Here is a 55808-nt window from a genome sequence, read left to right as displayed (position 1 = left end):
AGGTGGCCGCATATTCCAAGGCGCGGCACAGGGTACGGGTGCTGCGGAAACTCTCCAGGCCATTGCCGAAGGCCACGCAACCGGCGTCGCGCAGGGCGATCAGCTCGGCGAGTTGTTCGCCTTCCAGGCCTTTGCTCAGGGCACCGATGGGGAACACTTTGCAATTGCCGGCCTCACGGGCACGGTCGAGGATCAGTTCGGTCACCGCCGAAGTGTCGAGGATCGGCTTGGTGTGTGGCGGGCAGCACAGGCTGGTTACGCCACCGGCGGCGGCCGCGCGGGTTTCGCTGGCGATGGTGCCTTTGCGGCTGTAGCCCGGCTCGCGCAGGGCGACGTTCAGGTCCACCAGGCCAGGCGCGGCCACCAGGCCTTTGGCGTCGATGCTTTGCGCCGGGCTGAAACCACCCGGTGCGGCGCCGATGGCGATGATCTTGCCGGCTTCCAGATGCAGATCGGTAACTTGATCCAGGCCACTGGCCGGATCGATAACGCGAGCGCCAAGAATGCTGAGCTTCACTGGGCCTTCTCCTGCTCGAATTGACGTTGCGCGGTTTGCCCGCTCATGGCCATGGACATGACCGCCATGCGTACGGCGATGCCGTAGGTCACCTGGTTGAGGATCACCGACTGGTTGCCGTCGGCCACCGCCGACTCAATCTCCACCCCGCGGTTGATCGGGCCCGGGTGCATCACGATCGCATCCGGCTTGGCGCCGGCCAGGCGCGCGGTGGTCAGGCCGAACAAGCGGTAGAACTCACCCTCGCTCGGCAGCAGGCCACCGGCCATGCGCTCGCGTTGCAGGCGCAGCATGATCACCACGTCCACATCCTTGAGGCCTGCGGCCATGTCGGTGTAGACCTTTACGCCGTACTGCTCGATACCGATCGGCAGCAGGGTTTTCGGGGCGATCACGCGGATGTCCGGGCAACCCAGGGCTTTGAGGGCCAGCATGTTCGAGCGCGCCACCCGCGAGTGCAGGATGTCGCCGACGATGGCCACCGAGAGGTTTTCAAAACTGCCCTTGTGCCGACGAATGGTGAGCATGTCGAGCATGCCCTGGGTCGGGTGGGCGTGGCGGCCGTCGCCGCCGTTGATGATCGCCACCTGCGGGCACACGTGCTCGGCGATGAAATGCGCGGCGCCGGAGTCGCCGTGGCGTACCACGAACATGTCGGCGGCCATGGCTTCGAGGTTGCGCAGGGTGTCGAGCAGGGTTTCGCCCTTGCTCGCCGACGAGGTCGACACGTTCAGCGTGATCACGTCGGCCGACAGCCGCTGGGCCGCCAGTTCAAAGGTGGTGCGGGTGCGCGTGGAGTTCTCGAAGAACACGTTGCAGATGGTCTTGCCGCGCAGCAGCGGGACCTTTTTCACCGCCCGGCCACCGACTTCGAGGAACGAGTCGGCGGTGTCGAGGATTTCGGTGAGCAGTTCGCGGGGCAAACCGTCGAGGGACAAGAAGTGTTGCAGCTGGCCCTGAGCATTGAGCTGCAGCGGGCGCTTGGCATCTAGAGGCGTCATCGCGGGGACTCTTTACAAGGCGGTTTAAAGGGCAAGGTCTTGCAGTTCGAGCTCGAGCGGCGTGGGACCGGACAATTTTACCCGTTGCTGGGGTTGCAGCGACAGGGTGGCGCCCACCACATCCGGGCTGATCGGCAGCTCGCCGGCGTCCAGGTCCAGCAGGCAGACCAGCGTGATGCTGGCCGGGCGGCCGTAGTCGAACAGTTCATTCATGGCGGCGCGGATGGTGCGGCCGCTCATCAGCACGTCGTCGATCAGCACCAGGTGCTGGCCTTCGATCTCGAACGGCAGGGCCGATGGGCGTACTTGCGGGTGCAGGCCGTTCTGGCTGAAGTCATCGCGGTAGAAGGACACGTCCAGGGTGCCCAGGGGCGAATCGCTGCCCAGCGCTTCCAGCAGCGCCTGGGCCACCCACACACCGCCCGTGCGAATGCCAATGAAGCGCGGCTCGCTGATGGCACGGTGTTGCAGATGGGCCGTGAGGCTCGTCGCCATCTGGCTGATCAGTTCGGCGGGATTGGGCAGGCTCATGGTGGCTCCTTCAAGGCCTCGCGCAGGCAAGGTCCGGGCTCAAACGTAAGAAGACGCGGCAAGCCGCGTCAGTCAGGATTCAAATAAAGCGGTGTTTTCATCCAGCCAACCCTGCAACAGCAAGGCGGCGGCAATGGCGTCTACCGGGTTGTCGCGGTAGCTGCCTTTTTGCCCGCCACGATCGCGGCGCTCACCCTTGGCTTCAAAGGTGGTCAGGCGTTCGTCGTGGGTATAGAAGGGGATGTTGTAGCGGCCATTGAGGCGACGGGCGAATTTTTCGGCGCGCAGGCACATGTCGCTGGGGGTGCCGTCCATGTTCAGGGGCAGGCCGACGACCACGGCGTCGGGCTTCCACTCCTTGATCAGGGCTTCGACCTGGTTCCAGTCCGGTATGCCGTTCTGGGCCTTGAGGGTGCACAGCTCGCGGGCCTGGCCGGTGATGACCTGGCCGACCGCAACGCCGATCTGTTTGGTGCCGTAATCAAAGCCGAGGATCAGACGCAAGGCCATCAGGCGTGCCCCGCCTGGCTGGTCAGCAGGCTGAGGTTGACCCGCAGCTTGGCCGCCGCCGCTTCCAGGCGCAGCTCGCTGGGGGTGTTGAACAGGATGTCGGCGTCGAAGGGGCAGGTCAGCCAGGCATTGCTGGCCAGTTCGGCCTCAAGCTGGCCCGCGTCCCAACCGGCGTAGCCGAGGGTTATCACGCTGTGCTCGGGGCCCACGCCGTCGGCGATGGCGAACAACACGTCCTGGGAGGTGGACAGCGATACACCGTCCAGGTCCACCGTGGCCTGGAACTTCGGCCCGGTCGGATGCAGCACAAAACCGCGATCGGTCTGTACCGGGCCGCCAATGTAGATCGGTACGTGCTGGCAGCGGGCCGGCGGGTCGATCTCCGGGCGCAACTGCTCAAGAATGTCCGCCAGGTTCAGCTCCTGCGGGCGGTTCACTACCAACCCCATCGCACCATTGGCTGTGTGCTCGACGATGTAGGTCAAGGTCTGCGCAAAGTTCGGGTCGGCCATATGGGGCATGGCGATCAGGAATTGATGCTTGAGGTAGGTCGGGCTGACATTTTTCATGTCCGCTAGTGTGGCGTTGGAGGGGCGAACTGACAAGCTGGGAGTTGTTAGAGGGTGCGTTCTTCACATAACTGTATGTGGCAAGCGGACTGGGATTTGTGTGGCAAGTGACTAGGTTTGTGTGGCGAGCGGGCTTGCCCGCGTTGGGCTGCGTAGCGGCCCTAAACCCTGCCAACTGGGTGTGTCTGACAGGCTGTATGTGAGTTGCTGGGGCTGCTGCGCAGCCCAACGCGGGCAAGCCCGCTCGCCACATGAGCCCGCTTTTCACATGGGCCCGCTTTTTACACAGGGCGGTTATGGGGTTTCAGTTACTGGACAGTCGATCACCCTTGGCGAACTTCCAGGTGCGGATGATTTCCAGGCGGTCGACGTCGTTCAGGTCGCCGGTAAACGGTGCGAAAGGCGCAGCCAGGCGTACGATGCGTTGGGCGGCCTGGTCCAGTAGTGGCTGGCCGGACGACTCCAGCACCTGCACTTCATAGAGCGAACCATCACGGTTGATCGACACCAATAGACGCAAATTGCCGTAAATCTGCTGGCGTCGGGCTTCGTCCGGGTAGTTGAGGTTGCCGATGCGCTCGACCTTCTTGCGCCATTCGTCCTTATACCAGGCACCTTTGTCGCGCATGGTAGAGGCCGCGTTCAGTCGGTAGATGCGTGGGCGCTTGGCGTACAGCTGCTGTTCGTTGGCCAGTTCGGCTTCCAGGCTGGAAATTTCGTCGGACAGCGTTGAGCTGTCGAACGTCGGCGCTGGTTTGGCCGGTTCGGGCTGCGGCTCGGTCTTGGTCTTTTCGCGCTGGGTCGGGGCCTTTTGCGGCTTGGGCGCGACGGTGGCCACGGCGGCCTTGGGCACCGCCTGCTTGACCTCAGGCTTGGGCGCCGGCGGCGGGGTGACTTTATTGATCTTGTTGTCCTGGAACGGCGCCACTTCAGTGGTCTTGGGCACCGCTTTCTTGTCGAGGGTGCCGCTGCCCTGCTGGTTGTCCTGGGCGAGAAAGTCGGCCTTCTCGGGCGCTTTTTCGCTCTTGAACGTGGAGAGGGTGATTTCCAGGGTTTTGGTGATCTGCTTGGGTTCGACCATGGTGAAGCCCAGGCCGAGGATCAGCGCGAGGTGCACCAGTGCTGCCAGGAACAGGGTAAAACCGAGCCGATCAGCCGGGCGCACGCCGCTGTGGGAGAGTTCGGGGGGCAGATCTGACGGGAGTGTCATGACAAGAAAACCAACATCGCGCGTTTCACAGGTGGCGCATGATAACGCAATGTTGGTGTGTGTCCGGCTGTTCTATGTCACTTGGCTTGTAGCTTGCGCTCAATGGCCGCCATCAGCATTTCGCCGATGTTCGTGCCAAATGCGTTGTCGATCTCGCGGATGCACGTCGGGCTGGTCACGTTGATTTCCGTGAGATTCTCACCAATTACGTCAAGCCCTACAAACAGCAGGCCTTTTTCCCGCAGGGTTGGGCCAACTTGGGCTGCAATCCAGCGATCCTTGTCTGTCAGCGGGCGCGCTTCGCCGCGACCACCGGCGGCCAGGTTGCCACGCGTCTCGCCGGCTGCCGGGATGCGCGCCAGGCAGTAATCAACCGGCTCGCCGTCGATCATCAGGATGCGCTTGTCGCCGTCCTTGATTGCCGGAATGTAAGCCTGGCCCATGATCTGCTGGGTGCCCAGCGCGGTCAGGGTTTCGAGGATCACCGACAGGTTCGGGTCGCCGGCGCGATGACGGAAAATCGAAGTGCCACCCATGCCGTCCAGCGGCTTGAGGATCACATCGCCGTGCTTGGCGGCAAATTCACGCAACACGTCGGCGCGGCGGCTGACCACGGTCGGCGGGGTGCACTGCGGGAACAGCGTGGCGAACAGTTTTTCATTGCAGTCGCGCAGGCTCTGCGGCTTGTTGACGATCAACACGCCGGCGCGCTCGGCCTGCTCCAGCAGGTAGGTGGAGTAGACGAATTCCATGTCGAAGGGCGGGTCCTTGCGCATCAGGATCACGTCCAGGTCGCTCAAGGGGCTGTCGATCTCGTCTGCCAGCTCGAACCACTTCTCAGGGTTGGCAAACACCTGCAGCGGGCGCATGCGTGCGCGGGCCTCGCCGTCGCCCTGGTAAAGATCGCGCTGCTCCATATAGAACAACGTCCAGCCGCGGGCCTGGGCGGCCAGGAGCATGGCCAGCGAGCTGTCCTTTTTATAGGAAATGCTGGCGATAGGGTCCATGACAATGCCGACGCGAACGCTCATGGGGGATTTCCTCTAGCAAATTAGGGCGCATAAAAGTGGCGTCAGAGTGGCGCTGTGGCTGTTGTGGGTCAAGGAAAAACCACCTGGCGGGTGCCTCGATAGATTGCACCCCAAGACTGTGCTAAAAAGACTGCCACGGCGCAGCAGCCCTTGAATTCCAAGGCTTGCGGCGCTCATCCTGTGCAACATCAGGCAGTACACACCGAAAACCGATTCGCTGTGGCGATGGTAGAGCAGATATGGAACAGCATTCCAACGCCTTGAGAGTGATGGTGATCGACGATTCGAAGACGATCCGCCGCACCGCCGAGACGCTGTTGAAGAACGCGGGGTGCGATGTCATCACGGCCATCGACGGTTTCGATGCCCTGGCCCGGATTGTTGATCATCACCCGCACATTATCTTTGTCGACATCATGATGCCGCGCCTGGATGGCTATCAGACCTGCGCTCTGGTGAAGAACAACCCGGCGTTCAAGTCGATCCCGGTGATCATGCTGTCCTCCAAGGACGGCCTGTTCGACAAGGCCAAGGGGCGCATCGTTGGTGTCGATCAGTTTTTGACCAAGCCTTTCAGCAAGGAAGAACTGCTGGGTGCGATCAAGGCCTACGTGCCTGCCTTCGCCGCAGTAGAACAAGCACACTGACGCCGCCTCACAAGGGCCGGCGCCGACCAATGTAGTGGGGAAAACCATGGCACGCGTTCTGATCGTCGACGATTCGCCGACTGAAATGTACAAACTGACCGGCATGCTTGAAAAGCACGGCCACCAGGTCCTCAAGGCCGAAAACGGCGCGGACGGCGTGGCCCTGGCCCGCCAGGAAAAACCCGACGCCGTGCTGATGGACATCGTGATGCCCGGCCTCAATGGCTTCCAGGCCACGCGCCAGTTGTCCAAAGAGCCGGAAACCAACGGCATCCCGATCATTATCATCACCACCAAAGACCAGGAAACCGACAAAATCTGGGGCGCGCGTCAGGGCGCCAAGGATTACCTGACCAAGCCGGTGGACGAAGAAACCCTGATTGCCACCTTGAACAAGGTGCTGGCCGGCTGACGGCACGCGATCATGACCGAGTCGCAAACCGCCTTCGAGCTGTTGCTGGACATCGACCGCCGCTGCCGTCTGCTGGCCGCCGACCTGCCGTCCCAGGAAACCCGCCAGCAGCGCTGGAGCGGCATCGGGTTTCGCCTGGGGCAGCATTGGTACGTGGCGCCCATGGGCGAAGTCGCGGAGGTTTTGCATGAGCCGCGCTGCACCTTGATGCCCGGGGTCAAGCCGTGGGTCAAGGGCGTGGCCAACCTGCGCGGGCGCTTGCTGCCGGTGATGGACCTGGGCGGTTTCCTCGGCATGCCCTTGTCCAAGGCGCGTAAGCAACGGCGGGTGCTGGTGGTGGAATACAACGACCTGTTTGTCGGGCTGCTGGTGGACGAGGTGGTGGGAATGCAACATTTCGCACAAGACGCACTGCTGGCCAGCGCCCACCCCGGCGCACCGTTTATCCAGGGCCAGTTCGACGGCGACCCGCTGTGGCTGGTCTTCAGCCCCTTTGCCCTGGCCCAGGCCCCAGGCTTCATGGATGTTGCCGCATGACCACCGCCACCACGCCCAAGCCCCAGGCCGCGTCGCGCAGCCGCTCGCAGATCATCGTGCTGTTTATCGCGTTGATCGTGTTCATCATGTTGTTGTTTGCCAACTTCGCGTACCTCAACACCCAGTCCACCTATGACAAACAGTACATCGGCCACGCCGGTGAGCTGCGCGTGCTGTCCCAGCGCATCGCCAAGAATGCCACCGAAGCGGCCGCCGGCAAGGCTGCCGCGTTCAAGCTGTTGGGCGAGGCGCGCAACGACTTCGCCCAACGCTGGGGCTATCTGAAAAAAGGCGACCAGGAAACCGGCCTGCCCGCCGCGCCCAATGCGGTACGCGCCGAAATGCGCGCGGTGCAGACCGACTGGGAAGCGCTGCTGAAAAACACCGACGCTATCCTTGCCAGCGAGCAGACCGTGCTGTCCCTGCACCAGGTGGCCGCGACCCTGGCCGAAACCGTGCCGCAGTTGCAGATGGAGTCGGAAAAGGTCGTCGATATCCTGCTGCAGCGCGGCGCCCCGGCCAGCCAGGTGGCCTTGGCCCAGCGCCAGTCGTTGCTCGCCGAACGTATTTTGGGTGCGGTGAACACCGTGCTGGCCGGCGACGAAACCGCCGTGCAGGCCGCCGACGCCTTTGGCCGTGATGCTGCGCGTTTCGGCCAGGTGCTCAACGGCATGCTCAACGGCAACCCGGGCCTGCGCATCACCCAGGTCGAAGACCGTGACGCCCGCGCGCGGCTGGCGGAAATCGCCGAACTGTTCGAGTTTGTTTCCGGCTCTGTGGATGAAATCCTCGAAACCTCGCCGCAGTTGTTCCAGGTACGCGCCTCGGCGAGCAATATCTTCAACCTGTCGCAGACCTTGCTGGATGAAGCCTCGCACCTGGCCACCGGGTTTGAAAACCTGGCCAGCGGGCGCAGTTTCGACACCATTGGCGGCTATGTGCTGGGCCTGCTGGCGCTGGCGTCGATCATCCTGATCGGCCTGGTGATGGTGCGCGAAACCAACCGCCAGCTGCATGAAACCGCCGAGAAGAACGAGCGCAACCAGAACGCGATCATGCGCCTGCTGGATGAAATCGAAGACCTGGCCGATGGCGACCTCACCGTGACCGCCTCGGTCACCGAAGACTTCACCGGCACCATCGCCGACTCGATCAATTATTCCGTCGACCAACTGCGCGACCTGGTGGCGACCATCAACCTCACCGCCGGGCAAGTGGCCGGCGCGGTGCAGGACACCCAGGCCACCGCCATGCACCTGGCCCAGGCGTCGGAGCACCAGGCCCAGCAGATTGCCGAAGCCTCCACCGCGATCAACCAGATGGCCCAGTCCATCGACCAGGTATCGGCCAACGCGGCTGAATCCTCGGCTGTGGCGGAGCGCTCGGTAGAGATCGCCAACAAAGGCAACGAGGTGGTGCACAACACCATCCACGGCATGGACAACATCCGCGAGCAGATCCAGGACACCGCCAAGCGCATTAAGCGCCTGGGCGAGTCCTCCCAGGAAATTGGCGATATTGTCAGCCTGATCGACGATATTGCCGACCAGACCAACATCCTCGCCCTTAACGCCGCGATCCAGGCGAGCATGGCCGGGGACGCCGGGCGCGGCTTTGCCGTGGTGGCCGATGAAGTGCAACGGCTGGCCGAGCGTTCGTCGGCGGCCACGCGGCAGATCGAAACCCTGGTACGCGCGATCCAGGCCGACACCAACGAGGCGGTCATCTCCATGGAGCAGACCACCACCGAAGTGGTGCGCGGCGCGCGGCTGGCCCAGGACGCGGGGGTGGCGCTGGAAGAAATCGAAGGCGTATCGAAAACCCTCGCGGCGCTGATCCAGAGCATCTCCAACGCGGCGCAGCAACAGACGTCGTCGGCGGGGCAGATTTCCCTGACCATGAACGTGATCCAGCAGATCACCACGCAGACGTCGTCGGGGTCTACTGCCACGGCGGAGAGCATCGGCAATTTGGCGAAGATGGCCAGCCAGTTGCGGCGGTCGGTGTCGGGCTTCACCCTCCCGCCCCCGAAACAGGCAGATGACTGAAATGCATTCAAAATGTGGGAGGGGGCTTGCCCCCGATTGCAGTGGGTCAGCCGTAGATATATCAACTGACAGTCTGCTATCGGGGGCAAGCCCCCTCCCACATTGGATCTCCATCATTGTTGAGATTTGGGCAACACCAGCAACCCACGAATTCTAAGCGGAGCAGTTATGGTTGACCGGCACGACTACGTGGCCCTCGAATGGGTCAAGGGCGACATTGCCGAAACCTTGAAACAGGCCCGTTCGGCGCTGGACGCTTTTGTCGAAACCGCCGACAGCGATGCGCTCGACGAGTGCCTGGCCGGCATCCACCAGGTGCATGGCGCGCTGCAAATGGTCGAGTTCTACGGCGCCGCGCTGTTGGCCGAAGAGATCGAAGCACTGGCCTTGGCGCTGCAGGCCGGCCACGTCAGCCAGCGCGATGAAAGCATTCGCCTGCTGCAACAGGCCCTCGGCCAATTGCCGCTGTACCTGGACCGCATCCACAGCGCGCGCCGCGACCTGCCGTTGGTGGTGTTGCCGTTGCTCAATGACCTGCGCAGCGCCCGCGGCGAAAGCCTGCTGTCGGAAACCAGCCTGTTCAGCCCGCAATTGCTGTCGATTGCCCCACTGCCGGATGAAGCCCTGGCCCAGCGCGCGCCGCCGGACCTGCACGAACAATTGCTGCAATGGCACCAACTGCTGCAACAGGCCCTGGCCGGGCTGCTGCGCGAAGACCACGGCCCGAGCAACCTGGAAGACATGGCGCGGGTCTTCGCGCGCCTCGAAGCATTGTGCCAGGGCGCGCCGCTGTTGCCGCTGTGGCAAGTCACCTCGGCGCTGGTCGAGGGCATGCTCACCGGCGTGATCGCCAACAGCCCGGCGCTGCGCAGCCTGCTCAAGGCCAGCGACAAGCAACTCAAGCGCCTGCTGGCCCAGGGCATCGGCGGCATCAACCAACCGGCGCCGGATGAGCTGCTCAAGAGCCTGCTGTTCTACGTGGCCAAAGTCACCCGGCCGACGCCGCGCATGCAAAGCCTCAAGGAACGTTACGGCCTGGATGAGGCGTTGCCCGACAGCGCCGTGGTCGATGCCGAGCGCGCGCGCCTGGCCGGGCCGGACCGCAATGCCATGGGCTCGGTGCTCGGTGCGTTGTGTGAGGAACTGGTGCGGGTCAAGGAGCGCCTCGACCTGTTCGTGCGCAGCGACCGCCAACACACCAGCGACCTCGACGCCTTGCTCGCGCCGCTGCGGCAGATCGCCGATACCCTCGCCGTACTGGGTTTCGGCCAGCCGCGCAAAGTCATCATCGACCAGCTTGCCGTGGTGCTGAGCCTGGCCCAAGGCCAGCGCGAGCCAAATGACGCGGTGTTGATGGATGTCGCCGGCGCCTTGCTGTATGTCGAGGCAACTCTGGCCGGCATGGTCGGTACGGTCGAGCCGGAAAGCCGCGAAGAGAGCCGCTTGCCCACCACCGACCTGACCCAGATCCACCAGTTGGTAATCCGCGAATCCTGCCAGTGCCTGCGCCAGGCCAAGGAACTGGTGATCGACTGCCTCGAAGCCGACTGGGATCGCCAGCGCCTGGAATCCTTGCCGGAGCTGTTGAGCCAGGTGCGCGGCGCCCTGGCGATGATTCCACTGCCGAGGGCGGCGAGCCTGATGCGTGGCTGCACCGATTACGTTGACGAACAGCTGATGAGCCACGACAGCCCGCCCTCCGAAATGCAGCTGGCGCATTTCGCCGACGTGATCAGCAGCCTGGAGTACTACCTGGAACGCATGCTCCAGGACCCCGACGCCGCCGGCGAACGGGTGCTGGAGTTGGCCACCCAGGGCCTGGCTGCGCTCGGTTACCTGCCCGCCGAAAAACCCTGGCGCCAGGCCTTGGCGGCGCCGGACGGTGCGCTCTCCACCGATGAAGCGCCGAGCCAATCGCAATTCGACGCGTTGGCCAGCCCCACCTCGCGCCTCAACCCGCCTGCCTTGCAGCGCCCCGGTAGCCTGCTGCCGCCGCCGGCTGATGAAGAACCTATCGACGACGAACTGCGCGAAGTCTTCCTCGAAGAAACCGACGAAGTGCTTGAAGTGCTGCACCGCCACCTGCCCCACAGCGCCGATAAAACCGCCCAGGGCGAAATGCGCCGCGCGTTCCACACCCTCAAGGGCAGCGGCCGCATGGTGCGCGCGCTGGTGCTGGCCGAGCTGGCATGGGCCGTGGAGAACCTGCTCAACCGTGTGCTGGAGCGCAGCGTGGCTCTTGGCCCCGACGTGCAGCAGGTACTGGATGAAGCCGTCGCGCTGTTGCCGGAACTGATCGCTGACTTCGCCATTGACGACCAACGCCAACGCGATGAAGTCGACGCCCTGGCTGCCCGTGCCCACGCCCTGGCCAGCGGCACACCGGCCGCCGAACCCCATGACCCGATGCTGCTGGAGATCTTCCGTAACGAAGCCCAGAGCCATCTGGACAGCCTCAACCACTTCCTGCAACAGGCCGCCGAACACGTGCCGCTGCAAGTCAGCGATGAACTGCAGCGCGCCCTGCACACCCTCAAGGGCAGCGCCTATATGGCCGGCGTACTGCCGATCGCCGAACTGGCGCGCCCGCTCGATCACCTGACCCGCGAGTACAAGGCCCATCGCCTGCCGCTGGACCTGGATGAAGTGGAGTTGCTGCTGGAAGCCGAGGGCCTGTTCCAGCGTGGGCTGCGCCAGTTGGACAGCGACCCGCTGGTGCCGATCAAGGGTGCAACGGACCTGATCAACCGCACCCAAAGCCTGCTCGACCAGCAGCTTCAAGCCCTGCTCGACGCACCGAGCACCGGCCTGCGCATCAAGCGCGACCCGCAACTGATCGCCAACTTCCTGGCCCAGGGCATGGACATCCTGCTCGACGCCGAAAGCCTGCTGCGCCGCTGGCAACAACACCCCGGCGAGCGCCAGGAACTCACCGCGCTGCTGGACGAATTGACCACCCTGGGGGAGGGCGCGCACATCGCCGACCTGCACCCCATCGATGAACTCTGCGAGGCCTTGCTCGACCTGTATGGCGCCGTGGAAGAAAGCAGCCTGGCGGTGAGCGAGCGGTTTTTCCATGAGGCCGACCAGGCCCATGAAGCGCTGATCAGCATGCTTGACCAACTGGCGGCAGGGCAGGAAATCAGCCCGGCGCCGGCACGGGTCGAGGCGCTGCGCGAGCTGCTGGATGAAGCGCTCGACCCGTCCGCCACGGGCTTGATCAAAAGTGATGGCAGCCGTGCGCTGAGTATTTCGGAGCTGGGCGCCGCTACGGCGCAGCTGGATCATGACACGACGGTGGACGATGAGATCGTCGAGATCTTCCTCGAAGAGGCGGTGGATATCCTCGACAGCGCCGGGCAGTCCCTCAAGCGTTGGTTGCTGGAGCCCGAGAGCGCGGCGCCGTTGTCGTCATTACAGCGGGATTTGCACACCCTCAAGGGTGGCGCGCGCATGGCCGAGATCGGCCCGGTGGGTGACCTGGCCCATGAACTGGAAGGTCTTTACGAAGGCTTGGTGGACCGCCGCTACAGCTACTCCACCGAGTTGTCCCAGGTGCTGATGGCCAGCCACGAACGGCTGGCGCTGCAACTGGAAGAACTGCAGCACCACCAGCCCCTGAGCGACTGTGCGGAGCTGGTCGCCAAGGTGCGCGCGTTGCGCCAGAACAGTACGCCGACTGCGCCGGTTGCAGCGCCGCCAGCCTCGGGTGCTGACCCTGAGTTGCTGGAAATATTCCTCGAAGAAGCCGCCGATATTCTCGACAGTTCCGGTGCCGCATTGCTGCGCTGGCAGGCGGAGCCGAACAATCGCCAGGAAGTCGAAACCCTGCTGCGCGACCTGCACACCCTCAAGGGCGGCGCGCGCATGGTCGAGATCGGGCCGATTGGCGACCTGGCCCATGAGCTGGAATTTCTTTACGAAGGCTTGTCCGCCGGGTTGCTCGCGCCGTCCGCCGAGCTGTTCGCCCTGCTGCAAGGCTGCCATGACCGCCTGGCGCAGATGATCGACGCGGTGGCCGATGGCTTGCCGGTGGGTTCGGTGGACAAGCTGATCAAGCGCATCAAAAGCCTGGTGCACCCAAGCGTCGAACCGGTGGCGCCGGTGGCCCTGCCGGCGGGCAAGGCCGAAGCGGCGGTGGACCCTGCCGCCGACATGGTGAAAATTTCTGCCGAGTTGCTGGATGACCTGGTCAACCTGGCCGGCGAAACCTCGATCTTCCGTGGCCGTATCGAACAGCAGGTCAACGACGCACGCATCGCCCTCACCGAAGTGGAAACCACCATCGAGCGCATGCGCGACCAACTGCGCCGCCTCGACACCGAAACCCAGGGCCGCATCCTCAGCCGTCAGCAGGCCGAGGCCGAGCGCCTCGGCTATGAAGAATTCGACCCACTGGAAATGGACCGCCATTCGCAGTTGCAGCAACTGTCCCGCGCGCTGTCCGAATCGGTCTCCGACCTGCTCGACCTCAAGGACACCCTCGACCGCCGCAACGAGGATGCCCACGACCTGTTGCAGCAACAGGCGCGCATCAACACCGAGTTGCAGGAAGGCCTGATGCGCACGCGCATGGTGCCGTTTGAACGCATGTTGCCGCGCCTTAAACGCATCGTGCGCCAGGTGGCGCAGGAGCTGGGCAAGGATGTGGAATTCATCGTCGGCAATGCCGAGGGCGAAATGGACCGCAACGTGCTGGAACGCATGGCCGCGCCCTTGGAACATATGCTGCGCAACGCCGTCGACCATGGCCTGGAATCCCGCGAAGCGCGCCTGGCGGCCGGTAAACCGGAGAAAGGTCGGATTAGCCTGGACCTGACCCACGAAGGCGGCGATATCGTCTTCGACATGCGCGACGACGGCGCTGGCGTGCCCCTCGAGGCCGTGCGGCGCAAGGCGATCAAGCGCGGCCTGCTCGCGCCTGGGCAGGAGATCAGTGACCGCGACGTGTTGCAGTTCATCTTGCAGCCGGGCTTTTCCACCGCAGAAAAGATCACGCAGATTTCCGGGCGTGGCGTGGGCATGGACGTGGTGCATGAAGAAGTGCGCCAGCTCGGCGGCTCGATGTTCATTGAGTCGACGCCGGGCGCGGGCGTGCATTTTCGCATTCGCTTGCCGTTCACCGTGTCGGTTAACCGCGCGCTGATGGTGCAATGCGCGGACGACCAATACGCGATCCCGCTCAACACCATCGAAGGCCTGGTGCGCGTGCTGCCCCATGAGTTGGCCGGGCACTATCAGCAAGACCCGCCGCGTTATGAATATGCCGGCCAGCGCTACGAATTGTTCTACCTGGGCGACCTGCTGCACACCGTCGCTCGCCCCAAGCTGCTCGGCCAGTACCAGCCGGTGCCGGTGCTGCTGGTGCAATGCAACGAGCGGCGCGTGGCCATCCATGTGGATGCCATGGCCGGTACCCGGGAAATCGTGGTCAAGGGCCTGGGCCCGCAGTTTGCCGGGGTGCAGGGTTTGTCCGGGGCGACCATCCTCGGCGATGGCCGGGTGGTGTTGATCATCGACCTGCTCGCGCACATCCGCGCGCGGCAACCGGCCTTGCCGGCGCAGGCGGTGGATGCGCCGCTGATGCTCAATGACCCACTGAAAAAGCGCCCGCTGCTGGTGCTGGTGGTGGACGATTCGGTGACCGTGCGCAAAGTCACCAGCCGCCTGCTGGAGCGCAACGGCATGAACGTGCTGACCGCCAAGGACGGCATCGACGCCATCGCCGTGCTCGAAGAACACACGCCGGACCTGATGCTGCTCGACATCGAGATGCCGCGCATGGACGGCTTTGAAGTGGCCACCCAAGTGCGCAACGACCCCCGGCTGATGCGCCTGCCGATCATCATGATCACGTCCCGCACCGGCCAGAAACACCGCGACCGCGCCATGGCCATTGGCGTCAACGAGTACCTGGGCAAGCCGTATCAGGAGTCGGCTCTGCTGGACAGCATCGCCTATTGGAGCAAGTCCCATGCTTGACCACCGCACCAGCCAACTCACCGGCCTGCTGCTGCCCTTGGCTGACCGCCATCTGGTATTGCCCAACGTTGCCGTGGCCGAACTGATCGACTTCCAGCGCGGCGAACCGGCCAGCGATGCACCGCCGTGGTATTTGCGGCAAGTGACTTGGCGCGATTGGCAAATTCCGCTGATCAGCTTCGAAGCCGCCTGCGGCGAGGCCAGCGTAACGGCCGAGCGCTCACGGATCGTAGTGTTGAATGCCTTGGGCGGCCGGCCGACGCTGAAGTTTATTGCGCTGGTGATCCAGGGCATTCCCCGCTCGTACAAGCTCGACAGCGAATTGAGCTACGTGGACGTGCCGCTGTGCCCGCTGGAGCTGGCGGCGGTGCAGGTGGGCGAGCATGTGGCGAAGGTGCCTGACCTCATGGGGCTCGAAGCCCTGCTGGTAGAGTCCGGCCTGGCCTGAAAAATCTGTCGGAATATTCTCTACGGCGAGCGGGCTTGTTGTGGCGAGCGGGCTCGCCACAATTGGGACCGCTATCTAACAAACACCACTGAGCAAATGTGGGAGGGGGCTTGCCCCCGATGGAGTACTGCCAGTTGATACAGCTGTAGCTGACCCACCGCTCTCGGGGGCAAGCCCCCTCCCACAGTAAAGATCCCCACCCCACTGCCGATAGCGAGGGGAGTTTTTCGACAGAAGTATCGACGCAATGTGGCTTTTGGATGGGTTTGCCTGGCTGTACAACCTCAATAGTTTTACTGGCGTGCTGCTGATGTGGTTTGCGGTGCTGGTGCTCACGGCGGCAGTGACCATGAACGTGCAGTCCAGCCGCGGCAAGCTGTGGGGGTTCATGATTACGTCGGCAGGCGCGGTGTTTATTCTGCTGTATCTCGAAAGCCTCAGGCTGATCGGTGACGATAAGGCTATCAAAGGCGTTGTGAGCAATTTCGTGGTCATGACCCTGGGTGGGCTCGGCTCAGGCCTGCTGGCGGTGGCGATAACCGAGAAGCCGACCCCGGATGAAGAAACACAGGCCCGAAGGTTCATCCGTGATCGCCTGCTGGACGCCCTGGAATATGCCTTCGTATTTTTCGCGATTTGTTCGCTCACTCTGCTTGCGTTTGGCCTGCTGTTTAACTGGATGGGGTTTCCTCCCATCGATGAACATGACCTGCTAAGCCTGCTGATTGTGTGCCTCGGGGCACTGCTGGGCTACGCGATAGCCTCCCGTGTAAGCCGCTTGGAAAACTGGGAGCAACTCGGTGCCGGCGCGCTGGTTGCGCTGCTCTTACTGCTGTTGCCGGTTTATGCTCAAGCCCTGTCGGGCCTGTGGGATTGGAGCGCGCCGGCGGTGCTGGGGCTGCATGTGTTTGCGGCATTGGCGCTGCTTAGGACCATCTGGTTCCATCGCACCGAATGGCGCAACGCCTGAATGCGCGTATTCATTGGGTCATCGTTAACCTGGGCGTAACAGTCCAACGTCCAGCTTGATTGATGCCCCCCCGTTTCACTCCTAAGGTAAGCCCCACGACAGCCAACCCGTGGAGCGACCATGACAATAATAACCACCCCCGACTCGCGCTGGACGCGGCGGCGCGATGAGAAGCAGCGGCGCCTCGGGCTGGTCAAACACTACGCAGACGGGGCGGTGTTGCCCAGTGACAAGATCGTCGAAGCCCTGGAAGCGCTGATCCTGCCCGGCGACCGTGTCGTGCTGGAAGGAAACAACCAGAAACAAGCCGACTTCCTCTCGCGCTCCCTGGCCAAGGCCGACCCGGCCAAGCTCCACGATTTGCACATGATCATGCCCAGTGTCGGCCGTTCCGAGCACCTGGACCTGTTTGAAAAAGGCATCGCGCGCAAGCTGGATTTCTCCTTCGCCGGCACCCAATCCCTGCGCATCAGCCAGTTGCTGGAAGACGGCCTGCTGGAAGTCGGCGCGATCCACACCTACATCGAACTCTACGCGCGGCTGGTAGTGGACCTGATCCCCAACGTGGTGCTCTCCGCCGGGTTCATGGCTGACCGTGCTGGCAATATCTACACCGGCGCGAGCACCGAAGATACGCCGGCGCTGATCGAACCCGCGGCGTTCAGCGATGGCATCGTGATCGTGCAGGTCAACCAGTTGGTGGATGACGTCACCGATTTGCCCCGCGTCGACATCCCGGCGAGCTGGGTGGATTTTGTCGTGGTGGCCGACAAGCCGTTCTATATCGAACCGCTGTTCACCCGTGACCCACGCCATATCAAGCCCGTGCATGTGCTGATGGCGATGATGGCGATCCGTGGCATCTACGAAAAACACAACGTGCAGTCGCTCAACCACGGTATTGGTTTCAACACCGCCGCCATTGAATTGATCCTGCCCACCTACGGCGAATCCCTCGGCCTCAAGGGCAAGATCTGCCGCAACTGGACCCTCAACCCGCACCCCACGCTGATCCCTGCGATTGAAAGCGGCTGGGTTGAAAGCGTGCACTGCTTCGGCACCGAACTGGGCATGGAGAACTACATCGCCGCACGGCCGGATGTGTTCTTCACCGGCCGCGACGGCTCAATGCGCTCCAACCGCATGTTTTGCCAACTCGCCGGCCAATACGCGGTGGACCTGTTTATCGGCGCCACCCTGCAAGTGGATGGCGACGGGCATTCCAGTACCGTCACCCGTGGCCGCCTCGCCGGTTTTGGTGGGGCGCCGAACATGGGCCATGACCCACGCGGCCGTCGTCATGGCACCCCGGCGTGGCTGGACATGCGCCACGACGATGCGCCCGAAGCGCTGCTGGAGCGCGGCAAAAAGCTGGTGGTGCAAATGGTCGAGACCTTCCAGGAAGGCGGCAAGCCCACCTTTGTCGACACTCTCGACGCCGTGGAAGTGGCACGCAAAAGCGGCATGCCCCTGGCGCCGATCATGATCTACGGCGATGACGTGACCCACCTGCTCACCGAAGAGGGCATCGCCTACCTGTACAAGGCGCGCTCCCTGGAAGAACGCCAGGCGATGATCGCCGCCGTCGCCGGGGTGACCGCCATCGGTATGCGGCATAACCCCAAGGACACTGCGCGCATGCGCCGCGAAGGCTTGATCGCCCTGCCCGAAGACCTCGGCATCCGCCGCACCGACGCCACCCGCGAGCTGCTGGCCGCCAAGAGCGTGGCCGACCTGGTGGACTGGTCCGGTGGCCTGTACAACCCGCCCGCCAAATTCAGGAGCTGGTAAATGCGCGCCCTTAAACTGGATGAACTGAGCCTGGCCGACCGCCTGGCGGATATGGCCGTCGATGCGTTGATCGATGAGGCTGACCTGTCGCCCAAACCTGCATTGGTGGACCGGCGTGGCAATGGCGCCCACAGCGATTTGCACCTGGGCCTGATGCACGCCTCGGCGTTGTCGCTGTGGCCGATGTTCAAGGAGATGGCCGAAGCCGCGCTTGAGTTCGGTGAAGTCGGCTTGCCCCTGCGTGAAGCCCTCGGGCGCATCGGCCGTGAAGGCGAGCTCGCGATGCTCGCCACTACCAACGGCGTGAACACCCATCGCGGTGCCATCTGGGCGCTTGGTTTGCTCACCGCTGCGGCGGCGCTGGAACCCCGCGCCATCACGCTGACCGCCGCCAAGTTGGCGCTGCTCAACGACCGCTACGCCCCGCAACCCCTGAGCCATGGCGCCCAGGTGGCCCAGCGCTACGGCGCACGCGGTGCCCGTGAAGAAGCGCAGTTGGGCTTCCCTTCGGTCATGCAACGCGGTCTGCCGCAGTTGCACAAAAGCCGCCGGCAAAACGCCGGCGAACAGAACGCGCGCCTGGATGCCTTGCTCGCGATCATGACCGACCTGGCCGACACCTGCGTGCTCTACCGCGCCGGCTTGGAGGGCCAGCACGCCATGCAACGCGGTGCCCAGGCGGTGCTGGATGCCGGCGGCAGCGCGACCCTCGGCGGTCGCCGCCAGCTGCACGCGCTGGACCAGCAACTGCTGGCCCTGAATGCCTCCCCCGGCGGTGCCGCCGACCTGTTGGCTGCCTGCCTGTTTATCGACCGCCTCGACGGAGCGCTGTGATGGAAACCTTATCCTTTGAATTCCCCGCCGGGCAGCCAGCCAAGGGCCGTGCACTGGTGGGGTGTGTCGGTTCCGGCGACCTCGAAGTGCTGCTGGAACCGGGCACGCCCGGCACGCTGACCATCCAGGTGCAGACCTCGGTAAATGGCGCCGAGCAGCGCTGGCAGCATCTGTTCGAGCGGATCTTCCAGGAGCACACGCCACCGGCGTTGAACATCGATATCCACGATTTTGGCGCCACCCCCGGCGTGGTGCGTTTGCGCCTGGAGCAGGGTTTCGAGGAGATCGGCCATGACTGACTTCCTGAGCAAACACAGCTTTGTCGAACTCGGTGCACGCCAGCGTGCCAAGGCCCTGTTGGACGCCGGCACCTACCGCGAATTGATCGACCCGTTCCAGCGCGTGATGTCGCCATGGCTCAGCCGCCAGGGCGTGGTGCCGCAAGCCGATGACGGCGTGGTCATCGCCAAGGGCAGCGTTGCGGGGTTGCCGGTAGTGGTTGCCGCCATCGAAGGCAACTTCCAGGGCGGCAGCCTCGGTGAGGTCGGTGGTGCAAAAATCGCCGGTGCCCTGGAGCTGGCCGCGGAAGACAACCGCAAAGGCATCCCGACCCGCGCCGTATTGCTGCTGGAAACCGGTGGCGTGCGTCTGCAGGAAGCCAACCTGGGTCTGGCGGCGATTGCCGATATCCACGCGGCCATTGTCGACCTGCGCCAGTACCAGCCGGTGATCGGGGTAGTGGCGGGCAGCGTCGGTTGTTTTGGCGGTATGTCCATCGCCGCCGGGCTGTGCAGCTACCTTGTTGTCACCCGCGAAGCACGCTTGGGCCTCAATGGCCCGCAAGTGATCGAGCAGGAAGCTGGCCTGGAAGAATACGACTCCCGCGACCGCCCCTTCATCTGGAGCCTTACCGGCGGCGAGCAACGGTTCAACAGCGGCTTGGCCGACCGCTATGTGGCGGACGACGTGGCGCAGATCCAGCAAACCATCAGCGTTTTATTGCAGCAAGGCCTGCCTGCCCAGCAACGCAGCCAACAGGCCGATAACTACCTCGCGCGCTTGAACGAGTTGGATGCCACGCCGCAAATCGACCCGGCCACGGTTCGCGATCTGTATCAGGGAGAACGCTCATGAGAGGCTTGCAGTGGTTTAACGCATTGAGCGCCGGTGCCACGCCTGTGGAAGGGTTGCCGGCCTCGCTGAAAGTCGCCGACGCTGAGATGGGGCGCTTTATCGCCGTAGTCACCGACCCACAAAACCGCTTCCCGCGCGCGCGCAACGGCGAAGTCGGCTTGCTGGAAGGCTGGGGCCTGGCCAAGGCGGTCGATGAAGCCATCGCCCGTGGCGACAAGCGCCCGATCATCGCCATTGTCGATGTGCCGAGCCAAGCCTACGGCCGTCGTGAAGAAGCCCTCGGCATCCACCAGGCGCTGGCCGCCGCCGCCGACAGCTACGCCCGCGCGCGCCTGGCCGGGCACCCGGTGATTGCACTGCTGGTGGGCAAGGCCATGTCCGGCGCGTTCCTGGCCCACGGCTACCAGGCCAACCGCCTGATCGCCCTGCGCGACCCCGGTGTGATGGTACACGCCATGGGCAAGGCTTCGGCCGCGCGGGTGACCCTGCGCAGCGTCGAGGAGCTGGAAGCCCTGGCCGCCAGCGTGCCGCCCATGGCCTATGACATCGACAGCTATGCCAGCCTGGGGTTGCTGTGGGAAACCTTGTCGGTCAGCCAGATAGAACAGCCGACGCCGGAGGATGTGGCGCGGGTCAGCGATTGCCTGGCGAGTGCGATCAAGGACATCACCAGCACCGACTTGAGCGGGCGCCTCGGCGCTGCCAATCGCGCCGCGTCCAGCCATGTGCGCCAACTGCTGCGGGCGCAATGGTGAACGCCCACGATTTGCTCTGGGGCATGGCCCCGGCGCACTTGCCCGCCGACGCCCCGGCCTGGGCGGTGGACGCGCTCAGCGCCGGCCACCCGGTGGTGGTGCGCCGCGCGGTGGCTGACCCCGGCTATGTGGCGGTCGGCGTGCGCGGGCGCTTGCGTGAGCAGCGATTTGCGGCCGTGATGCCCCTTGCAGCCGTCCAGCGGCGCGTGGCACCGGAGGCGCTGAGCGAGGTGATCTCGCCCCGGGATTTACCGGCCTTGCAGGCGCTGGCGCAACTGCGCCTGGTGCTGGCGCAAGAGGCCTGGGGCGTCACCGGTAGCGCGGGTTTTGAGTTGGCCAGCGGCATTGAAGCGCTGCATGCTCAAAGCGATCTGGATTTGATTCTGCGCACGCCCGAGCCGATGACCCGCGCCGATGCCGAAGACCTTTTGGCGTTGCTTGATACGGCGGTGTGCGCCGTGGACCTGCAACTGCAAACGCCGTTCGGCGCCGTGGCCCTGCGCGAATGGGCGAGTGGTTCCCGTCGTGTGTTGCTGAAAACCACCCACGGTGCGCACCTGGTACTCGACCCGTGGCAGGCCGTGGCATGAGCAGCCTGCTGGTGTTTCCGGGGCAGGGCGCCCAGCGCACGGGCATGCTCCAGGCGCTGCCGGCGAGCATTCTGGAAGAGGCCAGCGATGTGTTGGGCGAAGATGTGCGTGCATTGGATACGGCGCAAGCGCTGACCAACACGCGGGCTGTTCAGCTCTGCCTTTTGATCACCGGTGTGGCCCATGCGCGCCTGTTGGAATGCATTCCGGATTATGTCGCGGGCCTGTCGATTGGCGCCTACCCGGCGGCAGTGATCGCGGGGGCGTTGGGCTTCAGCGAGGCGATCAAACTCGTCAGCCTGCGCGGCGAGCTGATGCAGAACGCTTATCCACACGGTTTTGGGATGACCGCGCTGATCGGCCCGGACTTATCCACAGTGGAAAAACTCCTGGCCGAAATCCACAGCCCCGAAACTCCGGTGTACCTGGCCAATATCAATGCGGATAACCAGACCGTGATCGCCGGCAGCGATGCGGCGATGCAGCGTGTCGCCGCACGCATCAAAGGCAACGGCAGCGCCAGGCGCCTGGCCGTGAGCGTGCCGTCCCACTGCGCGTTGCTGCAAGAACCTGCCCAGGCGTTGGCCGATGCGTTCGTTGCGCTCAAGGCGCCGCGCATCACCTACCTGAGCAGTACGCGCGCGCGGCCGATCCACAACCCCGAGCAACTGCGCGACGACCTGGCCTTTAACATGTGCCGCGTCGTCGACTGGCGCGGCACCGTGCAAAGTGCCTACGAGCGCGGTGTGCGCCTGCAAATCGAACTGCCCCCGGGCGCCGTGCTGACCGGGCTGTCGCGCCGGGTGTTTGAACAAGGCACGGTGATCGCCTGCGAAGGCGCGCGCCTGGACACCTTGCAGGCCTTGCTGCAAGAGGAGGGTCGCCGCCACCGATAAAGCACCACCCAAGGCTTTCGAAGCACAAAAACAACAATTTCGATCGAGCACTTTGAGGACAACAACAATGATTATTTACGGTGTGGCATTGCTGGCGATCTGCACGCTCGCGGGCGTGATCATGGGCGACATGCTCGGCGTGTTGCTGGGCGTCAAATCCAACGTGGGCGGGGTCGGCATCGCCATGATCCTGCTGATCTGCGCGCGTTTGTGGATGCAAAAACGCGGCGGCATGACCAAGGATTGCGAGATGGGCGTGGGCTTCTGGGGTGCCATGTACATCCCGGTGGTGGTCGCGATGGCGGCGCAACAAAACGTGGTCACCGCCCTGCACGGCGGCCCGGTCGCCGTACTCGCGGCCATCGGTTCGGTGCTGGTGTGTGGTTGCACCATCGCCCTGATCAGCCGTACCCATAAGGGCGAACCGTTGCCCGCCGAAGAGCCGCTGATTGTTCCAGTGGGAGGTCGCTGATATGTGGGACCTCATCGAAAAAGGTTTGGAACATAACGGCCTGATCACCGCCTTTGCCTTTGTGGGCGTGGTGATGTGGATTTCTGTGGTGCTGTCCAAGCGCCTCACGTTCGGGCGCATCCATGGTTCGGCGATTGCCATCGTGATCGGCCTGGTGCTGGCTTGGGTCGGCGGCACTATTACCGGCGGGCAAAAAGGCCTGGCGGACCTGGCGCTGTTCTCCGGCATCGGCCTGATGGGCGGCGCCATGTTGCGCGACTTCGCCATTGTCGCCACGGCATTTGAGGTGCAAGCCACCGAAGCGCGCAAAGCCGGGATGATCGGTGTGATCGCCTTGCTGCTGGGCACGATCCTGCCGTTTATCGTCGGCGCGAGCATGGCCTGGGCGTTTGGTTATCGCGATGCAATCAGCATGACCACCATCGGCGCAGGCGCGGTGACCTACATCGTCGGCCCGGTGACCGGCGCAGCGATTGGCGCGACCTCGGATGTGATGGCGCTGTCGATTGCCACCGGGTTGATCAAGGCGATCCTGGTCATGGTGGGCACCCCCGTGGCGGCCCGTTGGATGGGCCTGGATAACCCGCGTTCGGCGATGGTGTTTGGTGGGTTGGCCGGGACGGTGAGTGGGGTGACGGCGGGGCTGGCGGCGACGGACCGGCGGTTGGTGCCGTATGGGGCGTTGACGGCGACGTTCCACACCGGGCTGGGGTGTTTGCTTGGGCCTTCGTTGCTGTACTTCATTGTGCGGGGGATCGTTGGCTAGTATTGGGAGTTGTGTTGGCTGGTTGGGCCTCATCGGGGGCTTGCCCCCGATGGCGGTCTCAGACCTGCCGATTGGCATACATCCGACACTCCGCCAACAACGCGAGCAAATTCGGATCGCGCTCCTTGGCCTTCAAGAACACCACGCCAATATGCTGCTGCAACCGGTACCTGGGTTGCAGCGGTATCAGCTTCACGCGGTTCTCATACACCGCCGCAATCCGTCCCGGCAGCAACGCATAACCCACCCCCGAGCTGACCATGCTCAACAGCGTGAAAATGTCATTCACCTGCATCGCCACCTTGGGCTCGAACCCCGCCTGCTTGAACACCCGGTTGCCATCCTGGTGCGTGGCAAAGCCTTGGGTGAGGGTGATGAACGTGGCGTCACGCACATCCGCCAGGTCGATTTCCCGCTCGCGGTCGAAGGGCGAATCCGCCGGGGTGGCCAGGAAGATGTCGTCGGAGAACAACGCGATCTGCTCGCAGTCGGGGTCGTTGGCGTGTTCGTCCAGGGAGATCAGGATCGCGTCCACCTCCATGTTCTTGAGCTTGTAGAGCAGGTCGAAGTTGGAGCCCAGGATCAGGTCGATATTGAGTTCGCTGCGCCGGATTTTTAGGCCCATGATCAGTTGCGGCACGGTCTTCACGGTCAGCGAGTACAGCGAGCCCAATTTGAAGCGCTCGGCAGAAAAACCCGCGGCTTCGCGGGTGAGGCGCACGCTGTCGACCACATCGGCCACCAGTTTCTGTGCGCGTTCTTCCAGGACGTAAGCGCTTTCCAGCGGGGTGAGGTTGCGCCCCTCATGTTTGAACAGCGGGCAGCGCAGGGCGTTCTCCAGCGAGTGGATGGCGCGGTGCACGCTGACATTGCTGGTCTGCAGCTCGGCGGCGGCGCGGGCCAGGTTGCCGGTGCGCATGAATGCCAGGAAGATTTCCAGCTTCTTGAGGGTAAATTCTTCGTCGATCAGCATGGCCGTGACTCTTGTTCGAATGCCGTCGATTGTGCCCGCAAAACCGTTTGGCGTCCTCGGAACGTCATAAGCTGCTTGCACTCTTATGCGCAAGGTTGGACGCTTGCCAACCTGTACTTAACGGTTACGGGAGGTCAGTGACAGATGTACCACGGGGAACGATTCAACGCCTGGAGCCATTTGCTCGGTGCAGTCGCGGCGTGTATTGGCGCCGTGTGGATGTTGGTGGTCGCGAGCCTGGATGGCAGCCCCTGGAAGATCGTCAGCGTGGCGATTTATGGCTTTACGCTGATGGTGCTGTACAGCGCGTCCACGGTGTACCACAGCGTGCGCGGGCGGCGAAAAGAGATCATGCAGAAGGTCGATCACTTTTCGATCTACCTGCTGATCGCCGGCAGCTACACGCCGTTTTGCCTGGTGACGCTACGCGGGCCGTGGGGCTGGACGCTGTTCGGGATCGTGTGGGGGCTGGCGGTGATCGGCATCTTGCAGGAGATCAAGCCGCGTTCCGAGGCGCGCATCCTGTCGATCGTGATCTACGCGGTGATGGGCTGGATCGTGCTGGTGGCGGTCAAGCCGCTGCTCGCCGCGCTGGGCACGGCGGGGTTTACGTGGCTGGCGTCGGGCGGGGTGTTGTACACCGTCGGCATCATCTTTTTTGCCTTGGAGGACCGCCTGCGGCACTCCCATGGGATCTGGCACTTGTTTGTGATCGGCGGCAGCCTGCTGCATTTTGTGGCGATCATGCATTACGTGCTCTGACAGACGACGCAATTCAAAATGTGCGAGCGGGCTTGCTCGCGAAGGCGGTAGGTCAGTTTCAGATGTACTGGCTGACACACCGTCTTCGCGAGCAAGCCCGCTCCCACATTTGATCCTCGTAGTGTTGAAAGTCCGATTTTTACAGGCGTTCCAGCAGCTCCCGGGCCCGGAGGCCTAAGATCTCCAGCAAATTCGCCAGCATATGCGGCGGCGGCTCATCGGCGCGGGTCAGGGCATACAGGGTGATCGGCAGCGGCGGCGTGAGGGTGCGGATACAGGTGGTGGCCGTCGAGGCGCCGAGGGCGGTGAAGGGGTCTATCACCGTGAGGCCGGCGCCGGACTCCACCATCGCGCGGGCCAGGGAATAGGTTTGCACCGAGAGGGTCACCCTTGGTGGGGGATCGACGTTTTCTAGGTAGCTGTCGAGTTTTGCTGCCAGCGGGTCGGCGCTGGAAAGACCAATCAGCGGCGTGCCCGCCAGATCAGCCAAGGGCAGGGGGCTGCTCAGCTCGGCTTCAGACCAATAGCCTTTGGATGCCAACGCCACCAACACACCGTTGGCCAGCACCTGCGTGGTCAACCCCGGATGGCCGGAGAAGTTGAGCGTCAGCGCCAGGTCAATCTCACGCATCAGCAGCTTCTGCACCAGCTCGCGGCTGTGGTCGCTGGACAGCTCGCAGGCCATGTCCGGGTAGTCGCGCTTCCACTCCAGGATTGCCGGCGGCAGCAGCGAAAGCGCGAGTGCCGGGATCGCGCCGATGCGCACACTCTGGCCCGGTTCACGGCGCAGGCTCTTGGCCAGGCGCCTTACGCCTTGCAGGCTCGCGGTGACTTTCTCGACTTCGCTTTCCAGTGCCAGGGCCTCTGGCGTGGGCTGCAGCTTGCCGCGCACTCGTAGGAACAGGGGGAATCCCAGCTGCAACTCGGCGTGCTGCAACACCTTGGTTACCGCCGGTTGCGACACATGCAACAACTGCGCGGCGGCGCTGATGGAGCCGGTTTGGCGGATGGCCTGGAAGATCTCGATATGACGCAAGCGCATGGCAAGTCCATAACCTTTGTTTATAGGTGACCTATCTTTATTCATTGTCGCGGGCCTGTCACCTGCCCCTAGGCTTGAGGCCTCAGGATTCAGTGGCGGGTGAAAAAGGATGGTGCACATCATCGGCGGTGGGGTGATCGGCTTGGCCAGCGCATACGCGTTGGTGCGTGCAGGCCATGAGGTGACGGTGATCGAGGCACGCGACACCTTGGGCAGCGAAACCAGTTTCGCCAACGGCGGGCAATTGTCCTATCGCTACGTGGCGCCGCTGGCCGACGCCGGGGTGCCGCTGCAAGCCATTGGCTGGCTGCTGCGCGGTGACTCGCCGCTGAAGCTGCGCCCGCGCCTTGATCGCCAGCAATGGCGCTGGATGGCGGCCTTTCTCGGCGCCTGCCGTGGCTCGGTGAACCAGCGCAATGCCGCTCACCTGCTGCGCTTGGCCGCTCTGAGCCAGGCGACCTTGGCGCAATGGCGAACGTGCGATGGCCTGGAGGGCTTCGACTGGCGGCGCAACGGCAAGCTGGTGACGTTTCGCCATGCGGCCACCTTTGAGCGTGCGCGCCACAAGGTCACGGACAGGGTGTGCCAGCAGGTGCTGTCCGCCGCCGAGTGCACACACCTGGAACCGGCGCTGACCGGCGGGGGATTTGTCGGCGGCATCTACACCCCGACTGAAGAAGTGGCGGATTGTCATGCCTTCTGCCAGCGAATGGCGGCATGGCTGGAGGCCTCCGGGCGTTGCACGTTTTTGCTCGGGCGCAAGGTCACCGGCATTCGCCAGGCCGAGGGTGTCGTGCAGGCCGTCGTCTCGGGGGCTGAGGTGATGCCGGTCGAGCACCTGGTGCTGGCGGCCGGGTATCGCAGCGCCGAGCTGGGTGTGCGGTTGCCGCTGTATCCGCTCAAGGGCTACAGCCTCAGCGTGCCGATTGGCGCACAGCACCAGGCACCGAACGTGAGCATCACCGACTACGATCGCAAGATCGTCTATGCGCGCATCGGCGAGCAGCTGCGGGTGGCGGCCATGGTGGATATCGTCGGCTTCGACGCCAGCCTTGAACCCAAGCGCCTGGCTCTGATGAAACGCCAGGCGCTGGAGACGTTTCCTCTGGCGGGCGATTACGCCCAAGCGGTGGAGTGGGCGGGTATGCGCCCGGCCACCCCGACCGGCGTGCCGCTGATTGGTGCCAGTGTCTATCGCAACCTGTGGCTGAACCTGGGCCACGGCGCCCTCGGCTTCACCCTGGCCTGCGGCAGCGGCCAGTTGCTGGCCGAGTTGATCGGCCAACACGCGCCTTCCATTGATATGCAGGGCCTTACGCCCCGCGCCGCATGAGGATGTATTGATGACCATCACCCGAATCAGCAGCAATGAGCGCCTTTCGGGCGCAGTGACGTTCAAGGACCTGGTGTTCCTCTCCGGCCAGGTGCCCGGTGACGGCCAGGACGTGGCGACACAAACCCAGGAGGTGCTGACCAGGATCGATGCACTGCTGGCCCAGGCGGGCAGCGACAAGGATCATCTGCTCAACGCAACGATCTATTTGAAAGACATCGGGAGCGGTTTTGCACCCATGAACGAGGTGTGGTCGGCCTGGCTGTCACCGTGCATGGCGCCGACGCGCACGACCTTGCAAGCGGAACTGGCGCGGCCGAGTGTGCTGGTGGAAATCAGCGTGATTGCGGTACGCAAATAACCGAAATACCAACGGAGAATAACAATGAAAAAAATCCTGTTGACCGGCTGCACCCTGGGGCTTTTGCTGGGCGCTCAAGCCCATGCGAACCAAGCGCCGTTGGACGGCACGCTGGGCAAGATCGCCAACACCAAGTCCATCACCTTGGGCTACCGCGATGCGTCGGTACCGTTTTCCTATGTGGGGGATAACAGTGGCAAACCCATGGGCTATTCGGTGGAGCTGGCAGACAAGATCGTCGAGCGCATCCAACAGAAAACCGGGGTGGCCACGCTCAATGTGAAGTACAACCTGGTAACGTCCCAGACCCGTATTCCGCTGGTGCAGAACGGCACCGTCGACCTGGAATGCGGTTCCACCGGCGTGACTGCCGAGCGGCAGAAGCAGGTGGCGTTCTCCTACGGGTTTATCTACGTGAAGGGGCAATTGCTGACGGCTAAGGACAGTGGCATTCAAGGCTTTGCCGATCTTGCGGGCAAGAACGTGGTGACCACCGCCGGGACCACCAACGAGCGTTTCCTCAAGCGCTACAACGCCGAGCACAAGGCCAATATGTTCGTGATCAGCGCCAAGGACCATGGCGAGGCGTTCAAGATGCTCGAGACCGGCCGCGCGGCGGCGTTCTACATGGATGATGCGTTGCTCTACGGCGAGCGCGCCAAGGCCAGTGACCCGCATAACTGGGTAGTGGTGGGGGAGGAGCAGTCGCGGGAAATCTACAGCTGCATGGTGCGCAAGGACGACCCGCAGTTTCTCGCGGTGGTCAACGAGACGCTGAGCGACCTTTATCGCAGCGGGGAGATCAACGGGATTTACCAGCGCTGGTTTGAACAGCCGATCCCGCCGAAGGGCTTGAACCTTGAGTTCCCGATGACCAGTGAGTTGAAGGCGATTATTGCCAAGCCGGTGAGTGACCCGGTGGAGTAAGAAGTGGTGACCCGATCCAAATGTGGGAGCAAGCAAGCCAGCTCCCACATTCTTGATTGGGTTTGCAAAGAAAAGGGCTTAGAAATCCCCCCACAATTGTTGGGCCACACTCAGTGCCACTACCGGCGCCGTCTCTGTACGCAACACCCGCGGGCCGAGGCGGGCGGCGTAGTAGCCGGCGGCTTGGGCGGTTTCGACTTCCTGGTCGGTCAGCCCACCCTCAGGGCCGATCAGAAAAGCCAGGCTTGATGGCTTCGCATGGCTGACCATTGGCTCGGCCACTGGGTGCAGCACCAGCTTCAAATCCGCCTCGGCCTGTTGCAGCCAATCGGCCAGCAACAGCGGTGGGTGAATCACCGGCACCGTCGAACGCCCGCATTGCTCGCAGGCGCTGATCGCCACCTGGCGCCAGTGCAGCAGGCGTTTGTCGGCGCGCTCGTCTTTGAGGCGCACTTCGCAGCGGTCGCTGAAAATCGGCGTGATTTCATTCACGCCCAATTCGGTGGCTTTCTGGATCGCCCAGTCCATGCGCTCGCCCCGGGACAGGCCCTGGCCGAGGTGGATGTGCAGCGGCGATTGGGTTTGGCCCGGGAAGCTTTCGGTGAGTTGCACGCTGACGCGTTTTTTACCGACTTCCAGCAAGCTGCCAAGAAATTCCTGGCCGGAGCCGTCGAACAGTTGCACGGCGTCGCCTTCGCCCATGCGCAGCACACGGCTGATGTAGTGCGCCTGGGCTTCGGGCAATTCATGGTCGCCGATGCTCAGCGGGGTGTCGGTAAAAAAACGGGACAGTCTCATTTCTGTTCTCTGGAAAAAGTGTTGTGGCGAGCGGGCTTCTTGTGGCAAGCCCGCTTGGTGTGGCGAGCGGGCTTGCCCGCGTTGGGCTGCGAAGCAGCCCTAAAAAAACCAGACACCGCGCAATGCCTGACGAAACACATTGGCTTTATCGGGGGGGCTGCTGCGCAGCCCAACGCGGGCAAGCCCGCTCGCCACGACAGCCGTTCCCCGTTAGCCGGGGTCGCGAAAGCCTGGGTGGAAGTCCTTCGGCACTGCAACGCTCACGCTGCTGTTGGTGGCGATATCGATGCCTTCACTGGCCACTTCAGCCAGGAAGTCGATCTGCTCCGGGGTAATCACATACGGCGGCAGGAAATACACCACGCTGCCCAACGGCCGCAACAGCGCGCCACGTTCCAGGGCGTGTTCGAACACCTTGAGGCCACGGCGTTCCTGCCACGGGTAGGCGGTTTTGGTGGCTTTGTCCTGGACCATCTCGATGGCCAGCACCATGCCGGTCTGGCGCACCTCCGACACGTGCGGGTGGTCCACCAGGTGCGCGGTGGCGGTGGCCATGCGCTGGGCCAGGGCCTTGTTGTTTTCGATGACGTTGTCTTCTTCGAAAATATCCAGGGTCGCCAATGCCGCCGCACACGCCAGCGGGTTGCCGGTGTAGCTGTGGGAATGCAGGAAGGCGCGTAGGGTCGGGTAGTCGTCGTAGAAGGCGTCGTAGACATCATCGGTGGTGACCACCGCCGCCAGCGGCAGGTAGCCGCCGGTGAGCGCCTTGGACAGGCACAGGAAGTCCGGGCGGATGCCGGCCTGTTCGCAGGCGAACATGCTCCCGGTACGGCCGAAGCCCACGGCTATTTCGTCGTGGATAAGGTGCACGCCGTAGCGGTCGCAGGCTTCGCGCAGCAGCTTGAGGTACACCGGGTGGTACATGCGCATGCCACCGGCGCCCTGGATCAGCGGTTCGACGATCACGGCGGCGACGGTGGCGTGGTTTTCGGCCAGGGTCTGTTCCATGGCCAGGAACATGTTGCGTGAGTGTTCCTCCCAGCTCATGCCGTCAGGGCGCAGGTAGCAATCCGGGCTGGGCACTTTGATGGTGTCCAGCAGCAGCGCCTTGTAGGTTTCGGTAAACAGTGGCACGTCACCCACCGACATCGCGGCGATGGTTTCGCCGTGGTAGCTGTTGGTCAGCGTGACGAAGCGCTTTTTGTTCGGCAGGCCACGGTTGAGCCAATAGTGGAAGCTCATCTTCAGCGCGACTTCGATGCACGACGAGCCGTTGTCGGCGTAGAAGCAGCGGGTCAGGCCCTCAGGCGTCATCGCCACCAGGCGTTCGGACAGCTCGATCACCGGCTGGTGGCTGAAACCGGCGAGGATCACGTGTTCCAGCTGGTCGACCTGGTCCTTGATGCGCTGGTTGATGCGCGGGTTGGCATGGCCAAACACGTTGACCCACCAGGAGCTGACGGCGTCGAGGTAGCGCTTGCCTTCGAAGTCTTCCAGCCACACGCCTTCACCGCGCTTGATGGGGATCAGCGGCAGTTGCTGGTGGTCTTTCATCTGGGTACAGGGATGCCACAGCACCGCGAGGTCGCGTTGCATCCACTGGTTGTTCAAGCCCATCGGTTATCTCCTCGAAGCGGTCCTGCGAGCTGCGCAGGTAAAACAATCGCGCAAGCCTATGCAATGGGCGGCTGTGTCACAACCCATTACGGATGAATTGGCGGTAAACGCAGGACGGTCTGTCACGTTTCTTAGGAATAGTCCTTAATCCATCGTTAACGTACTGTGCATACTCTCAAGATCGTATTTCTCGATATTTCAAAGCGAAATTTTCGGCTTTAATTCGATAGGTAAATCGCTAGTCTTGGTCATAGTTCTTACAGGATTTTAGGAATGCAGCTACAGAACTCACCGACCCGCTATGGTTGGATCAGCGTTATTTTGCACTGGGGCGTGGCTTTGACGGTGTTTGGTCTGTTCGGCCTCGGCCTGTGGATGGTCGGCCTCGACTATTACGACGGCTGGCGCAAGCATGGGCCGGAATTGCACAAGAGCATTGGCATCACGCTCTTTGCCTTCATGCTGGTACGTATTGTCTGGCGTTTGATCAGCCCGCCGCCGCCACCGCTGGCCAGTTACAGCCGCATGACCCGTATTGGCGCCGCGTTTGGCCATGCGTTCCTTTATCTCGGGCTGTTTGCCGTGATGATCGCCGGTTACCTGATTTCCACCGCAGACGGTGTCGGTATCCCGGTGTTTGGCCTGTTTGAAATTCCTGCCGTGGTTTCCGGGCTACCGGACCAGGCAGACAACGCTGGCCTGGTGCACTTGTACCTCGCCTGGGTGTTGGTGGTCTTCGCCGGCTTGCACGGCGTGGCTGCACTGAAACACCACTTTATCGATCGTGATGCGACCCTCACGCGAATGCTGGGGCGCAAAGCCTGATGTTCAACCTCGACTCACAAGGAATAGAAAGCATGTTGAAAAAGACACTCGCTGCACTGGCTCTCGGTACTGCTCTGCTGTCTGCCGGTCAGGTGATGGCCGCTGACTACAAGATCGACAAGGAAGGCCAACACGCCTTCATTGACTGGAAAATCAGCCACCTGGGCTACAGCTTCATCCACGGTACCTTCAAGGACTGGGATGGTTCGTTCAGCTGGGATGCCGCCAAGCCTGAAGCCAGCAAAATTGCAGTCGACGTGAAAACCGCCAGCCTGTGGTCCAACCACGCTGAGCGCGACAAGCACATCGCCAGCAAAGACTTCCTGGACGTTGCCAAGTTTGCCGACGCCAAGTTCGTCTCCACCGCGGTTAAATCCACCGGCGAAAAAACCGCTGACGTGACCGGCGACCTGACGTTCCACGGCGTAACCAAGCCTGTGACCTTCAAGGCCACCTTTAACGGTGAAGGCAAGGATCCATGGGGCGGCGAACGTGCTGGCTTCAACGCTACCACCACCGTCAACCTGAATGACTTCGGCATCAAAGGCCCAGGCCCGTCCTCGCAGACTGTTGACCTGGACATCTCGCTGGAAGGTGTGAAAGCGAAGTAATTCTCGCTGGCTGGATAAAAAACCGGATCCCAGGATCCGGTTTTTTTTGGCCTGTGCAAACCCCTGTGGCGAGCGAGCGTGTTGTGGTGAGCGAGCTTGTTTGGGGTGAGGGGGCCTTTTGTGGCGAGCGAGCTTGCTCGCGTTGGGTCGCGAAGCGGCCCCATAACCTGCCAGCTCGGTATGCCTGAGAAAACGCGGTGGCGCTAAAGGGGGCTGCTGCGCAGCCCAACGCGAGCAAGCTCGCTCGCCACAGCAAGCTCGCTCCCCACGACAAGCTCGGTTGTCAAAACAAGCGCGTTTGCCACGACAAGCGCGTTTTTCATGGGCTGGGTCGTGCCTGGGAGGCCATACAAAAATGCCCCGTATCTTTCGATACGGGGCATTTTTTGTGGGCTTTGAAAACTCAGCGGTTGCGGGTCAGCAGCGCTGGTTTTTCACCACGAGGACGGCCTGGCAGTTGGTCCAACTGCTCGGGTGTCGGGAAGCGGTCAGCTTTCGACTCCTTGTGGATGATCTTCGGTGCCGGGCCGCCGCGTGGGTTCTGCACGGCTGGTTCGGACAAGCGCGGCTGGTCGTCACGGGCTGGGCGACGGTTGTTGCTGCGCGAGTCTTCACGACGCGCCTGGCCGTCACGCGGTGCACCATTGCGTGGGCCGCTGCGCTTGGCCGGTGGGGTACCGGTGGTACCGCCGCTGCTGTTGCGCGGACCGTTCTGACGACCGCCCTGTGGCTGGCCGCCACGTGGGGCGCCGCTGCCGGCGCCTGCGCCCTGGGCTGGAGCACCTGGACGGCGACCACGACCCTGGGCCGGTTTGGCCTGGGGCACGTAGTCGACGCGGTTGCCGAAGTTATCCACGTCGTCGTCCAGGAACTCGTCCGGGGCGCGGTCTGCAGCGGCGCGTGGCGGCTGGGTCGGCTGGCGCTGTTCGCGGGCCGGGGTGCCTTCACGGGGCTTCTGCTCGCGGGCCGGGCGTTCGCCACGGCCGTTGGTTGGGGCTTTTTCCTTGCCGCCCTTGTCCTTGCCCTTGTCGCGACGACCACCGCCACCACCGCCGCCGTTCGGGCCATCGCCCTTGGGACCGCGTGGGTTGCGTGGGTTACGCACGTCTGGACGCTCGCGCGCTTCAGGCTTTTCGGCCTCCACGGCGCTGGCATCGAAGCCCATCAGGTCGCCGTCGGCGATTTTCTGCTTGGTCATGCGCTCGATGCTTTTCAGCAGTTTTTCTTCGTCCGGTGCGACCAGGGAAATGGCCTCGCCCGAACGACCGGCACGGCCGGTACGGCCGATACGGTGCACATAGTCTTCGTCGACGTTTGGCAGCTCGAAGTTGACGACGTGTGGCAGTTGGTCGATATCCAGGCCGCGCGCGGCGATATCGGTGGCCACCAGGATGCGCACAGTGCCGGCCTTGAAGTCGGCCAGGGCTTTGGTGCGTGCGTTCTGGCTTTTGTTACCGTGGATGGCGACGGCGGTGAGGCCGTGTTTGTCCAGGTACTCGGCCAGGCGGTTGGCGCCGTGCTTGGTGCGGGTGAACACCAGCACCTGTTCCCAGGCACCGTGGGTGATCAGGTGCGCCAGCAGCGAGCGCTTGTGGCTGGCGGCCAGGCGGAATACGCGTTGCTCGATACGCTCGACCGTGGTGTTCGGCGGCGTGACTTCGATGCGTTCCGGGTTGTGCAGCAGCTTGCCGGCCAGGGCGGTGATGTCCTGGGAGAACGTTGCCGAGAACAGCAGGTTCTGACGTTTGGCCGGCAGGCGGGCGAGGACCTTTTTCACGTCATGGACAAAGCCCATGTCGAGCATGCGGTCGGCTTCGTCCAGCACGAGGATTTCCACGTGGGACAAGTCGACGCTGCCTTGGCCGCACAGGTCGAGCAAACGACCCGGGCACGCGACCAGCACGTCGACACCACGGGACATGGCCTGAACCTGTGGGTTCATGCCGACGCCGCCGAAGATGCAGGCGCTGACGAACTTCAAGTCGCGGGCATACAGCTTGAAGCTGTCGTGCACCTGGGCGGCGAGTTCGCGGGTTGGGGTCAGGACCAGTACGCGCGGTTGGCGCGGGCCGTGACGCTGGGATTTGTCCGGGTGACCGTTGGGGAACAACCGCTCCAGAATCGGGAGGGCGAAGCCGCCGGTTTTACCAGTACCTGTCTGCGCCGCGACCATCAGGTCGCGACCTTGCAACACGGCGGGAATGGCCCGCTGTTGCACCGGAGTAGGCTCGGTATAGCCCGCTGCCTCGATGGCGCGGACTAAAGCCTCGGAGAGACCGAGGGAAGCAAAGGACATGAGTAATCCTGTTTTAGTTAGGGCTTGGCCCAAAGGGATAATCTTGCCGGGCGCGAATGACGCTTAGGGGAGCGCAATCCCGTCCGGTCCTGCTGCGTCTGGCGGGCACTCCACCGGCTCGCGCGGGCTGAAAGCTGCGCTGTAGCGGGGTTGGGTGCCTTTTTCAAGACCTCAGCGGCCGGGCGTAAGCCTGGCGGAAAGGCCGGAGTATAACAGAGCAATCACTGCGCGCTGCTTTCCTGCTGCTCAACGGTGTCTTCTGTGGCCGTAATGGCTTGGATTCCAGCATATTTGGCGCTCAAGGCAGCGTAGGCCGGCTCCTGTTTGAAGCGTTTGAGTTCGGCGGCAAAGCGCTGCACCAGCAGGTCCATGCCGGCGCCACGGCGTACCGCCAGAAACTGCGGCTGGCGACTGACAACCATCTGCGCCTGGCTGACCTTGCCTTGCAGGCCCATCGCCTTGATCACATGCTGGCCTACGCGGCGGTCGGTGATCACCAGGTCAATGCGCCCGAGCATCAATTTGCCGAAGTTGGCTTCGTGGCTGGGTGCCGATTCGCGATTGAACAGGGTGGAGTCGCTGAAAGATTCGCCATACAGATAGCCCGGCGAGGTGCCCACGGTCAGGCCGCGCAGGTCGTCCAGGCTTTGGGCGGGATGCGCGCGCTCGTTGGCGTAGAACAGCGCGAACTCGACCTCCGACAAGGGCTCGCTGGGGTAGAGCAGCAACGCGTCGCGGTCGTGGCTGTGGAAAATATCCAGCGCGCCGTCGGCCTGGCCTTGCTCAAGCATGGCCAAGCAGCGCTTCCAGGGCAGGAACTGCCACTGCACCTCCACACCCAGGCGCTGGAACACGATCACCGTGGTTTCGTAGTCCAACCCCTGCATGGCGCCGCGCTCTTCATAGACGTAGGGCGCCCAGGGCTCGGTGACAATGCGCAGTTTTTCGCCATAAGCCGCCAGGCTCAGGCAAGTGAAGAGGGCAGCAGTCAACAGCTTCGCAATGACGGGCATGCCCTGAGATTACGACGCTCCTGCCCTAAAGAGAAGCTCTGGCACAGGTATCTTCGGGGGACGCTATCGGGTTTGCGAGGTCATCAGGTGTTCGTAGATGGCTGCGCGCCGCTCGCCGAGAATCAGGCGCACCATGGGGTTGGCGAACCAGTGCTCCAATTGGTGTGCGTCGACGGGACGCTTCTGGCGCTCCTCCTGGTTCTGCCGGGCCTTGTCCCACCAAACCGGGCCACACGCCTGGTCGAACTCGTTTTCGTGTTCGTAGCAGCCGTAGAGAATCTCGCGGATGAACTGCTGCTTGCGCTTGGGCAGGGCCAGGGTGATCAGCTTGTACATCATGCGCTGCAAGCGCGGCGGGCGCGGCAGGTGGGCCGAGACCTTGCGCGTATCGGCCAATGCGTGGGTGCACGTGGGGGCGGCGGCGTGCTTGGCCACCCAGGCTTTGACCTTGGCCCGAAACAGCTGCTTGCGGCTCCAGTAATGGTGGATCAGGTCGGGGCACTGGCGCACGTTGACCGTGCGGTACGCCGCAACCGACAGGCAGAACTCTTCCAGGGTGTAGGCGCCGTGGGCCATCGTGAACAGCTCGTCCATCAGTTCTATCGAGCGGTCGAGCAGATGCGCGTCTTGCCGAGACATGCCCATCACGCCAGAGTTGAGCAGCCACATATTGTCGTCGGCCAGGCCGCGCTCGGCCAGGTACGGGGCCAAGGCCTCATACAGCACGCTTTCACGGTTATCGCCGTACTTGGCGTGGAAGGCGTTGCACAGCAGCGTGCCGGGTGCGACGCGTTCGAACAGCGCCATGGGCGAGTCATGAAAAAACGTGTCGGTGTCGATCAGCAGTGCCCGTTCCGAAGTTTCGAGTACTTTGCGCAACAGCACGTGCTTGGTGCGGAAATGGTAGCCGTGGGGTTCGCTCCAGGCTTTGCGCGTGGCTTCGTCGAGGGTGTGGACTTGCACCGGCAGGTCGGCGTAGGGGGCCGGGTTGTCACTGAACACCTGGATATCCAGCGGCATATCCTGAGGGCCACCCAGGTGAGCCAGGGCACTGGCGATGCTGAATACCGCTTCCTGATGGTAAGTCTCGGCGCCGAATACCAGGTAAACCAGCTGCGGGCGGGGAGTCGGGGTCGCTGTATTCATCTACTGCTGGTTTCCATTCCGGAGGTGTGTGAACAAAAAAAGCCCCCGTATAAACGAGGGCCTGGGTGCAGCTTGAACAGGCCTCAGCGCGGCAGCTTGAGGTTGTTCCAGATGGCAAGGCTCGGTTCAGCCTGGTTCAGGGTATAGAAGTGCAAGCCTGGTGCGCCACCTTGCAACAAATCTTCACACATTTTGCTGATGACCTGTTCGCCGAACGCCTGGATGCTCTTGACGTCATCGCCATAGGCTTCCAGTTGTTTGCGCACCCAGCGTGGGATCTCAGCACCGCAAGCGTCGGAAAAGCGCGCCAGCTTGCTGTAGTTGGTGATCGGCATGATGCCCGGCACGATCGGGATGTTCACACCCATGGCCCGTACACGCTCGACGAAGTAGAAGTAGCTGTCGGCGTTGAAGAAGTACTGGGTGATCGCGCTGTCGGCGCCGGCGTTGGCCTTGCGCACGAAGTTCTGCAGGTCATCTTCGAAATTGCGCGCCTGGGGGTGCATTTCCGGGTAAGCCGCCACTTCGATATGGAAGTGATCGCCGCTCTCTTCACGGATGAAGCTCACCAGGTCATTGGCGTAGCGCAGCTCGCCGCTGGCCATGCCCATGCCGGACGGCAGGTCGCCACGCAGGGCGACGATGCGCTTGATGCCGGCTTGTTGGTATTGGGTCAGCAGGCCGCGCAGGTCGGCCTTGCTGTCGCCCACGCACGACAAGTGCGGAGCGGCGGGAACTTTGGCTTCACTTTCCAGCTGCAACACGGTGTTGATCGTGCGGTCACGGGTCGAGCCGCCGGCGCCGTAGGTGCAGGAGAAGAAGTCGGGGTTGTAGCTGGCCAACTGCTTGGCAGTCGCCATCAGTTTTTCATGCCCAGCATCGGTCTTGGTCGGGAAGAACTCGAAGCTGTAGCGACGGTCTTGGGACATGGTAATACCCTTTGAAACTCAGAATACCGAAGTGTGTACACCGTCAATGTGGGAGCGGGCTTGCTCGCGAAAGCGGTGGCTCAGTCAACATTTACGGTGACTGACACACCGCTTTCGCGAGCAAGCCCGCTCCCACACAGAAGCCCGCTCCACAATGAGAGCGGGCAACTGGCCGATCAGTAGCGGTAAGCGTGCGGCTTGAACGGACCTTCGACGGTCACGCCGATGTAGTCGGCCTGGGTCTTGGTCAGTTGAGTCACCACGCCGCCGAAGCCGCGGACCATTTCCAGGGCCACTTCTTCGTCGAGTTTCTTCGGCAGTACTTCCACGGTCAGGCGCTCGGCTTTCTGGGCAGGCGACAGGTCGGCGTATTTCTGGCCGAACAGGAAGATCTGGGCCAGTACCTGGTTGGCGAACGAGCCATCCATGATGCGGCTTGGGTGGCCAGTGGCGTTGCCCAGGTTAACCAGACGGCCTTCAGCCAACAGGATCAGGTAGTCGTCGTTCTGCGGGTCGAAATCGCCAGCGCCGGTACGGTGAACCTTGTGTACCTGCGGCTTCACTTCTTCCCATGCCCAGTTCTTGCGCATGAAAGCGGTGTCGATTTCGTTGTCGAAGTGGCCGATGTTGCAGACAACAGCGCGCTTCTTCAGGGCTTTGAGCATGTTTGCGTCGCAAACATTGACGTTACCGGTGGTGGTCACGATCAGGTCGATCTTGCCCAGCAGAGCCTTGTCGATGCTTGCTTCGGTGCCGTCGTTCTGGCCGTCGATGAACGGCGAAACCACTTCAAAGCCGTCCATGCAGGCTTGCATGGCGCAGATCGGGTCGACTTCGGAGACTTTAACGATCATGCCTTCCTGACGCAGGGACTGGGACGAACCCTTGCCCACGTCACCGTAGCCGATCACCAAGGCTTGCTTGCCCGACAGCAGGTGGTCGGTGCCGCGCTTGATGGCATCGTTCAGGCTGTGACGGCAGCCGTACTTGTTGTCGTTCTTGCTCTTGGTCACCGAGTCGTTGACGTTGATGGCCGGGATTTTCAGCTCGCCCTTGGCCAGCATGTCCAGCAGGCGGTGTACGCCGGTTGTGGTTTCTTCGGTCACGCCGTGGACGCGGTCGAGGATCTGCGGGTACTTCTTGTGCAGCAGCTCGGTCAGGTCGCCGCCGTCGTCGAGGATCATGTTGGCATCCCAAGGCGCGCCATCTTTAAGGATGGTTTGCTCCAGGCACCACTCGTACTCTTCTTCAGTCTCGCCTTTCCAGGCGAATACCGCGATACCGGCTGCGGCGATAGCAGCAGCGGCCTGGTCTTGAGTCGAGAAGATGTTGCAGGACGACCAACGCACTTCGGCACCCAGGGCAACCAGGGTTTCGATCAGCACGGCAGTCTGAATGGTCATGTGGATGCAGCCGAGAATCTTCGCGCCTTTGAGCGGCTGCTCAGCAGCGTACTTGCGGCGCAGACCCATCAGGGCAGGCATTTCGGATTCAGCGATAAAGGTCTCGCGACGGCCCCAGGCAGCCAGGGACATGTCGGCGACTTTGTAGTCGTTGAAATCTGCAGGCGTGTTTACAGCGCTCATGAAGAGCCTCCATTCGTAGTGTGCGAATGGGCGCCGTTGTGCGTTTAGTATCCAGCTGTGTAACCAGGCCGGACAACGCCCCATCCGAGCCTGACAGGTTGAACCTGCTGCAGCGCCCCTCGGACAGGTGGCGGGAGAACGGTATCAATTGAAGATGACCGTTTTGAAACGGGGGCGATTATAGCCGTGTGCGCCCGACTTCCCAAGCCTTTCTGTCGGTGAGATGAAGATCGCTCATCGGCTTGATAGGCAATGGCGCATAGAGCTTGGGCCCTCGCTCTGCCATGATGTCGCCCATCATTCGGCAAGACGCTTTGGAGTGACCATGAACTTCCACACCCGCAAATGGGTAAAACCCGAAGACCTCAACCCCAACGGCACCCTGTTCGGCGGCAGCCTGCTGCGCTGGATCGACGAAGAAGCGGCGATCTACGCGATTGTCCAACTGGGCAACCAGCGCGTGGTGACCAAATACATCTCCGAAATCAACTTCGTCAGCGCCTCGCGCCAGGGCGACATCATCGAGCTGGGCATCACCGCCACCGAGTTCGGCCGCACCTCCATCACCCTGACCTGTGAAGTGCGCAACAAGATCACGCGTAAAAGCATCCTCACCGTGGAAAAAATGGTCTTCGTCAACCTGGGCGAAGACGGTTTGCCGGCGCCCCACGGCCGCACCGAGATCAAATACGTGAAGGACCAGTTCCAGGAAGACGGCATTCAGGAGTAATCCTGCGTCGGACCAGTGAACGCTCTTGATTGGCCATAGGTCGTACCTGAACACCGCCCCCTCGTTCAGGTATCACCATGGCTACGCAAGCAGACGGCAAGACCCCCAACCTGTCCCAGGAAGAACAGCACGACGTCGACAAGAACCAGCCGCCCCGTGCGGCGGTGCTGCACGAAATCATCCGCACCCAGGGCGACCAGGAGCTGGAGCGCAATGTGGCGGCACTGTGGTGGTCGGCGCTGGCCGCCGGTCTCACCATGGGCCTGTCGCTGATGGGCATGGGGTTACTCAATTCACGCCTGCCGGACGGTGAAGGCTTCAAAGTCATCGCCAGCTTCGGCTATTGCGCAGGCTTTTTGGCGGTGATCCTGGCGCGCCAGCAACTGTTCACCGAAAACACCCTGACCGCCGTGCTGCCGGTGATGAGCAAGCCGACCCTGGGCAACGCCGGGCGGCTGCTAAGGCTGTGGAGCGTGGTGCTGGTGGGCAACCTGTGCGGCACTTTGCTGGTCGCCTACGTGATGCTGCACTTGCCGATTTTCGACACCAAGACCGACATGGCCTTTCTCGAAATCGGGCGCAAGGTCATGGAAAACGATCCAGGCCAGATGTTCGCCAAGGGCATTATTTCCGGCTGGATGATTGCCACCATGGTGTGGATGATCCCGTCCATGGAAAGCGCCAAGATGTTCATCATCATCCTGATCACTTACCTGATGGCGCTGGGGGACTTCACCCATATCGTCGTGGGTTCTGCGGAGGTCTCTTACCTGGTGTTTGCCGGCGAGCTGCCGTGGAAGGATTTCTGGCTGGTGTTCGCCGGACCGACCCTGGCGGGCAATATCATCGGCGGCAGTTTCATCTTTGCGCTGATCAGCCATGCGCAGATCCGCAGTGAAAGCAGCCTGCCGGGCAAGCAGGCTGCGGACCCACGGCATCCGCAGCAGATCAAAAAGGATCAGTGATGCTCAGGCGTGGCCTGGGGCTCGTCCCGGGTCACGCGTTTGACCAGCTTGCCGATGGTCAACCCCTGCAACAGGATCGATGACAGCACCACGATATAGGTGATGCTCAGCAGCAGGTCGCGCTCCGGCCCCAGCGGCAAGGCCAACGCCAGCGCCACCGAAACCCCGCCGCGCAAGCCGCCCCAGGTCAGGATGCGGATAGTGCCTTGCGGCACGCTGCGCCAGCGTCGCAGCAACAGGATCGCCGGGGCCACCGTGAGCAGGCGTGACAGCAGGATCGCCACCGCCAGCAAACTGGCCGCGAACACGTGAGACCAGTTGAACGGCAACAGCAGCAGTTCCATGCCGATCAGCGCGAACAGCAGGGCGTTGAGCATGTCATCGAGCAATTCCCAGAAACCGTCCAGGTAGCGACGGGTCATGTCGTTCATTGCCAGCTTGCGCCCCAGGTTGCCGATGATCAGCCCCGCCACCACCATCGCAATCGGCGCGGAGACGTGCAGTTCGGTGGCCATTGCCGAGCCGCCGATGACCAGGGCAAGGGTCAGCATCACTTCGATCTGGTGCTGCTCGATGCTCTTGATCATCAGGTACACCAAGTAGCCGATCAGCCCGCCGAACACCACGCCGCCAATCGCCTCGTGGGCAAACAGCATGGCCGTGGCGCCGACGGTGGGGGTTTCACCCAGCTGCGCAATGCCCAGCAACACGGTAAACACCACCACCGCAGTGCCGTCGTTGAACAGCGACTCGCCGACGATGGTGGTCTTCAGTGGCTTGGAGGCGTTGGCGGTACGCAGCACGCCCAACACCGCAATCGGGTCGGTGGGCGAGATCAGTGCACCGAACAGCAGGCAGTAGAGGAAACTCACGTGCCAGCCAAACAGGGCAAAGATGTAGTACGCCAGGCTGCCGATCACCACCGTGGCGATCAGCACGCCGAAGGTCGCCAGCAGGCCGATGGGCCAGCGATAGCTGCGCAGGTCGTTGAGGTTGACGTGCAAGGCGCCGGCGAACAACAGGAACGAGAGCATCCAGTTCATCAGCAGGTCGCCGAAGTCGATCTGGCCGATCAGTTGCTGGATGCGTTCCTCAAGGCCCGGGTAGCCGAGCACGCTCAGGCCTTGCAGGATCAGGGAAAACAGCAGGGCCGTGACCATCACACCAATGGTGGGTGGCAGGCCGATAAAACGGAAGTTCACATAGGTGAGCAGCGTGGTGAGGCAAATGAAGGCGGCGACAAGTTCAAGCATCCGGGGTCCTTGGAAGTGGGGAGCGTTGGTTAGTGGGTGCATGGACCGCAGCAGCGGCCCGATGTTGCAACATGAGGGATAGAACCTTTGGCTGTGCCGTGGCTCATAGGGGGTAAGTGCGGTTTTACCGGTTTAGTGTTAAAACTCTAATTTCTGTTTAAAACAAAAAAAGGAATTCATCATGACGGTCGCTTTCTGGTGTGTGTTGATCGCAATTTTCCTGCCGTACCTGTGCACAGGGGTGGCCAAGTTCAGCCAGGGCAAATTCGGCCCCCGGCAGAACCACGATCCGCGCGCCTTCCTGGACACCCTCGACGGCTTTGCCAAGCGTGCCCACAGCGCACAGCTCAATGGCTTTGAAGTGACCCCGGCATTTGCGGCGGCGGTGATTATCGCGCACATCGCGGGTACGGCGTCGCTGGTGACCATCAATGTGTTGGCCGTACTGTTTGTGACCAGTCGCCTGCTGTACATCATCTGCTACCTGGCCGACTGGGCCATCCTGCGCTCGCTGGTGTGGGCGGTGGGTATGGCGTTGATTGCGAGTTTCTTCTTTGTTTCGATCTAAGGCCTGACACGGACCTTTTTGTTGTAGGAGGGTTATGTGCTTTTTGCTGTAGGGGGTATGTGGCGAGCGGGCTTGCCCGCGTTGGGCTGCGTAGCAGCCCCGAACCCGACACTGCGGTTTTTAATGGATCACCGCGTCGCCTGAATCAGGGGCGGCTTCGCCACCCAACGCGGGCAAGCCCGCTCGCCACAGCAAGCCCGCTTGGCACAACAGCTCGCTCGGCACAGCAAGCCCGCTTGGCACAACAAGCCCGCTCGGGACAATAAGTGCGCCTCAGGTGCCGACAGGCGCATCCGGCACTTGGGGCAGCGCTGCACCCTTGGGCCACAACATCCAGATTTGCCCTTGCTGCTTCATATTCCCGGCCAGTTCACCGGCCGCATCACCGGTGCCCCAGAACAGATCCGCGCGCACCTCGCCGGTGATTGCCCCGCCGGTGTCCTGCGCCGCGACCGGCCGGGCGATCGGCGAACCATCCGGTTTGGTGGTGGACAGCCACAACAGGCTGCCCAGCGGAATCACCTTGCGATCCACCGCTACGCTGTAGCCGGCGGTCAGTGGCACGTTCAGCGAGCCGCGCGGGCCTTCATTGCTGTCGGGGCGGGCGCTGAAAAACACGTAGCTCGGGTTGCTTGCCAGCAGTTCCGGGATGCGCTGCGGGTTGGCCTTGGCCCAGGCGCTGATCGCGCCCATGGTCACGTCTTCTTTCTTCAGCTCGCCTTGCTCCACCAGCCAGCGGCCGATGGGGCGGTAAGGGTAGCCGTTCTGGTCGCCATACCCGACACGCAGTTGGCGCCCGCCTTTGAGCTGGATCCGGCCCGAGCCCTGGATCTGCAGGAACTGCAGGTCCATCGGGTCTGTCAGCCAGGCAATCGGCTTGGCGGTGGAACCTTGGCCGTTGATGGCGCTGGCGTCGTCATAGGGCTTGAGCACGCGCCCTTCCAGGCGACCGCGCAGGCGCTTGCCCTTGAGTTCGGGGTAGATGCTCTCGAGGTTGACGATGATCAGGTCATCCGGCACGCCGTACACCGGCACGTTTGCGCTGGCGGTTTTGGTCAGGCTGCCGGGGTAGACCGGCTCGTAGTAGCCGGTGATCAGGCCGTTGGGAGTGTTGTCGGCAGAGCGCAGGCCGAACACGTCCAGGCGCTCCTTGAGAAAGCCGCGCACGGCCACGGCATTGCCCGGCACGGTGGCTGCTGCTGCGCAGGTCGCACCCCACACCGGGTCGGCCTTGAGGCGTTGGCAGGCACTGCGCCAGGATTCAAACCCGGCCAGCAGGTCGCTGTCGGACACCGCCGGCAGGGCTTCCCAAGGCGCGCTTACATAAGTGGCAACGGCATGCGGTTTTTCCGGCTCCGGTTTGGCCGCGTCTTTGCCGGCGTCTTTGCCCGCATCGCAGCCAGCCAGCAGTGCGATCATCGGCAGGGCCCACGCCAGGCGGCGGCCCCAGGGTTTCAACAGAGTATTCATGCACACAATTCCTGAAGCGATTGCCTGCGCGTCAACGCGTGCGGGCAACCCTTATTATTAATAGGGCTATTGGTCTTTGCGGGCGGGGCGAGGATACTGGCCGCCGTTTCCCGTGACCCCGAGCCTCCATGACTTTTAAAAAATTGACGGTTGTATTGCTGGCCTGCCTGAGCCTGTCCGCCTGTGGCGGTGTCGATCCAAATTCCCCGCTGGGCCAGCGCAAGGCGATTTTCAAGCAGATGCTCAAGACCGGCGAAGACCTGGGCGGCATGTTGCGTGGGCGCATCCCGTTTGACGGGGCGAAATTCGCCGAAGGCGCCGTCAAGCTGGATGCGCTGTCCCATGAGCCGTGGCAGCATTTTCCGAGCGTGCGCGAAGAGGATCACACCAGCGCCAAGGACGATGTCTGGCAACAACAGGCACGGTTCCAGGAGCTGGCGCGCAACCTTGAAGCGGCCACCGGTGAATTGGTGGTCGCCAGCAAAGTCCAGCCTTACCAGGCCAGTAACCTCGCGCCGGCGGTACAGAAAGTCGAGGATGCCTGCAGCGCCTGCCATAAACAGTTCCGGGACCACTGACCGGTCTTACTGGTCGAGTTCTTCCACCGCGTCCTGCAACTCTTTACGGGATTGCGCGAGCTTGTCCTTGCGCTTGTTGATCTTGTCCGCGTCACCCTTTTTCATCGCCTTGTCGAGGTCGGCCTGACGGCGGCTGACCTCGTGCTTGGCGTCGAGCACCTTGTTTTCGCGCTCCTTGCGCAACGAGGCGTCGGTGCAATTGGCGGTGACTTCACTCAGGGCTTTTTCCAGGCCGGCCTGTTGTTCGCTGTTGCCGTGGGCCTTGGCTTGTTCGATCTGGGTGCTGATGGCCTGGCGCTTGGCAGCGCAGCCGGTGAGTTGCGGGGCTTCTTCGGCCGCCAGCAACGGCGTGGCCATGAAGCTTGCGACGGTGAGCAATGCAAAGGGCGCTAAAAATTTCATCGGTAACTCCAAGGTCGCAATCTAAAGGCAGGGTGAATTCTGCCGCTGTTCAAAGGTGGCTGGGGCCGGTTCAAAACCCGTCTACCCCTGCCACATGTAGTGTTTCAGCCAACGCCTGTACGTGCGGGTCGCGAAAAAAAGCGCTCAGTTGCGCCGCGCGCCCCGGGCCGATGCCATCGACGGCCAGCCAGGCTTGAGTGTCTTTGGCGGCCAGTGTCTGCCAGTCGCCTTCCAGGTCGTTGCGCGCTGCGGGCGGTATGCCCAAGGCCTTGAGCCATTGGGCAAAGGGCCGTTGCCGCGCGCTGTGAAGGCTGTCGAGCACCCGTGCACGGCTGCGATCGCCCAAGCCTTCAATGTTAGCAAGCTCTGCCGCATCCAGGGTTAACCAATCGAGAAAGCCTGCGATTAGACCGGCCTGGATCAATACGTTCCAGGTTTCACGCCCTATATGGGGCAAGGCCAGGCCCTGGTTGCCGCTCAACCAGGTGAGGCGGGCCAGCAACTGCTCCTCGCAACCGGGGTCCAGTTGCCAGCAACTCAAAGCGTGGAAATCCAGCGGGTCAGGTACGTGCAGGTCCGCCCTTGGGGCTGTGCGCAAGATCACTTGGTCCAGGTGCGGGATCACCTGGCCCGCAAGGCTGATGGACACCTGGTCACCCGGGCGGATATCCAACGATTGCCAGCGTGTCAGGGAGCCCACGCTGACGCGGCTGATCTGTCGGTCGTCCAACCGCACCGGCTCCAGCTCCAACATGGGTGTGATGCGCCCGGTGCGGCCGATGTTGAATTGTACGTTGCGCACCAGCGCCAGGGCCTTGGCCGTCGGGTATTTCCAGGCGGCTGCCCAGTAGGGTGTACTGACCTGCCAGCGTTCTGCCGGTGCGCGCTGGGCCTGGTGCAGTACCACGCCGTCACTGGCGAAGGGCAGCGGATGGTTGTACCAATAGGTGCGCCAGTGTGCGGCTTGGCTGATGTCTTGGATGGGTTGGCTGTAGCGCTGGCTGTCGCCGAAACCCAGGTGCGAGAGGGTGGCCAGGCGCTCGGTAAACGATGCGGGACCCTCAGGCCAGGCCCAGACGAAAAGGCCGATACCGGCGGCTTCGCTGTCACTCAATTGGCGGCGGTTCATCAGCCCGGCCACTTTGCTGCGGGCATTGAGCCCGCCGCGTGCCGATTGCACGTGGTTGTCGAGGCGCCAATAGAGTTCGCCCTGCAGTACCAGGTCGATAGGCTCCGGCAGTTGTTGGACAATGCCGGGCAGCTTGCGCGCGGACACTGACCAATCCTGGCCGAGCACACCGTCGCCACGGCTGATGGCTTGGGCCAACCTGCCCTGGCGGTACACCAGGGTTACCGCCACGCCGTCTACCTTGGGTTGAATCCAAATATCCTGGCGGCTGCCCAGCCACTGGCCGACCGCCTGTTCGTCCGGCAGTTTTTCCAACCCGGTGTGGGCAACCGGGTGCGGCCGGGTGCCACGTGCACTCGCCAGTGGGTTGTCCGGCGCCGCAGCCGGTTGGGGAAAGCACGTGCGCCAGTGCGCCAGGCGAAGGCGAGCCTGGTCGTAGAGTTCATCGCTGACAGGGGATTGGCCGAGCCGGTGGTAGCTGTCATCCCACTGGCGGATCTGCTCGGCCAGCGCGCCGACCTGTGTTCGGGCTGCCTCGGGACAACCTTCGGCCCACGCCCAAAGGGGTAATGCATAGAACAGCAGAGCAATCACTAAACGCATCATGAGCATCCTTGCCCGAAAAGGATGCCCAGCCTAAAGGATCCACTTGCCCACAAAAAAGCCCCGACGGTGCGGGGCTTTTTACTGGGTGTTTCTATTTACTTGAATAGACCGCCCAGGGCTTTCACTGCATCAGGCTTATCGGCCTTGGCTTCCTGGGTTTGCTGCTTGGCGTCGGCTTTGGCCTGAGCTTCGGAAAGTTTGTCACAACCTTTGTTGATCTGATCTTGCGCCGCTTTAAAGGCCTTTACCTTCAAGGTTTCCTTGTTGGCTTCGGCTGCATCGATCTTGGTTTGCAGGTCAGCCGATTGCTTTTGGCAGTCGCCGGAGTTGCCGCCACCCAGTTGCGAGGTCAGGCCGCTCAGTGCGCTCAGGTCGGCGGAGTGGGCCGGCAGGGCGAACAGGCTGAGCAGAAGGGCGGCAGGGGCGAGTGTGGAAATGCGCATGAAAAACCTCAATGTTCGATTGCCTGCACACGCGTCTATCTCGGGCTGGCGCAGGGCAATATCCAAATAAGGTAGAGGCCCGAGAGGGCGCGGATTCTAGTGGGCCATTATTTTGCCTGCAAGCATTGGATCCAAAAAATGTGAGCGTTGCCGCGAATCACCACGCAATAAAAAGCCCTGCCGGGCGAACCCGGCAGGGCTTTTGGGTAACGCGAGCGGTTACAGGCCGGCGGCAGTGCGCAGGTCGTTGGCGCGGTCGGTTTTTTCCCAGGTAAAGGTGGTGAAGGTGTCGTCGCCGACAGTCTTCTGCGCAGGGGTACGGCCGAAGTGGCCGTAGGCTGCGGTTTCCTGGTACATCGGGTGCAGCAGGTCGAGCATGGTGGTGATCGCGTAAGGGCGCAGGTCGAAGATCTCACGCACCAGCTTGACGATCTTGTCATCGCTGATCTTGCCGGTGCCGAAGGTATTCAGCGAGATCGATGTAGGCTGAGCCACACCGATAGCGTAGGAAACCTGGATCTCGCAGCGCTCGGCCAGGCCGGCAGCGACGATGTTCTTGGCCACGTAACGGCCGGCATACGCTGCCGAACGGTCAACCTTGGATGGGTCTTTACCGGAGAACGCGCCGCCGCCGTGACGGGCCATGCCGCCGTAGCTGTCGACGATGATCTTGCGACCGGTCAGGCCGCAGTCGCCCACCGGGCCACCGATGATGAACTGGCCAGTCGGGTTGATGTGGAACTGGGTGTCCTTGCTCAGCAGTTCGGCCGGCAGCACGTGCTTGACGATCAGCTCCATCACGCCTTCGCGCAGGTCAGCGTAGGAAACGTCCGGGTTGTGCTGGGTCGACAGTACAACTGCGTCGATGCCGACGACTTTGCCGCCTTCGTAACGGCAGGTCACCTGGGACTTGGCATCCGGGCGCAGCCACGGCAGCAGGCCGGATTTACGCGCTTCGGCCTGGCGCTGTACCAGCTGGTGCGAGAAGGTGATCGGTGCTGGCATCAGCACGTCGGTTTCATTGCTGGCGTAGCCGAACATCAGGCCCTGGTCACCGGCGCCCTGGTCTTCAGGCTTGGCGCGGTCGACACCCTGGTTGATGTCGGGGGATTGCTTGCCGATGATGTTCATCACGCCGCAGGTCGCGCCGTCGAAGCCGACATCGGAGCTGGTGTAGCCGATGTCGGTGATCACGTCACGAACGATCTGCTCCAGGTCAACCCAGGCGGTGGTGGTCACTTCGCCAGCGATGATCGCTACACCAGTTTTCACCAGAGTCTCGCACGCCACACGGGCGAACTTGTCTTCAGCAATGATGGCGTCCAGCACCGCATCAGAAATCTGGTCGGCGATTTTGTCCGGATGCCCTTCAGACACGGACTCGGAGGTGAAAAGGGAGTATTCGCTCATCTCGATGTTTTCCTGATATTTACCGATGGTGAGTGTCGCCAGCCGGCCGCTGAAAATGGCGGACCTGAATCTGGAAACCATTACGTAAACCTACATAGAGGCTTTCCCCGGGGACGAGCCCCGCAGCGGTGGCCCAACGGGCCAGATCGTCCTGTTCAAAACCCAACCAGAGATCACCGCAGGCCTCCTTGGCCCAACTCTGGTTGTGGCTGCATAAATCTGTAACCAGCAGGCTACCGCCGGGTTGCAGCAAAGCTGCCATCTGCTTGAGCGCCTCGGCGGGGGCGGCGAAATGGTGCAGGACCATGTTCAGCACCACGCAGTCGGCCTGCAGACTGTTGTGATCAAGCGCGTCCGCCAACTGCAGGCGGACATTGCCCAACGCTTCGCGCTCACACAGCTGGCGTGCGAGTTCAAGCATCGCCGGGCTGTTATCCAGCGCCGTGACCTGCTGGAAGCGGCGTGCCAGGTCCGGCAGGAAACCGCCATCCCCGGGCCCGACTTCCAGCGCCGTGGCCTCATTACTGAAGCTCAGCTTGTCCAAGAGTGCCAATACGCTGTCGCGGTATTGGGGCAAACCGGCGATCAGGTCCTGTTGGGCGCGAAACTTCTCTGCAACCCGTGCGAAAAAGTCCTGACTCGCCGCAGCACGTTGGCCATGCACCTGGCCGATGCGCGATTGCACGTCGTTGGGCAGGTTCAGGCTGTCCACTTCTTCGAGCAAGGCGGCGTGCAGCTTGCCGCCGAGCAGGTCGGTGTGGGGCAGGGCGCGGCGGTAGAAAATCGCATTGCCTTCGCGGCGGGTGGCCACCAGGTCGGCCTGGGACAGCACCTTCAAATGGTGGCTCATGCCGGACTGGCCGATGGCGAAGATTTGCGCCAGTTCCAGTACGCCGAAGGAGTCGTTGGCCAGTGCGCGCAATACGTTCAGGCGCAACGGATCGCCAGCGGCCTTGCATAAGGCAGCCAAGTCATCGCCGTCGTCAGGACGCAGGGAGGGCACGGGTAGGTTCATAGGGCCAGCAGTCTAGTGACGGGTGGAAATCCCTGCAAGGCCAATATCAAAAAGTTTTGATATTGATCGATAAGTGGCGGTTATAAGCAGCCGCTATAACCTTTAGACGAACACGTGGCGGATTTCTGCAAGGGATTGCCGCGTAAACCACAGGAAAAACACCCACAAGTGACTATCTGTCATTGCCCGCAAGCGGTGGCTGAGGGAAAATGCCGGTCCTTTTTTCCGTTTCTTTTCAGCAAACCCCAGGAGATCAGCGATGCCCAGCCGTCGTGAGCGTGCCAACGCCATTCGTGCCCTCAGCATGGATGCCGTGCAAAAAGCCAACAGCGGCCATCCCGGTGCCCCGATGGGCATGGCGGATATCGCCGAAGTACTTTGGCGTGACTACCTGAAACACAACCCGAGCAACCCGTCGTTCGCCGACCGTGACCGCTTCGTGCTGTCCAACGGCCACGGCTCGATGCTGATCTACTCGCTGCTGCACCTGACCGGCTACGACGTCACCATCGATGACCTGAAGAGCTTCCGCCAGCTGCACAGCCGCACCCCGGGCCACCCGGAATTCGGCTACACCCCAGGCGTCGAGACCACCACCGGTCCACTGGGCCAAGGCCTGGCCAACGCGGTTGGCTTCGCGCTGGCTGAAAAAGTCCTGGGCGCGCAGTTCAACCGTCCTGGCCACAACGTTGTCGACCACCACACCTACGTATTCCTGGGTGATGGCTGCATGATGGAAGGCATTTCCCACGAAGTCGCTTCCCTGGCCGGTACCCTGGGCCTGGGCAAGCTGATCGCCTTCTACGATGACAACGGTATTTCCATCGACGGCGAAGTCGAAGGCTGGTTCACCGATGACACCCCGAAGCGTTTCGAAGCCTACAACTGGCAGGTGATCCGCAACGTCGACGGCCACGATCCGGAAGAGATCAAGACCGCCATCGACACCGCCCGCAAGAGCGAGCAGCCGACCCTGATCTGCTGCAAGACCACCATCGGTTTCGGCTCGCCGAACAAGCAAGGTAAAGAAGACTGCCACGGCGCCCCACTGGGTGACGCGGAAATCGCCCTGACCCGCGCAGCACTGAAGTGGAACCACGGCCCGTTCGAAATCCCGGCTGATATCTACGCCGAGTGGAGCGCCAAGGAAAAAGGCCTGGCCGCTGAAGCCGAGTGGGACCAGCGTTTCGCAGCCTACTCCGCCGAATTCCCTGAGCTGGCCAACGAACTGGTGCGCCGCCTGGCCGGCGACCTGCCTGCCGACTTCTCGGAAAAAGCCTCGGCCTACATCGCCGAAGTCGCGGCCAAGGGCGAGACCATCGCCAGCCGTAAAGCCAGCCAGAACACCCTGAACGCTTTCGGCCCGCTGCTGCCTGAGATCCTCGGCGGTTCGGCTGACCTGGCCGGTTCCAACCTGACCCTGTGGAAAGGTTGCAAAGGTGTTTCGGCCGAAGACGCCAGCGGCAACTACATGTACTACGGCGTGCGCGAGTTCGGCATGAGCGCCATCATGAACGGCGTGTCCCTGCACGGCGGCCTGGTGCCTTACGGCGCGACCTTCCTGATGTTCATGGAATACGCACGTAACGCGGTACGTATGGCCGCGCTGATGAAAAAACGCGTGATCCATGTGTACACCCACGACTCCATCGGCCTGGGTGAAGACGGCCCGACGCACCAGCCGGTCGAGCAACTGACCAGCCTGCGCACCACGCCGAACCTGGATTGCTGGCGCCCAGCCGACGCGGTGGAATCCGCCGTGGCCTGGAAGCACGCCATCGAACGCAAGGACGGCCCTTCGGCGCTGATCTTCTCGCGTCAGAACCTTCAGCACCAAGTGCGTACCGACGCGCAGATCGCCGACATCAGCCGTGGCGGCTACGTGCTCAAGGACTGCATCGGCGAGCCGGAGCTGATCCTGATCTCCACCGGTTCCGAAGTGGGCCTGACCGTTCAGGCCTACGACAAGCTGACCGAGCAAGGCCGCAACGTGCGCGTTGTGTCCATGCCCTGCACCAGCGTGTTCGAAGCCCAGGACGCCGGCTACAAGCAATCGGTGCTGCCGTTGCAGGTCAGCGCGCGTATCGCCATCGAAGCGGCTCACGCCGACTACTGGTACAAGTACGTGGGCCTGGAAGGCCGCGTGATCGGCATGACCACCTACGGTGAGTCGGCGCCGGCGCCAGCGCTGTTCGAAGAGTTCGGTTTCACCCTGGAAAACATCCTGGGTCAGGCTGAAGAGCTGCTGGAAGACTAAGGCTGTAGATTGAGGTGGCTGTGCTGGCCTCTTCGCGAGCAAGCCCGCTCCCACATTTGAATGGGTTCACAACTCTAACTGTGTGAACCCGATCAAATGTGGGAGCGGGCTTGCTCGCGAAGGCGGCGGCACATTCACCCCTTTACCCAAGGTAATCGAGAACCCCATGCCCCAACCGCGTCCCTACAAAGTTGCACTCAACGGCTACGGCCGTATTGGTCGTTGCGTCTTGCGTGCTCTGTTCGAGCGAGGGGCGGCAGCCGGGTTTGAGATTGTTGCAATCAACGATTTGGCCGACATGGCCAGCATCGAATACCTGACACGCTTTGACTCCACCCACGGCCGGTTCCCCGGCGAAGTGCGGGTTGAAGACGATTGTCTGCATATTAATGGCAACTGCGTGCAGGTCTTGCGCAGTGCCACCCCCGAGGGCATCGACTGGAAAGCATTGGGCGTTGACCTGGTGCTGGAGTGTTCCGGTGTCTATCACACCCGTGCCGATGGCCAGCGTTTTCTCGACGCCGGCGCGCCGCGTGTGCTGTTTTCCCAGCCGATGGCCAGCGAGGCGGATGTCGACGCCACCATCGTCTACGGCATCAACCAGGATTGCCTGACCGGTGCCGAGCTGCTGGTGTCCAACGCCTCCTGCACCACCAACTGCAGCGTGCCGTTGCTGCGCCTGCTGGATCAGGCGATTGGCATCGATTATGTGTCGATCACCACGATTCACTCGGCGATGAACGACCAGCCGGTGATCGACGCCTATCACCACGAAGACCTGCGCCGCACGCGCTCGGCGTTCCAGTCAGTGATTCCGGTGTCCACCGGCCTGGCTCGAGGCATCGAGCGGCTGTTGCCGGAACTTGCCGGGCGAATCCAGGCCAAAGCTGTACGGGTGCCAACGGTGAACGTGTCTTGTCTGGACATCACCATGCAAACTGTCAGTGATACCGATGCCACCGAGGTCAACCGGATTTTGCGCGACGCCGCCACCAGTGGCCCGCTCAAAGGCCTTTTGGCCTACACCGAGTTGCCCCACGCCAGTTGCGATTTCAACCATGACCCGCATTCGGCCATTGTCGATGCCAGCCAGACCCGCGTTTCCGGCCCCCGGTTGGTGAACATCCTGGCCTGGTTCGACAACGAATGGGGTTTTGCCAACCGAATGCTGGATGTTGCGGAACATTATCTGCACATCGCCTCTAAACAACCTCAACAACAGTAACTCAGGAACTGCGACCCATGACCGTGTTGAAGATGACCGACCTCGATCTGCAAGGTAAGCGCGTACTGATTCGCGAAGACCTCAACGTCCCAGTCAAGGACGGTGTTGTCACCAGCGATGCGCGTATCCTGGCCTCGCTGCCGACCATCAAGCTGGCCCTGGAAAAAGGCGCGGCCGTGATGGTCTGCTCCCACCTGGGTCGCCCGACCGAAGGTGAGTTCTCCGCCGAAAACAGCCTCAAGCCTGTAGCCGACTACCTGAGCAAAGCCCTGGGCCGTGACGTGCCGCTGGTGGCTGACTACCTGGGTGGTGTGGACGTGAAAGCCGGCGACATCGTGCTGTTCGAAAACGTGCGCTTCAACAAAGGCGAGAAAAAGAACAGTGACGAACTGGCCCAGCAATACGCGGCCCTGTGCGACGTGTTCGTGATGGATGCGTTCGGTACCGCGCACCGCGCCGAAGGCTCCACCCACGGCGTGGCCAAGTTCGCCAAGGTTGCCGCCGCCGGCCCGTTGCTGGCCGCTGAACTGGATGCACTGGGCAAGGCACTGGGCGCTCCAGCCCAGCCGATGGCGGCCATCGTGGCGGGCTCGAAAGTGTCGACCAAGCTGGACGTGCTCAACAGCCTGAGCCAGATCTGTAACCAACTGATCGTCGGCGGCGGCATTGCCAACACCTTCCTGGCCGCAGCCGGCCACCCGGTGGGCAAGTCCCTGTACGAGCCGGACCTGCTCGACACCGCTCGCGCCATTGCCGCCAAGGTCAGCGTGCCGCTGCCGGTGGACGTGGTGGTTGCCAAGGAATTCGCTGAAAGTGCCGAAGCCACCGTCAAGCTGATCGCTGACGTGGCCGCCGACGACATGATCCTGGATATCGGCCCACAAACCGCAGCTAACTTCGCCGAGTTGCTGAAAGCTTCCCAGACCATTCTGTGGAACGGCCCGGTCGGTGTGTTCGAATTCGACCAGTTCGGCAATGGCACCAAAGTACTGGCCAAGGCGATTGCCGAGAGCTCGGCCTTCTCCATCGCCGGTGGCGGTGACACCCTGGCGGCCATCGATAAATATGGCGTTGCTGACCAGATCTCCTACATTTCTACCGGTGGCGGCGCATTCCTCGAATTCGTCGAAGGCAAAGTACTGCCGGCCGTTGAAGTGCTGGAAACCCGGGCCAAAGGCTGAGGCTTGTGATCCGGAAAAGGAGTATTCCCATGATCAAGTCGTTGGCACTGATGCTCGCAGCGGGCCTGTTGGCCGGCTGCGGCAGCACGCCAAACGCTGCGCCTGAGGCCGGGAAACCGGCGCCTGAGCAGAAAAAGAGCTGCTACCAGGCAGACTGGCAAGCCGAGACCATGCCGGTGATCAACAAGCGCATCGGCAACGAACGGCTGGAGAAATACGACGCCGCGCCCAACGGTCAGGAACAGGGTTGCCCTTGACGGGTCTGATCAACTAACCGACAGCAGTGCAGGCCCTTAAGGCCTGCGTTCGAGGATTGGCAATGAAAGGCGTTTTCGCCCTGGCAGCCCTGGCCCTACTGGCCGGTTGCAGCAACATGAACATGTTCAACAAGGCAGAGCCTGCCGATAAATGGACCACCTGGACCTGCGACAGCAAGGCCGAGGTCAACTGGCGCTTTGCCAATCAGGCCAAATCCGAGGTGGATGTACGCCTCGGTGGTTCCGATCAGGTTTACCGCCTCAAACAGGACGTTGCCGCCTCGGGCGTGCTGTACAGCAACGACCAGTTGGCGTTTCACACAAAAGGTGAGGAAGGCCTGGTTTACTGGGTTGCCACCGATGATTTGATCGGGCGGGGCTGCAAAGCCCAGTAAGGCCTCAAATTTGATGAGATCCAAATGTGGGAGGGGGCTTGCCCCCGATAGCGG

General features: G+C 62.5%; 54 protein-coding genes and 1 riboswitch (1 of these 55 running past the window's edge). Of the genes, 31 read left to right on the top strand and 23 right to left on the bottom strand.

Translation table 11 applies throughout. The annotated features are described in order from the left end of the window. The 7 genes from CXQ82_RS29270 to gshB form a co-directional block, all read right to left on the bottom strand. Nucleotides 1-517, bottom strand: the start of a protein-coding gene (locus tag CXQ82_RS29270; RefSeq protein ID WP_101273408.1) for a dihydroorotase. The gene continues 755 nt to the left of window position 1, outside the view; only the first 517 of its 1272 coding nucleotides appear in the window; its start codon is at nt 515-517; its stop codon lies off the left edge, out of view. Then, nucleotides 514-1518, bottom strand: coding sequence for an aspartate carbamoyltransferase catalytic subunit (locus CXQ82_RS29265; protein WP_101273407.1), 1005 nt, complete (start codon nt 1516-1518; stop codon nt 514-516). The genes CXQ82_RS29270 and CXQ82_RS29265 overlap by 4 nt, the downstream gene beginning before the upstream one ends. A gap of 24 nt (nt 1519-1542) precedes the next feature. Continuing rightward, a complete protein-coding gene (gene pyrR / locus CXQ82_RS29260; RefSeq protein WP_101273406.1) occupies nt 1543-2049 on the bottom strand; it encodes a bifunctional pyr operon transcriptional regulator/uracil phosphoribosyltransferase PyrR in 507 nt (168 codons plus the stop codon). 72 nt (nt 2050-2121) lie between these two features. Then, the gene (gene ruvX / locus CXQ82_RS29255) at nt 2122-2559 is read right to left on the bottom strand and encodes a Holliday junction resolvase RuvX (protein ID WP_003176676.1); all 438 of its coding nucleotides are present in this window, start codon (nt 2557-2559) and stop codon (nt 2122-2124) included. Further along, nucleotides 2559-3128 (bottom strand): YqgE/AlgH family protein, encoded by a 570-nt coding sequence (locus CXQ82_RS29250; RefSeq protein ID WP_101273405.1) that lies wholly within the window; start codon nt 3126-3128, stop codon nt 2559-2561. Before CXQ82_RS29250 ends, ruvX begins: the two co-directional genes overlap by 1 nt. A 304-nt stretch (nt 3129-3432) precedes the next feature. Next, entirely contained in the window at nt 3433-4338 is a 906-nt protein-coding gene (locus tag CXQ82_RS29245; RefSeq protein WP_101273404.1) for an energy transducer TonB, read from the bottom strand. 77 nt (nt 4339-4415) lie between these two features. Next, nucleotides 4416-5369 (bottom strand): glutathione synthase, encoded by a 954-nt coding sequence (gshB, locus tag CXQ82_RS29240; RefSeq protein ID WP_101273403.1) that lies wholly within the window; start codon nt 5367-5369, stop codon nt 4416-4418. Nucleotides 5370-5608: 239 nt separating this feature from the next. Between gshB and pilG the strand changes: the two genes are divergently transcribed. From pilG to madM, 16 genes are all read left to right on the top strand, one after another. Beyond that, nucleotides 5609-6016 (top strand): twitching motility response regulator PilG, encoded by a 408-nt coding sequence (gene pilG, locus CXQ82_RS29235; RefSeq protein WP_016972942.1) that lies wholly within the window; start codon nt 5609-5611, stop codon nt 6014-6016. Nucleotides 6017-6062: 46 nt separating this feature from the next. Further along, the gene (gene pilH / locus CXQ82_RS29230; protein ID WP_014720320.1) at nt 6063-6428 is read left to right on the top strand and encodes a twitching motility response regulator PilH; all 366 of its coding nucleotides are present in this window, start codon (nt 6063-6065) and stop codon (nt 6426-6428) included. 12 nt (nt 6429-6440) lie between these two features. Then, nucleotides 6441-6965 carry a chemotaxis protein CheW gene (locus CXQ82_RS29225; protein ID WP_101273402.1) on the top strand — a complete coding sequence of 175 codons (525 nt, stop codon included), beginning with the start codon at nt 6441-6443 and terminating at the stop codon, nt 6963-6965. After that, nucleotides 6962-9013, top strand: a complete 2052-nt coding sequence (locus CXQ82_RS29220) for a methyl-accepting chemotaxis protein (protein ID WP_101273401.1) — start codon at nt 6962-6964, stop codon at nt 9011-9013. Before CXQ82_RS29225 ends, CXQ82_RS29220 begins: the two co-directional genes overlap by 4 nt. A 168-nt stretch (nt 9014-9181) precedes the next feature. After that, the gene (locus CXQ82_RS29215) at nt 9182-14995 is read left to right on the top strand and encodes an Hpt domain-containing protein (protein ID WP_101273400.1); all 5814 of its coding nucleotides are present in this window, start codon (nt 9182-9184) and stop codon (nt 14993-14995) included. After that, on the top strand, nt 14988-15443 hold the full coding sequence (locus CXQ82_RS29210; protein ID WP_101273399.1) for a chemotaxis protein CheW: 456 nt from the start codon (nt 14988-14990) through the stop codon (nt 15441-15443). Before CXQ82_RS29215 ends, CXQ82_RS29210 begins: the two co-directional genes overlap by 8 nt. A gap of 247 nt (nt 15444-15690) precedes the next feature. Next, nucleotides 15691-16413, top strand: a complete 723-nt coding sequence (locus CXQ82_RS29205; RefSeq protein ID WP_101273398.1) for a hypothetical protein — start codon at nt 15691-15693, stop codon at nt 16411-16413. A 120-nt stretch (nt 16414-16533) separates the two neighbouring features. Next, on the top strand, nt 16534-18204 hold the full coding sequence (gene mdcA / locus CXQ82_RS29200) for a malonate decarboxylase subunit alpha (RefSeq protein ID WP_101273397.1): 1671 nt from the start codon (nt 16534-16536) through the stop codon (nt 18202-18204). Beyond that, nucleotides 18205-19038: a triphosphoribosyl-dephospho-CoA synthase gene (locus tag CXQ82_RS29195; RefSeq protein ID WP_101273396.1), complete on the top strand. Its 834-nt coding sequence runs from the start codon at nt 18205-18207 to the stop codon at nt 19036-19038. Then, on the top strand, nt 19038-19337 hold the full coding sequence (locus CXQ82_RS29190) for a malonate decarboxylase subunit delta (protein WP_101273395.1): 300 nt from the start codon (nt 19038-19040) through the stop codon (nt 19335-19337). Before CXQ82_RS29195 ends, CXQ82_RS29190 begins: the two co-directional genes overlap by 1 nt. Then, nucleotides 19330-20172: a biotin-independent malonate decarboxylase subunit beta gene (locus tag CXQ82_RS29185; RefSeq protein ID WP_101273394.1), complete on the top strand. Its 843-nt coding sequence runs from the start codon at nt 19330-19332 to the stop codon at nt 20170-20172. The genes CXQ82_RS29190 and CXQ82_RS29185 overlap by 8 nt, the downstream gene beginning before the upstream one ends. Then, on the top strand, nt 20169-20927 hold the full coding sequence (gene mdcE / locus CXQ82_RS29180) for a biotin-independent malonate decarboxylase subunit gamma (RefSeq protein WP_101273393.1): 759 nt from the start codon (nt 20169-20171) through the stop codon (nt 20925-20927). The genes CXQ82_RS29185 and mdcE overlap by 4 nt, the downstream gene beginning before the upstream one ends. After that, the gene (locus CXQ82_RS29175; RefSeq protein ID WP_101273392.1) at nt 20921-21517 is read left to right on the top strand and encodes a malonate decarboxylase holo-ACP synthase; all 597 of its coding nucleotides are present in this window, start codon (nt 20921-20923) and stop codon (nt 21515-21517) included. Before mdcE ends, CXQ82_RS29175 begins: the two co-directional genes overlap by 7 nt. Continuing rightward, nucleotides 21514-22413 (top strand): malonate decarboxylase subunit epsilon, encoded by a 900-nt coding sequence (gene mdcH / locus CXQ82_RS29170; protein ID WP_101273391.1) that lies wholly within the window; start codon nt 21514-21516, stop codon nt 22411-22413. The genes CXQ82_RS29175 and mdcH overlap by 4 nt, the downstream gene beginning before the upstream one ends. 67 nt (nt 22414-22480) lie before the next feature. Next, nucleotides 22481-22885, top strand: coding sequence for a malonate transporter subunit MadL (madL, locus tag CXQ82_RS29165; protein ID WP_101273390.1), 405 nt, complete (start codon nt 22481-22483; stop codon nt 22883-22885). Nucleotide 22886: 1 nt separating this feature from the next. Continuing rightward, nucleotides 22887-23651 carry a malonate transporter subunit MadM gene (gene madM, locus CXQ82_RS29160; RefSeq protein ID WP_101273389.1) on the top strand — a complete coding sequence of 255 codons (765 nt, stop codon included), beginning with the start codon at nt 22887-22889 and terminating at the stop codon, nt 23649-23651. A gap of 58 nt (nt 23652-23709) precedes the next feature. On the opposite strand, the gene CXQ82_RS29155 is transcribed toward madM, so the two are convergent. Then, nucleotides 23710-24624: a LysR substrate-binding domain-containing protein gene (locus tag CXQ82_RS29155; protein ID WP_101273388.1), complete on the bottom strand. Its 915-nt coding sequence runs from the start codon at nt 24622-24624 to the stop codon at nt 23710-23712. A gap of 144 nt (nt 24625-24768) precedes the next feature. On the opposite strand from CXQ82_RS29155, the gene CXQ82_RS29150 reads away from it, so the two are divergent. Continuing rightward, complete coding sequence (locus CXQ82_RS29150; RefSeq protein WP_101273387.1) at nt 24769-25386, top strand: hemolysin III family protein; 618 nt, start codon at nt 24769-24771, stop codon at nt 25384-25386. Nucleotides 25387-25525: 139 nt separating this feature from the next. Here the strand turns inward: CXQ82_RS29150 and CXQ82_RS29145 are convergent, their stop codons facing one another. Further along, nucleotides 25526-26428 (bottom strand): LysR family transcriptional regulator, encoded by a 903-nt coding sequence (locus CXQ82_RS29145; RefSeq protein ID WP_101273386.1) that lies wholly within the window; start codon nt 26426-26428, stop codon nt 25526-25528. Between the two features lie 109 nt (nt 26429-26537). On the opposite strand from CXQ82_RS29145, the gene CXQ82_RS29140 reads away from it, so the two are divergent. The 3 genes from CXQ82_RS29140 to CXQ82_RS29130 are packed head-to-tail and all read left to right on the top strand — an operon-like array spanning nt 26538 to nt 29049. Beyond that, complete coding sequence (locus tag CXQ82_RS29140; RefSeq protein ID WP_101273385.1) at nt 26538-27761, top strand: D-amino acid dehydrogenase; 1224 nt, start codon at nt 26538-26540, stop codon at nt 27759-27761. Between the two features lie 10 nt (nt 27762-27771). Further along, entirely contained in the window at nt 27772-28122 is a 351-nt protein-coding gene (locus CXQ82_RS29135; protein ID WP_101273384.1) for a RidA family protein, read from the top strand. A gap of 24 nt (nt 28123-28146) precedes the next feature. Beyond that, a complete protein-coding gene (locus tag CXQ82_RS29130; RefSeq protein ID WP_101273383.1) occupies nt 28147-29049 on the top strand; it encodes a transporter substrate-binding domain-containing protein in 903 nt (300 codons plus the stop codon). A 78-nt stretch (nt 29050-29127) separates the two neighbouring features. Here CXQ82_RS29130 and CXQ82_RS29125 read toward each other — a convergent pair whose 3' ends face one another. Together CXQ82_RS29125 and CXQ82_RS29120 are read right to left on the bottom strand one after the other, a co-directional pair. Further along, nucleotides 29128-29847, bottom strand: coding sequence for a 16S rRNA (uracil(1498)-N(3))-methyltransferase (locus CXQ82_RS29125; RefSeq protein ID WP_101273382.1), 720 nt, complete (start codon nt 29845-29847; stop codon nt 29128-29130). A 210-nt stretch (nt 29848-30057) separates the two neighbouring features. Next, nucleotides 30058-31464, bottom strand: coding sequence for an adenosylmethionine--8-amino-7-oxononanoate transaminase (locus CXQ82_RS29120; protein WP_101273381.1), 1407 nt, complete (start codon nt 31462-31464; stop codon nt 30058-30060). Between the two features lie 273 nt (nt 31465-31737). Between CXQ82_RS29120 and CXQ82_RS29115 the strand changes: the two genes are divergently transcribed. Next, nucleotides 31738-32289 carry a cytochrome b gene (locus tag CXQ82_RS29115; RefSeq protein ID WP_101273380.1) on the top strand — a complete coding sequence of 184 codons (552 nt, stop codon included), beginning with the start codon at nt 31738-31740 and terminating at the stop codon, nt 32287-32289. A gap of 32 nt (nt 32290-32321) precedes the next feature. Then, nucleotides 32322-32900, top strand: a complete 579-nt coding sequence (locus tag CXQ82_RS29110; protein WP_101273379.1) for a YceI family protein — start codon at nt 32322-32324, stop codon at nt 32898-32900. 403 nt (nt 32901-33303) lie between these two features. Here CXQ82_RS29110 and CXQ82_RS29100 read toward each other — a convergent pair whose 3' ends face one another. From CXQ82_RS29100 to ahcY, 5 genes are all read right to left on the bottom strand, one after another. Then, nucleotides 33304-35196 carry a DEAD/DEAH box helicase gene (locus tag CXQ82_RS29100; protein ID WP_101273377.1) on the bottom strand — a complete coding sequence of 631 codons (1893 nt, stop codon included), beginning with the start codon at nt 35194-35196 and terminating at the stop codon, nt 33304-33306. A 221-nt stretch (nt 35197-35417) separates the two neighbouring features. Then, nucleotides 35418-36209, bottom strand: coding sequence for an ABC transporter substrate-binding protein (locus tag CXQ82_RS29095; RefSeq protein ID WP_101273376.1), 792 nt, complete (start codon nt 36207-36209; stop codon nt 35418-35420). Nucleotides 36210-36272: 63 nt separating this feature from the next. Then, on the bottom strand, nt 36273-37355 hold the full coding sequence (locus tag CXQ82_RS29090) for a hypothetical protein (RefSeq protein ID WP_101273375.1): 1083 nt from the start codon (nt 37353-37355) through the stop codon (nt 36273-36275). An 83-nt stretch (nt 37356-37438) separates the two neighbouring features. Next, the gene (metF, locus tag CXQ82_RS29085) at nt 37439-38284 is read right to left on the bottom strand and encodes a methylenetetrahydrofolate reductase [NAD(P)H] (protein WP_101273374.1); all 846 of its coding nucleotides are present in this window, start codon (nt 38282-38284) and stop codon (nt 37439-37441) included. A gap of 176 nt (nt 38285-38460) precedes the next feature. Next, nucleotides 38461-39870, bottom strand: a complete 1410-nt coding sequence (gene ahcY / locus CXQ82_RS29080; RefSeq protein ID WP_101273373.1) for an adenosylhomocysteinase — start codon at nt 39868-39870, stop codon at nt 38461-38463. Nucleotides 39871-39891: 21 nt separating this feature from the next. Continuing rightward, nucleotides 39892-39997: riboswitch (S-adenosyl-L-homocysteine riboswitch) on the bottom strand. A gap of 198 nt (nt 39998-40195) precedes the next feature. Here ahcY and CXQ82_RS29075 point away from each other — a divergent pair. Beyond that, a complete protein-coding gene (locus CXQ82_RS29075; RefSeq protein ID WP_065904864.1) occupies nt 40196-40600 on the top strand; it encodes an acyl-CoA thioesterase in 405 nt (134 codons plus the stop codon). 77 nt (nt 40601-40677) lie between these two features. Further along, nucleotides 40678-41565: a formate/nitrite transporter family protein gene (locus tag CXQ82_RS29070; RefSeq protein ID WP_101273372.1), complete on the top strand. Its 888-nt coding sequence runs from the start codon at nt 40678-40680 to the stop codon at nt 41563-41565. Here CXQ82_RS29070 and CXQ82_RS29065 read toward each other — a convergent pair. Next, nucleotides 41559-42818: a sodium:proton antiporter gene (locus CXQ82_RS29065; protein WP_101273371.1), complete on the bottom strand. Its 1260-nt coding sequence runs from the start codon at nt 42816-42818 to the stop codon at nt 41559-41561. The two genes, CXQ82_RS29070 and CXQ82_RS29065, sit on opposite strands and share 7 nt — an antisense overlap. 181 nt (nt 42819-42999) lie before the next feature. Between CXQ82_RS29065 and CXQ82_RS29060 the strand changes: the two genes are divergently transcribed. Next, on the top strand, nt 43000-43386 hold the full coding sequence (locus CXQ82_RS29060; protein WP_101273370.1) for an MAPEG family protein: 387 nt from the start codon (nt 43000-43002) through the stop codon (nt 43384-43386). A gap of 273 nt (nt 43387-43659) precedes the next feature. On the opposite strand, the gene CXQ82_RS29055 is transcribed toward CXQ82_RS29060, so the two are convergent. Beyond that, nucleotides 43660-44856, bottom strand: a complete 1197-nt coding sequence (locus CXQ82_RS29055; RefSeq protein WP_101273369.1) for a murein transglycosylase A — start codon at nt 44854-44856, stop codon at nt 43660-43662. A gap of 128 nt (nt 44857-44984) precedes the next feature. Between CXQ82_RS29055 and CXQ82_RS29050 the strand changes: the two genes are divergently transcribed. Then, nucleotides 44985-45434 carry a cytochrome c gene (locus CXQ82_RS29050; protein ID WP_101273368.1) on the top strand — a complete coding sequence of 150 codons (450 nt, stop codon included), beginning with the start codon at nt 44985-44987 and terminating at the stop codon, nt 45432-45434. Between the two features lie 6 nt (nt 45435-45440). On the opposite strand, the gene CXQ82_RS29045 is transcribed toward CXQ82_RS29050, so the two are convergent. The 5 genes from CXQ82_RS29045 to CXQ82_RS29025 form a co-directional block, all read right to left on the bottom strand. Further along, nucleotides 45441-45836 carry a DUF1090 domain-containing protein gene (locus CXQ82_RS29045; RefSeq protein WP_101273367.1) on the bottom strand — a complete coding sequence of 132 codons (396 nt, stop codon included), beginning with the start codon at nt 45834-45836 and terminating at the stop codon, nt 45441-45443. 70 nt (nt 45837-45906) lie between these two features. Beyond that, nucleotides 45907-47571 (bottom strand): NAD-dependent DNA ligase LigB, encoded by a 1665-nt coding sequence (ligB, locus tag CXQ82_RS29040; protein WP_101273366.1) that lies wholly within the window; start codon nt 47569-47571, stop codon nt 45907-45909. 95 nt (nt 47572-47666) lie between these two features. Continuing rightward, complete coding sequence (locus CXQ82_RS29035; RefSeq protein ID WP_101273365.1) at nt 47667-48014, bottom strand: hypothetical protein; 348 nt, start codon at nt 48012-48014, stop codon at nt 47667-47669. 219 nt (nt 48015-48233) lie between these two features. Continuing rightward, entirely contained in the window at nt 48234-49424 is a 1191-nt protein-coding gene (gene metK, locus CXQ82_RS29030) for a methionine adenosyltransferase (RefSeq protein WP_028618258.1), read from the bottom strand. 19 nt (nt 49425-49443) lie between these two features. Further along, nucleotides 49444-50439 (bottom strand): metalloregulator ArsR/SmtB family transcription factor, encoded by a 996-nt coding sequence (locus tag CXQ82_RS29025; RefSeq protein WP_101273364.1) that lies wholly within the window; start codon nt 50437-50439, stop codon nt 49444-49446. 259 nt (nt 50440-50698) lie between these two features. On the opposite strand from CXQ82_RS29025, the gene tkt reads away from it, so the two are divergent. From tkt to CXQ82_RS29000, 5 genes are all read left to right on the top strand, one after another. Beyond that, complete coding sequence (gene tkt / locus CXQ82_RS29020) at nt 50699-52696, top strand: transketolase (RefSeq protein ID WP_101273363.1); 1998 nt, start codon at nt 50699-50701, stop codon at nt 52694-52696. A gap of 166 nt (nt 52697-52862) precedes the next feature. Further along, nucleotides 52863-53921, top strand: a complete 1059-nt coding sequence (gene epd, locus CXQ82_RS29015; protein ID WP_101273362.1) for an erythrose-4-phosphate dehydrogenase — start codon at nt 52863-52865, stop codon at nt 53919-53921. A 17-nt stretch (nt 53922-53938) separates the two neighbouring features. Next, entirely contained in the window at nt 53939-55102 is a 1164-nt protein-coding gene (locus tag CXQ82_RS29010; RefSeq protein WP_025857657.1) for a phosphoglycerate kinase, read from the top strand. A gap of 29 nt (nt 55103-55131) precedes the next feature. Then, nucleotides 55132-55359: a hypothetical protein gene (locus tag CXQ82_RS29005; RefSeq protein WP_101273361.1), complete on the top strand. Its 228-nt coding sequence runs from the start codon at nt 55132-55134 to the stop codon at nt 55357-55359. A gap of 62 nt (nt 55360-55421) precedes the next feature. Then, nucleotides 55422-55754 (top strand): MliC family protein, encoded by a 333-nt coding sequence (locus tag CXQ82_RS29000; protein WP_101273360.1) that lies wholly within the window; start codon nt 55422-55424, stop codon nt 55752-55754. Nucleotides 55755-55808 lie beyond the last annotated feature (54 nt).

Origin of the sequence: Pseudomonas sp. S09G 359, from assembly GCF_002843605.1 — a bacterium.
In the GTDB taxonomy this organism is placed as follows: Bacteria; Pseudomonadota; Gammaproteobacteria; order Pseudomonadales; family Pseudomonadaceae; genus Aquipseudomonas.
The sequence above is the reverse complement of the archived record's forward strand: the minus strand, read 5'-3'. Positions and strand labels throughout refer to the sequence as shown.

Coding starts and splice junctions, on each gene's coding strand:
- CXQ82_RS29195 (WP_101273396.1), top strand. CDS start 18,205: ATGCGCGCCCTTAAACTGGATGAACTGAGCCTGGCCGACCGCCTGGCG.
- CXQ82_RS29115 (WP_101273380.1), top strand. CDS start 31,738: ATGCAGCTACAGAACTCACCGACCCGCTATGGTTGGATCAGCGTTATT.
- CXQ82_RS29250 (WP_101273405.1), bottom strand. CDS start 3,128: ATGAAAAATGTCAGCCCGACCTACCTCAAGCATCAATTCCTGATCGCC.
- CXQ82_RS29220 (WP_101273401.1), top strand. CDS start 6,962: ATGACCACCGCCACCACGCCCAAGCCCCAGGCCGCGTCGCGCAGCCGC.
- CXQ82_RS29205 (WP_101273398.1), top strand. CDS start 15,691: ATGTGGCTTTTGGATGGGTTTGCCTGGCTGTACAACCTCAATAGTTTT.
- pilH (WP_014720320.1), top strand. CDS start 6,063: ATGGCACGCGTTCTGATCGTCGACGATTCGCCGACTGAAATGTACAAA.
- CXQ82_RS29010 (WP_025857657.1), top strand. CDS start 53,939: ATGACCGTGTTGAAGATGACCGACCTCGATCTGCAAGGTAAGCGCGTA.
- CXQ82_RS29125 (WP_101273382.1), bottom strand. CDS start 29,847: ATGAGACTGTCCCGTTTTTTTACCGACACCCCGCTGAGCATCGGCGAC.
- CXQ82_RS29045 (WP_101273367.1), bottom strand. CDS start 45,836: ATGAAATTTTTAGCGCCCTTTGCATTGCTCACCGTCGCAAGCTTCATG.
- CXQ82_RS29050 (WP_101273368.1), top strand. CDS start 44,985: ATGACTTTTAAAAAATTGACGGTTGTATTGCTGGCCTGCCTGAGCCTG.
- gshB (WP_101273403.1), bottom strand. CDS start 5,369: ATGAGCGTTCGCGTCGGCATTGTCATGGACCCTATCGCCAGCATTTCC.
- CXQ82_RS29065 (WP_101273371.1), bottom strand. CDS start 42,818: ATGCTTGAACTTGTCGCCGCCTTCATTTGCCTCACCACGCTGCTCACC.
- CXQ82_RS29130 (WP_101273383.1), top strand. CDS start 28,147: ATGAAAAAAATCCTGTTGACCGGCTGCACCCTGGGGCTTTTGCTGGGC.
- metK (WP_028618258.1), bottom strand. CDS start 49,424: ATGAGCGAATACTCCCTTTTCACCTCCGAGTCCGTGTCTGAAGGGCAT.
- CXQ82_RS29055 (WP_101273369.1), bottom strand. CDS start 44,856: ATGAATACTCTGTTGAAACCCTGGGGCCGCCGCCTGGCGTGGGCCCTG.
- ahcY (WP_101273373.1), bottom strand. CDS start 39,870: ATGAGCGCTGTAAACACGCCTGCAGATTTCAACGACTACAAAGTCGCC.
- CXQ82_RS29155 (WP_101273388.1), bottom strand. CDS start 24,624: ATGCTGATCGACGAAGAATTTACCCTCAAGAAGCTGGAAATCTTCCTG.
- CXQ82_RS29035 (WP_101273365.1), bottom strand. CDS start 48,014: ATGCGCATTTCCACACTCGCCCCTGCCGCCCTTCTGCTCAGCCTGTTC.
- CXQ82_RS29005 (WP_101273361.1), top strand. CDS start 55,132: ATGATCAAGTCGTTGGCACTGATGCTCGCAGCGGGCCTGTTGGCCGGC.
- pyrR (WP_101273406.1), bottom strand. CDS start 2,049: ATGAGCCTGCCCAATCCCGCCGAACTGATCAGCCAGATGGCGACGAGC.
- metF (WP_101273374.1), bottom strand. CDS start 38,284: ATGTCCCAAGACCGTCGCTACAGCTTCGAGTTCTTCCCGACCAAGACC.
- mdcH (WP_101273391.1), top strand. CDS start 21,514: ATGAGCAGCCTGCTGGTGTTTCCGGGGCAGGGCGCCCAGCGCACGGGC.
- CXQ82_RS29245 (WP_101273404.1), bottom strand. CDS start 4,338: ATGACACTCCCGTCAGATCTGCCCCCCGAACTCTCCCACAGCGGCGTG.
- CXQ82_RS29090 (WP_101273375.1), bottom strand. CDS start 37,355: ATGAATACAGCGACCCCGACTCCCCGCCCGCAGCTGGTTTACCTGGTA.
- ligB (WP_101273366.1), bottom strand. CDS start 47,571: ATGATGCGTTTAGTGATTGCTCTGCTGTTCTATGCATTACCCCTTTGG.
- mdcE (WP_101273393.1), top strand. CDS start 20,169: ATGAGAGGCTTGCAGTGGTTTAACGCATTGAGCGCCGGTGCCACGCCT.
- CXQ82_RS29110 (WP_101273379.1), top strand. CDS start 32,322: ATGTTGAAAAAGACACTCGCTGCACTGGCTCTCGGTACTGCTCTGCTG.
- CXQ82_RS29120 (WP_101273381.1), bottom strand. CDS start 31,464: ATGGGCTTGAACAACCAGTGGATGCAACGCGACCTCGCGGTGCTGTGG.
- CXQ82_RS29070 (WP_101273372.1), top strand. CDS start 40,678: ATGGCTACGCAAGCAGACGGCAAGACCCCCAACCTGTCCCAGGAAGAA.
- CXQ82_RS29215 (WP_101273400.1), top strand. CDS start 9,182: ATGGTTGACCGGCACGACTACGTGGCCCTCGAATGGGTCAAGGGCGAC.
- CXQ82_RS29025 (WP_101273364.1), bottom strand. CDS start 50,439: ATGAACCTACCCGTGCCCTCCCTGCGTCCTGACGACGGCGATGACTTG.
- CXQ82_RS29060 (WP_101273370.1), top strand. CDS start 43,000: ATGACGGTCGCTTTCTGGTGTGTGTTGATCGCAATTTTCCTGCCGTAC.
- CXQ82_RS29100 (WP_101273377.1), bottom strand. CDS start 35,196: ATGTCCTTTGCTTCCCTCGGTCTCTCCGAGGCTTTAGTCCGCGCCATC.
- tkt (WP_101273363.1), top strand. CDS start 50,699: ATGCCCAGCCGTCGTGAGCGTGCCAACGCCATTCGTGCCCTCAGCATG.
- CXQ82_RS29265 (WP_101273407.1), bottom strand. CDS start 1,518: ATGACGCCTCTAGATGCCAAGCGCCCGCTGCAGCTCAATGCTCAGGGC.
- mdcA (WP_101273397.1), top strand. CDS start 16,534: ATGACAATAATAACCACCCCCGACTCGCGCTGGACGCGGCGGCGCGAT.
- CXQ82_RS29135 (WP_101273384.1), top strand. CDS start 27,772: ATGACCATCACCCGAATCAGCAGCAATGAGCGCCTTTCGGGCGCAGTG.
- CXQ82_RS29075 (WP_065904864.1), top strand. CDS start 40,196: ATGAACTTCCACACCCGCAAATGGGTAAAACCCGAAGACCTCAACCCC.
- CXQ82_RS29185 (WP_101273394.1), top strand. CDS start 19,330: ATGACTGACTTCCTGAGCAAACACAGCTTTGTCGAACTCGGTGCACGC.
- ruvX (WP_003176676.1), bottom strand. CDS start 2,559: ATGGCCTTGCGTCTGATCCTCGGCTTTGATTACGGCACCAAACAGATC.
- epd (WP_101273362.1), top strand. CDS start 52,863: ATGCCCCAACCGCGTCCCTACAAAGTTGCACTCAACGGCTACGGCCGT.
- pilG (WP_016972942.1), top strand. CDS start 5,609: ATGGAACAGCATTCCAACGCCTTGAGAGTGATGGTGATCGACGATTCG.
- CXQ82_RS29145 (WP_101273386.1), bottom strand. CDS start 26,428: ATGCGCTTGCGTCATATCGAGATCTTCCAGGCCATCCGCCAAACCGGC.
- CXQ82_RS29140 (WP_101273385.1), top strand. CDS start 26,538: ATGGTGCACATCATCGGCGGTGGGGTGATCGGCTTGGCCAGCGCATAC.
- madM (WP_101273389.1), top strand. CDS start 22,887: ATGTGGGACCTCATCGAAAAAGGTTTGGAACATAACGGCCTGATCACC.
- CXQ82_RS29175 (WP_101273392.1), top strand. CDS start 20,921: ATGGTGAACGCCCACGATTTGCTCTGGGGCATGGCCCCGGCGCACTTG.
- CXQ82_RS29095 (WP_101273376.1), bottom strand. CDS start 36,209: ATGCCCGTCATTGCGAAGCTGTTGACTGCTGCCCTCTTCACTTGCCTG.
- CXQ82_RS29225 (WP_101273402.1), top strand. CDS start 6,441: ATGACCGAGTCGCAAACCGCCTTCGAGCTGTTGCTGGACATCGACCGC.
- CXQ82_RS29210 (WP_101273399.1), top strand. CDS start 14,988: ATGCTTGACCACCGCACCAGCCAACTCACCGGCCTGCTGCTGCCCTTG.
- CXQ82_RS29000 (WP_101273360.1), top strand. CDS start 55,422: ATGAAAGGCGTTTTCGCCCTGGCAGCCCTGGCCCTACTGGCCGGTTGC.
- CXQ82_RS29150 (WP_101273387.1), top strand. CDS start 24,769: ATGTACCACGGGGAACGATTCAACGCCTGGAGCCATTTGCTCGGTGCA.
- CXQ82_RS29190 (WP_101273395.1), top strand. CDS start 19,038: ATGGAAACCTTATCCTTTGAATTCCCCGCCGGGCAGCCAGCCAAGGGC.
- madL (WP_101273390.1), top strand. CDS start 22,481: ATGATTATTTACGGTGTGGCATTGCTGGCGATCTGCACGCTCGCGGGC.